At 66.8% G+C, this 57,671-nt stretch carries 49 protein-coding genes (2 of these 49 cut by a window edge); 38 read left to right on the top strand and 11 right to left on the bottom strand.

From position 1 onward, the window contains the following. The 6 genes from AB6730_RS06825 to AB6730_RS06800 form a co-directional block, all read left to right on the top strand. Nucleotides 1-994 carry the 3' portion of a beta-propeller fold lactonase family protein gene (locus AB6730_RS06825; RefSeq protein ID WP_371022908.1) on the top strand. 14 nt of this gene lie to the left of the window's left edge, so the window shows 994 of its 1,008 coding nt (coding positions 15-1,008); its start codon lies beyond the left edge, outside the window; it ends in the stop codon at nt 992-994. 95 nt (nt 995-1,089) lie between these two features. Continuing rightward, nucleotides 1,090-1,524: a prepilin-type cleavage/methylation domain-containing protein gene (locus AB6730_RS06820; RefSeq protein WP_371022907.1), complete on the top strand. Its 435-nt coding sequence runs from the start codon at nt 1,090-1,092 to the stop codon at nt 1,522-1,524. Then, nucleotides 1,521-2,183, top strand: coding sequence for a prepilin-type N-terminal cleavage/methylation domain-containing protein (locus AB6730_RS06815; protein ID WP_371022906.1), 663 nt, complete (start codon nt 1,521-1,523; stop codon nt 2,181-2,183). Before AB6730_RS06820 ends, AB6730_RS06815 begins: the two co-directional genes overlap by 4 nt. Then, on the top strand, nt 2,180-3,049 hold the full coding sequence (locus AB6730_RS06810; RefSeq protein ID WP_371022905.1) for a general secretion pathway protein GspK: 870 nt from the start codon (nt 2,180-2,182) through the stop codon (nt 3,047-3,049). The genes AB6730_RS06815 and AB6730_RS06810 overlap by 4 nt, the downstream gene beginning before the upstream one ends. 90 nt (nt 3,050-3,139) lie before the next feature. Beyond that, entirely contained in the window at nt 3,140-5,407 is a 2,268-nt protein-coding gene (gspD, locus tag AB6730_RS06805; protein WP_371022904.1) for a type II secretion system secretin GspD, read from the top strand. A gap of 83 nt (nt 5,408-5,490) precedes the next feature. Continuing rightward, on the top strand, nt 5,491-7,167 hold the full coding sequence (locus tag AB6730_RS06800; RefSeq protein WP_371022903.1) for a putative bifunctional diguanylate cyclase/phosphodiesterase: 1,677 nt from the start codon (nt 5,491-5,493) through the stop codon (nt 7,165-7,167). Here AB6730_RS06800 and AB6730_RS06795 read toward each other — a convergent pair. After that, nucleotides 7,152-7,784: a hypothetical protein gene (locus tag AB6730_RS06795; protein ID WP_371022902.1), complete on the bottom strand. Its 633-nt coding sequence runs from the start codon at nt 7,782-7,784 to the stop codon at nt 7,152-7,154. The genes AB6730_RS06800 and AB6730_RS06795 overlap by 16 nt on opposite strands. A gap of 134 nt (nt 7,785-7,918) precedes the next feature. Between AB6730_RS06795 and AB6730_RS06790 the strand changes: the two genes are divergently transcribed. The 5 genes from AB6730_RS06790 (at nt 7,919) to AB6730_RS06770 (ending at nt 12,535) form a co-directional block, all read left to right on the top strand. Then, nucleotides 7,919-9,472 carry a YdiU family protein gene (locus AB6730_RS06790; protein ID WP_371022901.1) on the top strand — a complete coding sequence of 518 codons (1,554 nt, stop codon included), beginning with the start codon at nt 7,919-7,921 and terminating at the stop codon, nt 9,470-9,472. Between the two features lie 53 nt (nt 9,473-9,525). Continuing rightward, a complete protein-coding gene (locus tag AB6730_RS06785) occupies nt 9,526-10,584 on the top strand; it encodes a class I SAM-dependent methyltransferase (RefSeq protein WP_371022900.1) in 1,059 nt (352 codons plus the stop codon). Then, complete coding sequence (locus tag AB6730_RS06780; RefSeq protein ID WP_371022899.1) at nt 10,581-11,279, top strand: pseudouridine synthase; 699 nt, start codon at nt 10,581-10,583, stop codon at nt 11,277-11,279. The genes AB6730_RS06785 and AB6730_RS06780 overlap by 4 nt, the downstream gene beginning before the upstream one ends. 94 nt (nt 11,280-11,373) lie before the next feature. Then, entirely contained in the window at nt 11,374-11,904 is a 531-nt protein-coding gene (sodC, locus tag AB6730_RS06775) for a superoxide dismutase [Cu-Zn] SodC (protein ID WP_371022898.1), read from the top strand. A gap of 7 nt (nt 11,905-11,911) precedes the next feature. Continuing rightward, nucleotides 11,912-12,535, top strand: coding sequence for an alpha-ketoglutarate-dependent dioxygenase AlkB (locus AB6730_RS06770; protein WP_371022897.1), 624 nt, complete (start codon nt 11,912-11,914; stop codon nt 12,533-12,535). Nucleotides 12,536-13,273: 738 nt separating this feature from the next. On the opposite strand, the gene AB6730_RS06765 is transcribed toward AB6730_RS06770, so the two are convergent. Beyond that, on the bottom strand, nt 13,274-14,383 hold the full coding sequence (locus AB6730_RS06765) for a GGDEF domain-containing protein (protein WP_371022896.1): 1,110 nt from the start codon (nt 14,381-14,383) through the stop codon (nt 13,274-13,276). A 209-nt stretch (nt 14,384-14,592) separates the two neighbouring features. After that, nucleotides 14,593-15,555, bottom strand: coding sequence for a CorA family divalent cation transporter (locus tag AB6730_RS06760; protein WP_371022895.1), 963 nt, complete (start codon nt 15,553-15,555; stop codon nt 14,593-14,595). 117 nt (nt 15,556-15,672) lie between these two features. Between AB6730_RS06760 and AB6730_RS06755 the strand changes: the two genes are divergently transcribed. The 4 genes from AB6730_RS06755 to AB6730_RS06740 all read left to right on the top strand — a co-directional run bounded on the left by AB6730_RS06755 (nt 15,673) and on the right by AB6730_RS06740 (nt 22,892). Continuing rightward, nucleotides 15,673-15,963 (top strand): GNAT family N-acetyltransferase, encoded by a 291-nt coding sequence (locus AB6730_RS06755; protein WP_371022894.1) that lies wholly within the window; start codon nt 15,673-15,675, stop codon nt 15,961-15,963. 94 nt (nt 15,964-16,057) lie between these two features. After that, nucleotides 16,058-18,112: a prolyl oligopeptidase family serine peptidase gene (locus AB6730_RS06750; protein WP_371022893.1), complete on the top strand. Its 2,055-nt coding sequence runs from the start codon at nt 16,058-16,060 to the stop codon at nt 18,110-18,112. Between the two features lie 147 nt (nt 18,113-18,259). Further along, complete coding sequence (locus AB6730_RS06745; protein WP_371022892.1) at nt 18,260-19,810, top strand: putative bifunctional diguanylate cyclase/phosphodiesterase; 1,551 nt, start codon at nt 18,260-18,262, stop codon at nt 19,808-19,810. Further along, nucleotides 19,800-22,892, top strand: a complete 3,093-nt coding sequence (locus AB6730_RS06740) for a diguanylate cyclase (RefSeq protein WP_371022891.1) — start codon at nt 19,800-19,802, stop codon at nt 22,890-22,892. Before AB6730_RS06745 ends, AB6730_RS06740 begins: the two co-directional genes overlap by 11 nt. A 222-nt stretch (nt 22,893-23,114) precedes the next feature. Here the strand turns inward: AB6730_RS06740 and AB6730_RS06735 are convergent, their stop codons facing one another. Then, nucleotides 23,115-23,597, bottom strand: coding sequence for a YajQ family cyclic di-GMP-binding protein (locus tag AB6730_RS06735; RefSeq protein ID WP_371022890.1), 483 nt, complete (start codon nt 23,595-23,597; stop codon nt 23,115-23,117). Nucleotides 23,598-23,678: 81 nt separating this feature from the next. On the opposite strand from AB6730_RS06735, the gene AB6730_RS06730 reads away from it, so the two are divergent. From AB6730_RS06730 to AB6730_RS06715, 4 genes are all read left to right on the top strand, one after another. Further along, the gene (locus AB6730_RS06730; protein WP_371022889.1) at nt 23,679-24,857 is read left to right on the top strand and encodes an NAD(P)/FAD-dependent oxidoreductase; all 1,179 of its coding nucleotides are present in this window, start codon (nt 23,679-23,681) and stop codon (nt 24,855-24,857) included. A gap of 14 nt (nt 24,858-24,871) precedes the next feature. Further along, complete coding sequence (locus AB6730_RS06725; RefSeq protein WP_371022888.1) at nt 24,872-25,753, top strand: NAD(P)-dependent oxidoreductase; 882 nt, start codon at nt 24,872-24,874, stop codon at nt 25,751-25,753. Nucleotides 25,754-25,852: 99 nt separating this feature from the next. Then, nucleotides 25,853-26,134: a hypothetical protein gene (locus tag AB6730_RS06720; RefSeq protein ID WP_371022887.1), complete on the top strand. Its 282-nt coding sequence runs from the start codon at nt 25,853-25,855 to the stop codon at nt 26,132-26,134. Nucleotides 26,135-26,195: 61 nt separating this feature from the next. Continuing rightward, nucleotides 26,196-27,026 (top strand): dimethylarginine dimethylaminohydrolase family protein, encoded by an 831-nt coding sequence (locus AB6730_RS06715; protein ID WP_371022886.1) that lies wholly within the window; start codon nt 26,196-26,198, stop codon nt 27,024-27,026. A gap of 115 nt (nt 27,027-27,141) precedes the next feature. On the opposite strand, the gene AB6730_RS06710 is transcribed toward AB6730_RS06715, so the two are convergent. Continuing rightward, entirely contained in the window at nt 27,142-27,600 is a 459-nt protein-coding gene (locus AB6730_RS06710; protein ID WP_371022885.1) for a YaiI/YqxD family protein, read from the bottom strand. 2 nt (nt 27,601-27,602) lie between these two features. Next, a complete protein-coding gene (locus AB6730_RS06705) occupies nt 27,603-28,478 on the bottom strand; it encodes a PhzF family phenazine biosynthesis protein (protein WP_371022884.1) in 876 nt (291 codons plus the stop codon). A 141-nt stretch (nt 28,479-28,619) separates the two neighbouring features. On the opposite strand from AB6730_RS06705, the gene AB6730_RS06700 reads away from it, so the two are divergent. From AB6730_RS06700 to lpxK, 11 genes are all read left to right on the top strand, one after another. Further along, nucleotides 28,620-29,222 carry a rhomboid family intramembrane serine protease gene (locus AB6730_RS06700; RefSeq protein WP_371022883.1) on the top strand — a complete coding sequence of 201 codons (603 nt, stop codon included), beginning with the start codon at nt 28,620-28,622 and terminating at the stop codon, nt 29,220-29,222. A 106-nt stretch (nt 29,223-29,328) separates the two neighbouring features. Next, nucleotides 29,329-30,345, top strand: a complete 1,017-nt coding sequence (locus AB6730_RS06695) for a histone H1-like repetitive region-containing protein (RefSeq protein WP_371022882.1) — start codon at nt 29,329-29,331, stop codon at nt 30,343-30,345. A 106-nt stretch (nt 30,346-30,451) separates the two neighbouring features. Next, the gene (locus AB6730_RS06690; protein ID WP_371022881.1) at nt 30,452-31,105 is read left to right on the top strand and encodes a hypothetical protein; all 654 of its coding nucleotides are present in this window, start codon (nt 30,452-30,454) and stop codon (nt 31,103-31,105) included. Between the two features lie 151 nt (nt 31,106-31,256). Next, the gene (locus tag AB6730_RS06685; protein WP_371022880.1) at nt 31,257-33,557 is read left to right on the top strand and encodes a DNA internalization-related competence protein ComEC/Rec2; all 2,301 of its coding nucleotides are present in this window, start codon (nt 31,257-31,259) and stop codon (nt 33,555-33,557) included. A 115-nt stretch (nt 33,558-33,672) separates the two neighbouring features. Beyond that, a complete protein-coding gene (locus tag AB6730_RS06680) occupies nt 33,673-34,188 on the top strand; it encodes a hypothetical protein (protein WP_371022879.1) in 516 nt (171 codons plus the stop codon). Continuing rightward, a complete protein-coding gene (locus AB6730_RS06675) occupies nt 34,185-34,913 on the top strand; it encodes a hypothetical protein (protein WP_371022878.1) in 729 nt (242 codons plus the stop codon). Before AB6730_RS06680 ends, AB6730_RS06675 begins: the two co-directional genes overlap by 4 nt. Before the next feature lie 85 nt (nt 34,914-34,998). Beyond that, on the top strand, nt 34,999-38,352 hold the full coding sequence (locus tag AB6730_RS06670; protein WP_371022877.1) for a GH92 family glycosyl hydrolase: 3,354 nt from the start codon (nt 34,999-35,001) through the stop codon (nt 38,350-38,352). 108 nt (nt 38,353-38,460) lie between these two features. Beyond that, the gene (locus tag AB6730_RS06665; protein ID WP_371022876.1) at nt 38,461-39,123 is read left to right on the top strand and encodes a MotA/TolQ/ExbB proton channel family protein; all 663 of its coding nucleotides are present in this window, start codon (nt 38,461-38,463) and stop codon (nt 39,121-39,123) included. Nucleotides 39,124-39,126: 3 nt separating this feature from the next. Next, nucleotides 39,127-39,555: an ExbD/TolR family protein gene (locus tag AB6730_RS06660; RefSeq protein WP_371022875.1), complete on the top strand. Its 429-nt coding sequence runs from the start codon at nt 39,127-39,129 to the stop codon at nt 39,553-39,555. Continuing rightward, nucleotides 39,552-41,327 (top strand): lipid A export permease/ATP-binding protein MsbA, encoded by a 1,776-nt coding sequence (gene msbA, locus AB6730_RS06655; protein WP_371022874.1) that lies wholly within the window; start codon nt 39,552-39,554, stop codon nt 41,325-41,327. The genes AB6730_RS06660 and msbA overlap by 4 nt, the downstream gene beginning before the upstream one ends. A gap of 4 nt (nt 41,328-41,331) precedes the next feature. Continuing rightward, entirely contained in the window at nt 41,332-42,315 is a 984-nt protein-coding gene (lpxK, locus tag AB6730_RS06650) for a tetraacyldisaccharide 4'-kinase (RefSeq protein ID WP_371022873.1), read from the top strand. A gap of 377 nt (nt 42,316-42,692) precedes the next feature. Here the strand turns inward: lpxK and AB6730_RS06645 are convergent, their stop codons facing one another. Further along, the gene (locus AB6730_RS06645; protein ID WP_371022872.1) at nt 42,693-43,142 is read right to left on the bottom strand and encodes a glycine zipper 2TM domain-containing protein; all 450 of its coding nucleotides are present in this window, start codon (nt 43,140-43,142) and stop codon (nt 42,693-42,695) included. A 119-nt stretch (nt 43,143-43,261) separates the two neighbouring features. Here AB6730_RS06645 and AB6730_RS06640 point away from each other — a divergent pair, with 119 nt between their 5' ends. Continuing rightward, complete coding sequence (locus tag AB6730_RS06640; RefSeq protein WP_371022871.1) at nt 43,262-44,803, top strand: deoxyribodipyrimidine photo-lyase; 1,542 nt, start codon at nt 43,262-43,264, stop codon at nt 44,801-44,803. Here the strand turns inward: AB6730_RS06640 and AB6730_RS06635 are convergent. Both AB6730_RS06635 and AB6730_RS06630 read right to left on the bottom strand, forming a co-directional pair. Further along, nucleotides 44,742-45,929, bottom strand: a complete 1,188-nt coding sequence (locus AB6730_RS06635) for a cation:proton antiporter (RefSeq protein WP_371022870.1) — start codon at nt 45,927-45,929, stop codon at nt 44,742-44,744. The genes AB6730_RS06640 and AB6730_RS06635 overlap by 62 nt on opposite strands. A gap of 56 nt (nt 45,930-45,985) precedes the next feature. Continuing rightward, on the bottom strand, nt 45,986-47,473 hold the full coding sequence (locus AB6730_RS06630) for an MFS transporter (RefSeq protein ID WP_371022869.1): 1,488 nt from the start codon (nt 47,471-47,473) through the stop codon (nt 45,986-45,988). Nucleotides 47,474-47,574: 101 nt separating this feature from the next. Between AB6730_RS06630 and ligA the strand changes: the two genes are divergently transcribed. From ligA to AB6730_RS06615, 3 genes are read left to right on the top strand one after another with little or no spacing between them, the layout of a single operon-like run. Continuing rightward, the gene (ligA, locus tag AB6730_RS06625) at nt 47,575-49,971 is read left to right on the top strand and encodes an NAD-dependent DNA ligase LigA (RefSeq protein ID WP_371022868.1); all 2,397 of its coding nucleotides are present in this window, start codon (nt 47,575-47,577) and stop codon (nt 49,969-49,971) included. Beyond that, entirely contained in the window at nt 49,968-50,918 is a 951-nt protein-coding gene (gene epmA, locus AB6730_RS06620; protein ID WP_371022867.1) for an EF-P lysine aminoacylase EpmA, read from the top strand. Before ligA ends, epmA begins: the two co-directional genes overlap by 4 nt. Nucleotides 50,919-50,924: 6 nt before the next feature. Beyond that, the gene (locus AB6730_RS06615) at nt 50,925-51,308 is read left to right on the top strand and encodes a VOC family protein (RefSeq protein ID WP_371022866.1); all 384 of its coding nucleotides are present in this window, start codon (nt 50,925-50,927) and stop codon (nt 51,306-51,308) included. A 280-nt stretch (nt 51,309-51,588) separates the two neighbouring features. Here the strand turns inward: AB6730_RS06615 and AB6730_RS06610 are convergent, their stop codons facing one another. Together AB6730_RS06610 and sbcB are read right to left on the bottom strand one after the other, a co-directional pair. Beyond that, on the bottom strand, nt 51,589-52,275 hold the full coding sequence (locus AB6730_RS06610) for a DUF2461 domain-containing protein (protein WP_371022865.1): 687 nt from the start codon (nt 52,273-52,275) through the stop codon (nt 51,589-51,591). An 8-nt stretch (nt 52,276-52,283) separates the two neighbouring features. After that, nucleotides 52,284-53,708, bottom strand: coding sequence for an exodeoxyribonuclease I (gene sbcB / locus AB6730_RS06605; RefSeq protein ID WP_371022864.1), 1,425 nt, complete (start codon nt 53,706-53,708; stop codon nt 52,284-52,286). A gap of 80 nt (nt 53,709-53,788) precedes the next feature. Between sbcB and orn the strand changes: the two genes are divergently transcribed. The 4 genes from orn to AB6730_RS06585 all read left to right on the top strand — a co-directional run. Continuing rightward, a complete protein-coding gene (gene orn, locus AB6730_RS06600) occupies nt 53,789-54,358 on the top strand; it encodes an oligoribonuclease (protein ID WP_371022863.1) in 570 nt (189 codons plus the stop codon). Between the two features lie 4 nt (nt 54,359-54,362). Next, nucleotides 54,363-55,268, top strand: a complete 906-nt coding sequence (folP, locus tag AB6730_RS06595) for a dihydropteroate synthase (RefSeq protein ID WP_371022862.1) — start codon at nt 54,363-54,365, stop codon at nt 55,266-55,268. Between the two features lie 158 nt (nt 55,269-55,426). Further along, the gene (gene glmM, locus AB6730_RS06590) at nt 55,427-56,830 is read left to right on the top strand and encodes a phosphoglucosamine mutase (protein ID WP_371022861.1); all 1,404 of its coding nucleotides are present in this window, start codon (nt 55,427-55,429) and stop codon (nt 56,828-56,830) included. A 22-nt stretch (nt 56,831-56,852) separates the two neighbouring features. Next, nucleotides 56,853-57,671: the 5' portion of an isopenicillin N synthase family dioxygenase gene (locus tag AB6730_RS06585; protein WP_371022860.1), read on the top strand. Its footprint extends 117 nt past the window's final position; the window shows 819 of its 936 coding nt (coding positions 1-819); the start codon lies at nt 56,853-56,855; its stop codon lies beyond the right edge, outside the window.

Below are 57,671 nucleotides of genomic sequence, written 5' to 3'. Positions count from 1 at the left end.
ATCGACGATCAAGAACCGCCAGGCGACGAAGCGCTGGCTCGCCCCCGCAGCCCGCTGCGCCATTCCCCTGCTGATGGCGGGAATGGCATTGCCCGCGGCGGCGCATAACAAGAACGCCTACGTGGCGAACGAAATCGACAACACCGTTTCCGTGATCGACACGGTGACCAATACCGTGACCGCCACGGTGCCGGTGGGTGCCAACCCGCTGGGTATCGCCGTCAGCCCCAATGGCTCCGGCGTGTATGTGGCCAATGCCCTCGACAACACCGTGTCGGTGATCGACGCGGCCACGAACGCCGTGACCGCCATGGTGCCGGTGCAGAATACGCCCGTGGCCGTGGCCGTCAGCCCGGACGGTTCCGATGTCTACGTCGCCAACGCCAACGAGAACACCGTGTCCGTGATCGATACGGCGACCAACGCCGTCGTCGCGACGGTTCCGGTCGGTAGCGCGCCTTTCAGCATCGCGGTCAGCCCCAATGGCGCTCGCGTGTACACGGGCAATACCGGTGACAACACGGTATCGGTGATCAACGCGCGTACCAACGAAGTGGTCGCGACGGTGCCGGTCGGCAATACTCCGTCCGGCCTTGGAATCGGCCCCTTGGGTGCCCGTGTGTACGTGGCCAATGCCGGCTCCAACAACGTGTCCGTGATCGATGCATTCACCAACAAGGTGACCGCCACGCTGACGGCTGGAAACGGCGCCGAGGCTGTCGCCACGAGCCCCATCGGCCTGCCGGTTTATGTCTCCAATTCGGTCGACAACACCGTCTCCGTCATCAATCCGCTCAACAAGAACGTGATCGCGACGGTATCCGTGGAAAATACACCGCAGTCCATCGCGGTCAGCGACAGCACCGGTCGCGTCTATGTGGCCAATGCCGGGTCGAATACCGTTTCCGTCATCAATCCGTATACCAACAAGGTGATCGCCACCGTGAATGTCGGCAGCGTTCCCGCCGCGGTGGCTACCCAGCCACAGTGGTGATGTAACAAAGGAAAGAACGGCCATCCCGGGAGGGATGGCCGTCATCGGTACGAAACCTTCCGATCGCATGCTCGATGGCACTAAGGAGGGGGCGCATGCGCGGTACGCGAACCGGAGGTTTCAGCCTGCTCGAAACGCTGGCGGCTTTGGTCCTGCTGGCCTTGTGTTTCGGCGCGCTCATGCGCTCGACCGGTTCGTCCGTCGCCCTGAACGCACGCGCGGCGGATTACACGCAGGCATCGCTCTGGGCGAATGGCCTGCTCGATCGTACGTTCGTCGCCGAGTTTCCGTCGGAAGGCGTGCATACGGGCCGCTTCGACGACACCTATCGCTGGACGATGAAAATAAGCACGCCTTCGGATACGGCGACCGTCGCCACGCTGGTTCCGATGCATCTGTACAGGATCGAGTTGACCGTGGAGTGGGATGTGGGCGGAAAAACCCTGTCCTCCCGCTTCGAGACCCTGCGTACCGTATCCGAGAAGCCACGCGTGCCCAAGGTTTCCGTGTATGCCTCGGGGGATGCGTGAAGCGCCACGCGGGTTTCAGTCTCATGGAAACGCTCGCGGCGCTCGCCCTGCTGGCGTTGTTGTTGCTGGGTGTGACGGCGGCGCTGCAGACGATGACGCAATCCACGCGTGCCGGCATGGCCGTGACCGAACGGCTCGACCAGGTCAGGGCCGCGCAGATGTACGTGCGACGGGCGTTGTCCACCGCCCTGGCGTATCCGTGGGCGTTACGTGCCGACAGGCACCCCATCGTGGTCCGTGGGACGGCCGGTGAGGTCACCTTCGTCGCACGGGGGCCAGGTTATCTGGCGAAGAGTGGTCTTCAACTCCAGCGCCTGGCCTTGGTCGGGCGCGACAACGACCTGAAGCTACAGGCCGAGTTCGCACCCTTGGCATCGCGCGACGCCGCCCAGGTCGTCCCGTCTCAGCCGGAGGTCCTGGTCGATCATGTGCGGTCCGGGCGCTTCGTCTACAGCGGCGTCGATGACGAGGGCAATCCGGTGCCATGGCAGGACACATGGCCCTATGGCGATCGCCTGCCTTCCATGATCGGCCTCGACCTGACCTTGGCCGGCGGCGTGAAGTGGCCGACGATCGCCGTCCCCTTGCGGATGGACCCCGCCGCGGTCGACGCGCGCGAAGCCATGGCGCGATTGACCTCGACCGAGGGGAAGCGATGAAAGTCTTTCCCTGGAACATGAAGCAACGTGGCGTGGCCTTGCTGGTGGTCCTTTGGGGTTGCACGTTGGCAGCGATCACCCTCGGTGCGCTGGCGACGAGCGCCCGCGTGGAGAGCACGCAGGCGCGTGGACAGTCCCTGCGCCTGGAAGCGTTCTATGCGGCGGAGGCGGGCATCGAACGAGCCGTGTTCATGCTGAATGCGCGGGAAGACGCGCAGCGCTGGATCGCGGATGGGCGGGCTTATGGCTTTCGATTGGGTCGTACCGATGTGCGCGTGGACATCAGCGACGAGGACGGCAAGGTCAACCTCAACACGGCGCCACCTGAACTCATAGGGCGGCTGCTGTCGGCTTCGGGCGTGGATGCCTCGCTGGTACCGCGGTTTCAAGCGGCCATCGCCAGTTGGGGAACGCGCGGGCATATGCAGGCGTCGTTGTTGCTGGCGAAAGGCGGGTTCAGCAGTCTCGACGAGCTCTACCGGGTGCCTGGGGTCAGCGCCGACGCCGTCGAGAAGATCGTTCCCTTCCTGACGTTGTGGACTCCCGACTCACCGAATCTCGCCCATGCCGCACCGGTAGTCGTGGCCGCGATTACCGGCGCCGGACCGGAGGCCGCAAGATCTTACGTCGATCAGGTGAGGGCGTTACCACCGGGCGCTGCCGCGTTGCCGATGCTCCCCGGGACGGGATCGGGCAACGCGGCGAAGGGATTCAGCGGGATCGTCAGTATCACGTCACAGGCGCAGGTGGCCGAAGGACCGGCCCTGACACTGGATGTCACCCTCATCATGCACAGCGAACCCGGGAACCCGCGTCCGTATCGCATCGTGCGCTGGATGGAACGTGCGTCCGAAAAGAACCTGTAGGCGATTCCTGCGGCATACTCCTGCCACGTCACGGCACGGCAACACGCACCCGCCACTCTCGCAGGCCTCGATAACCATGATGGTTCTTGCATGACACGCTTTCTTACGATCGGCGTCGCCGTATGGGTGGTCGTGCTGGCAGGATGCTCGACGCTGCCCCAACCGCGCGACGACGGGTCGTTGCAACGCGAGGCACTGGCCGGAACCGAGAAGCCGGTGCCCAAGCCGTTGACGATAGGCACGACCAATCCGCAAATCCCTGCGGTCACGCAGCCCGACGTCACCACGGGTACCGGAGAATTCGTCAAGGCGGTGGGCTTGCCCAAGCCGAAGCCGGTGACGGCGGGTGCGGGCACGGTGACCTTCAATTTCGAGAACCAGCCCGTGGAGTCGGTGGTGAAGGCCATCGTGGGCGACCTGCTGCACGAGAACTATTCGATCGTGCCAGGTGTGCAAGGCAACATTTCTTTTTCCACCTCGCAGCCGGTCACCACCGACCAGGCGCTTCCCATCCTCGAGACCTTGCTGTCGTGGACCGGCAACGCGCTGGTCCGTAACGGCGACCGTTACGTGGTCATGCCGTCCAAAGACGCCGTGGCGGGTAACCTCGTGCCGAGCATGGGCGCGACCGCGCCGCCGGGCGGCCTGCAGGCGCGCCTGTTTCCCCTGCGCTTCATCTCGGCCACCGAGATGCAGAAACTGATCAAGCCGTTCGCGCGCCCGGACGCCACCTTGCTGGCCGACCCCACGCGCAACGTGCTGGTGATGGCCGGCACGCCGACCGAGCTGGAGAACTACCAGCGCACGGTGCAGACCTTCGACGTCGACTGGCTGCGCGGCATGTCGGTCGGCGTGTTCGCCTTGCAGCGAGCCCAGGTGAAGGAGCTGACACCGCAGTTGGACAGCCTCTTCGGCGAGAAGGGCAATACGCCCATGGCGGGCCTGCTGCGTTTCATCCCGATCGAGCGGACCAACTCGCTCGTCGTCATCAGTCCGCAGCCGGCTTACCTCGACGAGGTGAAAACGTGGATCGAGCGTATCGACCGTGGTGGGGGCAACGAGCCGCAGCTCTACGTCTACGACGTGCGTAACGTGCAGGCGGCCGACATGGCCGACTATCTGTCCGACATCTATGGCAGTGGTTCCAGCGCGGGCAAGTCGGGTGATCGCGGCGGCAAGGTTGGCCCGGGCCTGAGTTCCGGCACTCTCGGCGGTGGCGACAGCGACCTCGGCAATCGCGGGGGCTCGGGCCTCGGCAGCACCACGGGTGCGTTCGGCAATGCGGGCACTTCGTCGTCGTCGGGCACGTCTTCGGGTTTGTCGACCTCGACCGGGTCCACCGGCGGAACCGCCGGCACGGCAACCGGCGGTGGACTCGCCGGCGGAGACTCCGCGGATACCGGCGACACGGGCGGCAGCCGCCATACGTCGACGACCACCGACGCCGGTGTGCGCATCACCTCGGTGGATGCGAACAACCAGGTGATGGTGCGCTGCCGCCCGTCGCAGTGGACGGAGATCGAGCAGGCGATCAAGCGTCTGGACAGCGTCCCGCTGCAAGTGCAGATCGAGACGCGCATCCTCGAGGTGACACTGACGGGAAGCTTCCAGTTCGGCGTGCAGTGGTACCTGGAAGGATTGGTCGGCGGCACCAACGGTTCGGTGGGGCAACCCGGCAACAAGCAGCAGTGGGCGTTGGGCAACGGCGGCAACGTCTACAACCCCAGCACCGACAGCTTCTTCTACTCGTTCGTCAACAACAACCTCTCCGTCGCGCTGCGCGCAATGGAGACCAGCGGCAACACCAAGATCCTCTCCGCGCCATCATTGGTGGTGCTGAACAACCAGAAAGCGCACATCCAGGTCGGCGACCAGATCCCGATCACGCAGACTTTCGTCAATACCAATGCCAACTCGGACAACACGATCGGCCAGGTGGAATACAAGGACACCGGCGTGATCCTCAACGTGCGCCCGCGCGTGAATCCGGGCGGCCTCGTGTACCTCAACGTGAGCCAGGTGGTGAGCGCGCCGGGCGTGAAAGATACGACCACGGGCAACTTCCCGATCCAGCAACGCGAGGTCGCCACCCAGGTGGCCGTGCAGAGCGGCCAGACGGTGCTACTCGGAGGCCTGATCAAGGAAGACGACAACACCACGGACACCGGCATTCCCGGTCTGAACCGGATACCCGTTTTCGGTCGCTTGTTCGGCTCCACGAACCGGGGGCGGAACCGCACGGAACTGATCGTGCTGATCACCCCGCGCGTCATCAGCAACGGCGAGGAAGCCAAGCAGGTGACCGACGAGTACCAGCGGAAGTTCGAGTCGCTGCGGCCACTGAACGGGGCACCCTAGGGGCGACGCCCCCGCATCCCGCACACGCGGCGCTCACATGGGCGGTCGCAGATTGCCCGGGTGGAAGGCGAGGGGAGAGTCCGGTGATCGGTGGATTGGCCGGTTGGTCCAAGGTGCTGGAAATGATGCCCACGGCCATGTTCGTGCGCGATGCCACGCACCGCTGGGTATTCGTGAACCGCATGGGCTGCGAATACATGGGCGTACGTGCGGACGATATCGTCGGCAAGAGCGACGAGGAGTTGTTCCCGCCCGAACAGGCGGCCCGCTTCGCGGCGGGCGACGAGGCCGTGCTGCGCACCCATGAAGTCGTGGAAACCGAGGAATCGGTGACCGATCCGCAAGGCCGCGTCCGCACGCTGCTCACCCGCAAGACCTGCATCGAGCTGGAAGGCGCGCCCCATGTGCTCGCCTCGGTGACCGACATCACCGAATTGCGCGAGTCCGAGGCGCAGATACGCTGGCTGGCATGCCACGACGCACTCACGGGACTGGCCAACCGCACGGCCTTGTTCAACAAGCTGGATGCCGTCATCGCGCGGGCCGCGAGCGGTGGAGGCAAGGCCGCGCTGTTCTACCTCGACCTGGACGGCTTCAAGAAGGTCAACGATACCTACGGCCATCTCGCCGGCGACGAACTGCTCGTGCAATTCGCCTCGCGCCTGCGTGGCTTGCTCAGCCTGACCGACACCGTGGCGCGCATCGGCGGCGACGAATTCGCGGTGCTGGTCGAGGATGGCGGCGATCTCGACGTCGACGCCCTGGCCTCCAGCATCCTCATGCTCGCGAGCCTTCCTTTCGACGTGCCCGCGAACGCTTCCCTGATCGGCACTTCCATCGGCATCGTCCCGATCGACGCGGACGCGGTGGCTGCGGGCGAGATGGCGCGCAAGGCCGACAGTGCCTTGTACGAAGCCAAGAAGGGCCGCAACCGCTACGTGATCTACACCGACGAACTGGACGTGGCACTCGCGCACCGCCGCGAGATCGAAATGGCGCTTCGGGAGACCCTGCGCAATGCGGCGGGGCTGGACTGCCACTACCAGCCACTGGTCCGGGCGCGCGACGGCCAGGTGATCGGACTGGAGGCGCTGGCACGCTGGCGGCACCCCCGCTTGGGTGACGTGCCGCCGGTGCAGTTCATCGCCGTGGCGGAGGAAACCGGCCTGATCGGGTTTCTCGGCGAGTGGGTGCTACGAACCGCCTGCGCCCGCGTCGCCCCGATGGCCGACATCTTCGTGGCCGTGAACGTGAGCGCCGTGCAACTGCGCGACGACCGCTTCGCCGATGGCGTCTTGCGTGTGCTCGCGGAAACGGGACTGGCGCCCCGCCGGCTGGAACTGGAGATCACCGAGACGGCTATCGTCAACGCCGACGGCGCCACCGTGCGCCAGTTGAAACGGCTACGGAACGAGGGCGTGCGGATATCGCTCGACGATTTCGGCACGGGCTATTCCAGCCTCACCTTGTTGAAGGACCTGGACGTCGACAAGGTGAAGATCGATCGCTCCTTCGTCCAGATGGCACCGATGGCGGACGATTCCGCCGCCATCGTCCGCGCCGTGTCCAACCTCGGCGCGGCGCTCGGCCTGTGCGTGGTGGCCGAGGGCGTGGAAACCGAACAGCAAAGGGCCTTCCTGCGCGATGCGGGCTGCGACGAACTCCAGGGCTACCTGTTTTCCGCCGGCGTAGCCGAGGGAGACATCGCGGGGATCATCGGCGGCTACCCGGCACCCCTGCCGGATTACTCCGCAGGATAGGCACCGGCGGGCATCGGCCAGGTGCGGCGCAGGTCGGGCATGCCCGGCATCGTCGTGGGCTGCGGCAGGGGCAGGGGCATCCGCGTGCCGAGATTGCCACCGGTGGCATCGCCGACGATGGCGATCACGCAGCCACCGCTTTCCTGCGAGGTTCCGAACGACAGGCGGCCCCACGGCATCTGCATGACCAGGTAGCGATTGGGCAGCATCGAGGGTGCGCTCGGAAGATGGGTGTCGGTGCCCTGCGCGTGGAATTTATCGTCGACGTCGGCGCGCTGGAAGCACGGCTTCTGTTCGAGCTGGATGGAGGTGAAGCGCACCATCGGAACGTCGCCGCCCTCGTCGAAGCCGCGGGCCTCGAAGGCGCTGACACGGTATCCGTCGCGGGTCACGAAGGGCATGCTGCGGACGATCTGCGGCGGGGCGTCGGCCGTCGGGTGAAGGCCGCCCGGGACCTTGCCCGATAACGAGTCCATCGCGTTGGGCAGGGTGCCCATGGTCCCGTTGATGATCTCCACCAGCGTCTTGTCGCTCCGTGGCACGTTCACAGGCTCGCCGCTGGCGGGAAAGCCCAGTGTCACGGCGAGCAGGGTGGCCAGGGAGCGGAAGGGGCGCATGGAATCCGGAGCAGGGTGGTCGGGGGCGCTAGTGTGCACGAGTTGGGGGTTTCCTACTCCGTAGACGTGGCGGCAGGGTTGCATGCGTCACGATCGCCCGAATATCGGACACAACGCGCCAGCCGGTTCCCCCGATGACAGACCTCCGCTTCGACAACGCCTTCGTCCGCGAGTTGCCGGCCGATCCCGACACGTCGAACCTGCCCCGGCAGGTGGCCGGTGCCGCGTTCTCCTGGGTCGATCCGACGCCCGTGCCGTCGCCGCGGACGGTGGCGGTCGCGAGCGAGGTCGCCGGCATGCTGGGCATTTCGTCCGAGGCGCCCGGATTTACCGACGTCTTCGCGGGGAATGCCCGGTGGCCCGGAATGACCGGCTATGCGATGGCCTATGGCGGACACCAGTTCGGCCACTGGGCCGGGCAACTCGGCGATGGCCGGGCGATCGCCCTCGGCGAGGTGCTGACGGAGCGGCACGGACGCCAGGAGCTGCAGCTGAAAGGTGCCGGCCGGACGCCGTACTCGCGTGGCGCCGACGGCCGTGCGGTGCTGCGATCCTCCATCCGCGAGTTCCTCTGCAGCGAGGCGATGCATCACCTGGGCGTGCCGACCACGCGGGCGCTGTCGCTCGTGGCGACGGGCGAGGCCGTGCTGCGCGACGTGATGTACGACGGCCACCCGGCACCGGAGCCGGGGGCGATCGTCTGCCGCGTCGCCCCTTCGTTCCTGCGCTTCGGCTCGTACGAACTGCCGTCCTCGCGCGGCGATATCGCCCTGTTGCGCCGGTTGACCGACTTCACCCTCGCCACGCACTTCCCGGCTTTCGCCGACCTGCCGGGCGAACAGGGCTATGCCGCCTTTTTCATGGAGGTATGCGAACGCACCGCGCGGCTCATGGCGCATTGGATGCGCGTGGGTTTCGTGCACGGTGTGATGAACACCGACAACATGTCGATCCTCGGCCTCACCATCGACTACGGCCCGTACGGCTGGGTCGACAATTTCGATCCGGACTGGACACCGAACACCACCGATCGCGCGCACCGCCGTTATCGCTTCGGCCAGCAGCCCCAGGTGGCCTACTGGAACCTGCAACGGCTCGCGCAGGCCTTGTCGCCGCTGTTCGCCGGCGTGGAAGCGTTGCAGGCGGGGCTGGAGCGTTATGTGGAAACCTTCGAGGCCACCGACGCCGCCTTCTCGGCCGCGAAGCTCGGCCTCGCCAGTGCACGCGAAGGCGACGAGGCCTTGGTGGCCGATCTGCGCGGCTTGTTGCTGGCCGGCGAAATGGACATGACGATCTTCTACCGCGATCTCGCGGGGTTGGATCTCTCCGCCCCACGGGTAGGTAGCGTGGGGGCGGCGTTTTACGACGAGGCGAAGCGCGCCGCGATCGACGATGCCTTGCAGGCGTGGCTGCGGCGCTATGCGGTCCGCGTACGCGAGGACGAGTCGCCCGACTCGGAGCGGCTGTCCCTGATGCATGCGAGCAATCCGCGCTACGTGCTGCGCAACTACCTCGCCCAACAGGCGATCGATCGCGCGGAGCAGGGCGACGACGACGGCATCCACGAGTTGCTCGATGCGCTTCGACAGCCCTATGACGAGCAGCCGGGCAGGGAGCATCTGGCGGGTCGCCGGCCGGATTGGGCGCGGGAACGCGTGGGCTGTTCGATGCTCTCCTGCAGCAGCTGATCGGCCGCTGGGCTAGAATCGCCGGTTCCTTCACGCTGTCGAGGTCCATCGCGTTGTCCGCCGGTTCCGCTTCCGACGCTGCCCTGGACGCCTTGTTCGTGCCCTTCGCGACGGGCGTGTTGACCTTTCCGGCCGATGGACGGCTGCTGATGCTGCGCGCGCGCGATGGCTTCGTCCTGCGCGAACGCCGGCGCCCGGGCTGGACCTTGCAGCAATCGTTCAAGCCGGCTGCGGACGCCCTGGCGCGATCGGGTTTCGACGTGTCGCCCGACGTTCCAGAGGGCCACTTTGGCGTGGTGATGGTCCTGCCGACCCGGCAGCGCGAGGAATCGCGGGCCTTGTTCGCGCAGGCCATGTCGCTGGCCGGCACCGACGGCATCGTCGTCGCCAGCGTGCCGAACGCGGAAGGCGCGAAGACGGCCCAGGCGGATCTCGCCTTGTTGGCCGGGAGCGTGAGTGAACTGTCCAAGCACAAGTGCCGCGTGTTCTGGACACGTCCCGGCGCCGTGGCCGATCCGGCACGGCTTGCCGAGTGGCTCGCGCTCGACGCGCCGCAGGCGATCGAAGGCGGGCGTTTCGTGAGCCGACGCGGCCTGTTCGCATGGGATCGCGTCGATACCGCGTCGGCCTTGCTGGCGAGCGTCCTTCCGTCCGACCTCTCCGGCCGCGTGGCCGACCTCGGCGCGGGCTTCGGATACCTCGCTTGCGAAGTCGTCGAGCGCTGCGCGGCGGTCTCGGCCGTGGACCTCTACGAGGCCGAGGCACGCGCGCTGGAACCGGCCCGGCGCAATCTCGCCGACGCCATCGCCCGCTCCGGCCGCGCCATCGCCGGGAGCGTGCGCTGGCACGATGTCACCCATGGCATCGACGCGGGTTACGACGCCATCGTGTCCAACCCTCCTTTCCACCAGGGCCGCGCCGACGATCCGCAGCTCGGCCGCGCCTTCATCGCCGCCGCCGCGAAGGGCCTCGCGGCGCACGGCCGTTTCTGGATGGTCGCCAATCGGCACCTGGCCTATGAGGCGGCGCTCGATGCCGCCTTCGCCAGTGTGCGCACCGTCGTCGAACGCGATGGCTTCAAGGTCATCGAAGCAAAGGAACCCCGCCGATGAAACTCGTACGCCTCCTGGCGAATCTCGGCTATGGCAGCCGCAAGCAGGTCGCGGCCATGTTCCGCGAGGGCTTGGTCACCGATGCGGCGGGCGAGGTGCTGTATGCGGACGACAAGGTCGAGCATGCCGAGGTGCGCTTCGAGGGAGAGCCGCTCGATCCACCGCAGGGCATATTGCTGATGCTCAACAAGCCGACCGGCTACACATGCTCGCGCAAGGATGTGGGGAGGCTGGTCTACGACCTCCTGCCGCCGCGTTTCGCGTTGCGCAATCCGGTGCTGTCGACCGTGGGCCGGCTGGATCGGGATACGTCGGGGCTGCTGCTGTTCACCGACGACGGGCAGCTCCTGCACCGGATCATCTCGCCCAAGGCCGCGGTGGCGAAGGTGTACGAGGCGACGCTGGCCGAGGACTTGCGCGGCGACGAGGCAGCCACGTTCGCCGCCGGCACGCTCATGCTGGAAGGTGAGACGGAGCCGCTGGAGCCGGCGGCGCTGGAAGTGCTCGGCCCCCGCCACGCCCGCCTCACGCTGACCGAAGGGCGATACCACCAGGCACGCCGCATGTTCGCCGCCGTGGGCAACCACGTGGTGGCACTGGAACGTACCGCCCTCGGTGGCCTGGCGTTGGATGGCCTGCCTTCCGGCGAATGGCGCCTGCTGACGGCGGAAGACACGGCAAGCATCTTCGGCTGAACCGACCCCCGGCCTTCGGCGGTTTCGTTATGGACGCTCCCTCCACATCGGGTGCAGTATCCCCGGGTTACCTCGCCCTCATAGGAATACAAAGATGAAACGAATCGTCATCGCCGTGGCCGGGTTGTGCGTATGCGTGGCCGCCCAGGCCGCCGACAAGAGCGTCGTGGTGCCCATGACCCTCGTCACCGCCGACGGCACCGGTGCATCGGTCGGCAAGGTCACGATCACCGAAGCTGCCGGTGGCCTGGTCTTCACGCCCGATCTCAAGGGCCTGCCGCCGGGTGAGCACGGCTTCCACCTGCACGAGAAGCCCAGCTGCGACCCGGGCGAGAAGGATGGCAAGAAGGGCGCCGCGCTGGCCGCCGGCGGTCATTACGATCCGGAACACACGGGCAAGCACGAGGGTCCGGAGTCGTCCATGGGTCACGAGGGCGACCTGCCCAAGATCACGGTGGGTGCCGATGGCACCGACACCACGGCCGTGACCGCGCCGCGCCTGACCAAGCTCGCGACGCTGAAGGGCCATGCCCTGATGATCCATGCCGGAGGCGACAACTATTCCGACCAGCCGGCAGCCCTCGGCGGTGGCGGCGCGCGCATCGCTTGCGGCGTCGTCAAGTAAGGAAACCATGTCCCAAGGCGGTCTCTTCGCCCCCGAACCGCTCGTGATCGTCGATGACGAGCACGGGCGGTTCGCGTATGAGCCCGGCGTGATTCCCGCCGAACGCGCCGCCGCTTGGTTCGCCAGCCTGCTAGCGGACATTCCGTGGGAGTCGCAGCGGCGTGCGATGTACGGCCGCGACGTGGACGTGCCGCGGCTGCTCCAGCATTACGCACTGGACGATCCGGCCTTACCACCCGTCGTCGGTGAGGCGGCGCGCGAGGTGATCGCGCTCACGGGCATTCGCTTCACCTCGGTCGGCCTGAACCTCTACCGCGACGGCCGCGACAGCGTGGCGCCGCACAACGATCACATCGACGAACTGAGGGAGGGCGAACCCATCGCCTTGCTTTCCCTCGGCGCCACGCGGCGCATGACCCTGCGTGAGCGCGACGCACCCAAGCGCAGCTTCGACATCGACATGGAACCGGGCAGCGTGCTCACGATGAGCTACGCCACGCAATTCCACTACGACCACGGCATCCCGAAGATGCGCGGCAAGGTAGGGCCGCGGATCAGCCTGGCTTTTCGCGTCCGGCCCGAGGGTAAGGCGGCTAGTAGGCGCTATGGGTCGCGGAAGAAGGATTCTTAGGTGTTCATCGGGCTCGGCTTCGCCCTCGCGTTGGGTGGTGGGGCAGAGCCGTCGGCCGCCACCCTCGTCGCTCCGGTTACACCGTCGCTCGGGAAAGGGTGCCGCTTGCGCGGCCATGTTCTATGGCTGGCGCCCCGTCGCGCCCGTCGTGCCGGGCGGGGTTTTCGATTCGGCTCCTGCCTCAGCGAAAACGGCCGGCCGTCCAGGCCGGCCCCCTGACGGGCCTTTTCGCCCGGCGCTCCTCGGTTCCACAAGTCGCCACGAGGGTGGCGGCCGACGGCTCTTCCACGCACTGAGGGGGTCGTGAGGCAAGAGCAACACCCGTCGCCAGGATGGACACCGCGCGTGCAAACCGCCTCCCGTGAGGTTCCCACCCAGCCGGGTGCGGCAAGCATGCGGCACGTGCGAGCGTTGCTCTTCCCACCACCCCACCGCGGTGTCGAGAGAGCTGCCGGGCGCCACCCTCGGCGCGACATGAGGAGCCGAGGAGGGGCGGGCGGACAAGGCCCGAAGGGGATCGGCCTGGACGGCCGATCGTTTTCGCTGAGGCAGGAGCCGAATCGAAAACCCCCGCCCGACCGTCCGAGCCCGAAGGGGCGCCAGCCATCGAACATGGCCGCGCAGCGGCTTCCCTTCCCAAGGGACGGCACCGCCTGTCGCGCCGAGGGTGGCGCCCGGCAGCTCCCCCGCCACACCGCACACAACGAACGCGAGGGCGAAGCCGAGCCCACCGCAAGCTCAAAACAGATCGATGCTGCCCAATGACACCGGCGTAGCCAGTTCACCTCGGCGGGTGAGCGACTCGTAGCCGTGCACGCTGTCGCGTCCGTTCTGCTTGGCGAAGTACAACGCCTTGTCGGCGCGGTCGAGCACGATTTCCGGGTAATCGTTCTCGGTGATGCGCGCATAGCCGATGCTGACGGAGACGTGACCCACCTGGGGGAACGCATGGTCGGTCACGAACTGGCGGAACCGGTCGAGGACGAGGTGGGCGGCCGTTTCGTCCTGCGCGGCGAGCAGGATCACGAACTCCTCGCCACCGAAGCGGAACAGCACGTCGCTCTGGCGGAAGCTCGCGCGCATGTGCTGGGCCAGCATGAGGATCACCTCGTCGCCGTAGACGTGGCCGTAGGTGTCGTTGATCCGCTTGAAATGGTCGATGTCGAGGATCGCCAGATACAGCTGGGAAGGCTCCTCGGCCGGCCGGCGCTTATCCTCCCCGTCCTGCATCGCGCCGCGCGCTTTCTGGCGTTGAAGGGTGAGCAGGCGCTGCAGGCGTTGCTCGAAGCTGCGCCGGTTGTACAGGCCGGTGAGCTTGTCGCGCTCGCTCTCGTTGAGCAGGGCGATGTAATTGCAGTAGATGCGCGCGAAGCCTTCGACCATCGAGCGGACGTCGTCGAGGGAATCCGGCGCTTCGAGCATGAGTGCGCCGATGGCGGCGTGTTCGCGCTGGATGGGGACGACCAGCCGGCTGTTGCCGTCGTCGGTGATGTCGCTGATCGCCTCGAGTGTCTCCATGGCGCAGACGAGGGTGTCGATGGGGTCGCCACCTTCCCGCGTCGGATCGAGCGCTTCGATCACGAAGCCGCCGCCGGGCTTGCGCGAACACACGACGATCGAATCCACGGGATGCTGCGGGCTTTCGCCCCGCTTACAGAGGGTGACGCTGTTGACGGCGATGAGCTCCGCCAGCGACAGCACCATGCTGTGATCCAGCGCGTCGATATCGCGGTGGTGGGTGAATTCCGCCACCGAAGCGAGCAGGCGCGACTCGGGCAGGACGCCAGCAGGGCTATGCCACGGCGCCTTCATGCGCGTGGCTTCCGCGCGACCGAATCGTCGCGACATGGATGACTGACTTGCACCGACACTCCTCCCCCGAGTGGGGCACGCCAAGCGGCCCCGTGTGTGCGTCGAACCGGACTCCCTGCCGGTGACTCCCTGGAGGAGTTAGCGGCTGGAAAGCCGCCGACTTTAGGGTAAAAGGGGTGTCGATGTCGAAAATCGTGACGCAGTCATCGGTTCCATGTCTTCACAAGTGTGAATCGTTGCGCTAGTCAGTCGCCTTCCAGCCAGCCACGCCATTTGAAGAACAGCACGGGCAAGACGATGCTGATCACGATCGCGCCCAGGGCCATGGGATAGCCGAAGGTCCAGTCCAGTTCGGGCATCTTCTTGAAGTTCATGCCCCACACGCCGACGAGGATCACCGGCGGGATGGTGGCCACCGAGGTGACGGTCAGCACCTTCATCACGTGGTTCTGGTCGGTGCTGATGAAGCCGAGGCTGGCATCGAGCAGGAACTGCAGCTTGTTGGTGAGCTGGTCGTCGAACTCGTCGAGCGTGCGCAGGTCGTGTTCCACGACGCGAAGGCGAACCTCGACGTCGTCGGACATCCATTCCGGCTTCTTCGCGCGTACGAACGACACGATCCGCTGCACGCCCAGCATCGAGGAACGATTGCGCGCCTGCTCACCTTCGAGGCGGCCGACCTCCAGCATGCAGTTGCGCAGTGCCGGCGTGCCGATCCGCACCGGCGTGAAGATCCGGTCGGAAAGTTTTTTCAGGTCGGCGGACACGTCTTCCATGCGCTTGGCCGCCAGGTTGACGATCGCCTCGATCAAGGTCGCCAGCACATCGGCGCTGGATTCCCAGCGGTGCTCCTGACAGCTCTCGCTGGCCAGCTTGAACGCGGGGGAATCCTCGAAACGCAGGGTCATGAGGACGTTGCCGGTGACCACGATGCCCACGGGCGCGGGATGATGGTTCTCTGGCGCGTCGGCGAAATAGGGGATGGACAGGTACATCGCCCCGTCGTCGGTGCGGATGCGGCTGGACAACGCCAGGTTCACCACGTCGTTTCGTTGTGGGACGCGCAGCCCGGTGATCTCGCTGGCGCAGCGTCGTTCGTCTTCGTTTGGATCGATCAGATCCACCCAGATGGGTGCGTTGGGTTTGGCCATGCCCACGGTCCAGCGGACGGGGCCGGTGTACTTCCCATGTTCGTGGATGATCAGCACGTGCGCGGGTGTCCTTGGATGGGGCTGGGAGGAGTCTACGCCGGGTGATGACACGCGTGGCCGAACACGCGCATGCTTGACGGCATCGATGCCACCGCCGGACCAGGAGAGATACCGATGAGCGATACCGCCAAACCGCTGGAGATCGTCCACGACAGCGCCAACCAGGTGTTTCTCGTCGTGGTCGATGGCCACACCTGCGAGCTCGAATACCGGCTCAGCGGCAAGACGATGACCATCACCCATACCGGCGTGCCGTCCCCCGTGGGCGGCCGTGGGATCGCCGCGCTGCTCACCCGCTTCGCCGTGCAGGTCGCGGACGCGAACGGCTGGAAGATCGTTCCCGCGTGCGGTTATGCGGCGACGTGGTTCGAGCGGAACCCGGAGTACGGGCATTTGTTGGCTTGAGGGGAAGGGGGATCGCCGCTTAAGCGGCGATGGCTCTCGCGACTTCGTTCAGCCACGTGTTAGCTTTCGCGTTCCCATACATCCAGGGTCACCCATGCGTACGAAGTGGATCGCCGCCGCCGTCGCGCTCGCCTGCGCGGGCCAAGCCTTTGCCGACACACCCGCGAAAACCGCGGATGACCCGCGCATCGCCGCGATCCTCGACGCCTTGGCCAAGGTGCGCACGATCGAATCCGTGGCCTTGTCGCCGGATGCGAAGCATCTGGCGTGGGCGGTGAAAACCAACGGCAAGCCGGTGATCGAGGTGGCCGATGCCGATGGACGTAACGCCCATCGCATCACGGCGAGCAAGGGCTGCAGCGAAATCTCCGTCGCGTGGGCGGCGGATTCGCAACATCTTGCCTTCCTCTCCGATTGCGCCGGCAAGGCGCCGGGCGTGGAGGAGGGCAAGCAGAACGATATCTACGTGCTGGACATCGCCAAGAAGACGCCGCCACGGCGGATCACGCATCTCACCGGCTACATCGATGGCCTGGAATGGCGGCCCGACGGAAAGGCCCTGGCCTTCCTCTACGTGCCCAATGCCACCCGCCGCGCCAGCGCCACCGCGGCCGCCAAGCCACAGCTGGGCGAAGTGGGCGTCGAAGGCATCGAGGTGCAGCAGGTCGCCAGCGTCGACGCCGCCGGAGGCGCCATCCGCACGCTGACCCCGGCAGGCCTCCACGTCTATGAATTCGCGTTTTCGGCAGATAGCGGCCGGATCGCCTACGTCGCGGCGCCGCCGCCCGGCGACAACAACTGGTGGGTGGCGAAGCTCTATGCGCAACCGGCCACGCCGGGCGCGCAGGCGGTCACCCTCGTGGATACGGTGGCGCTTTCCGGTCCACTCAAGGACTTGCAGGTGGCTGTGCCGCGCTTCTCGCCGGACGGATCGCGGGTCGCCTTCATCGGCGGCCTCATGAGCGACCAGGGATCGACCGGCGGCGACATCTGGATGGTGCCGGCCGCGGGCGGCGCCGAGCCGGTCGACGTGACGCCCGGCGTGACGACCACGCCGGCGTGGCTGGCATGGACCGCGCCCGATCGCCTGCTGGTCGGCGAACATGCCGCCGGCGCAAGCCGGGTTTCGAGCTACACGGTGCCCGCCAGCGGTTCCGCCACGGCCACCACCGTGTTCGAACTGCCGATGACGATCGGCGACGGGCGCCTGTCGATGTCGCTCTCGGTGAACACCGGCGCGAGCAAGGCCGCCTTCATCGCCAGTTCGTTCGAAAAGGCCTTCGAAGTGCAGGTCGCCAGTCTGGACGGACAATCGGTGCCCAAGGCGGTCACCACGTTCAACGCCGCGTTGAAACCTTCCTGGGGAAAGGCCGAGTCGATCGCCTGGAAGAACGAAGGTCACGACGTGCAGGGCTGGTTGCTGTATCCGGCCAACTACGACCCGAAGAAGCGCTACGGCATGATCGTCTCGATCCACGGCGGCCCGGCGGCCGCGGTGACGCCGCGCTGGCCGGGCGTGGGTTATGGCGGGGCGCCGCTCTCGGCGCTGGGCTACTTCGTGTTCATGCCCAATCCGCGCGGCAGCTATGGGCAGGGTGAGGCCTTCGTGCAGGCCAATCGCAAGGATTTCGGCTATGGCGACCTGCGCGACGCGCTGGCTGGCGTCGACGCGATCGAGAAGAGCCACCCGGTGGACGACCGGCGTCTGGGCCTCACCGGCTGGAGCTACGGTGGCTTCATGACGATGTTCGGCGTGACCCAGACACAGCGCTTCCGTGCCGCGGTCGCCGGCGCCGGCATCTCCAACTGGCAGAGCTATTACGGCCAGAACCTGATCGACCAGTGGATGAAGCCTTTCTTCGGCGCCTCGGTCTACGACGATCCGGGCGTGTACGCGAAGAGCTCCGCGATCAATTTCATCAAGCAGGTGAAGACCCCGACCCTCGTGGTCGTGGGTGAGCGCGACGCGGAAACGCCGGCGCCGCAATCGTTCGAGTTCTGGCACGCGTTGCGGGCCCAGGGCGTGCCGACGTCCCTGGTGGTCTATCCGGGCGAAGGCCATGGCTTCGCCCGCGACGCCAGCCGTCGCGACGTGCTGGCCCGTGCCCTGGCCTGGTTCGACCGCTATCTGTCGGTGGGAGACAAGTAGACGCCAGGGGCCGGCCGGGCCCGCGAGTGCCGATCGGCGGATTTGCGTTTTTCCGCCGACCCAGCATCATGCGATGCATGTAACGCTAAAGTCGGGGGCGGTGGTGGCCGTTAATTCAGTCTCCCGGGAGCAGGACCGGAGCGTGGTGTGCTGACACATCGTAGCGTCGAGGGCGGCATCCATCTTGTCGCATCGAAGTGTGCCCGCTGGTCCGTGTCCGGGCCCGGCGAGGTCTCCCGCTGCGACACGTTCGGGACGGTCGGCGCCGGGCTCGGCTGGATGGTGGCGCTCATCGTCGTGTGTGCCCTGGCCGCGGTGGCCATCGCCTGGCTGGTCGGCCAGCGTCGGCGCCTCCACGCGAAGCTCAAGGACCCCCGGGAGCAGGCGAGCCGTGCGCTGGCCTTTCACGCCTATCACGACACCCTGACCGGCCTGCCCAACCGCGCCTACCTCATGCGCGAGCTCGAGCAGGCACTGGCGGCACCGCAGACGGGTCCCCTGGCGGTGATGTTCATCGACCTCGACGGCTTCAAGGCCATCAACGACACCCTGGGCCACGAGGCGGGCGATACCTTCCTGCGCGCCGTCGCCACCTCCCTGCGCAGCAGCGTGCGCGAACGCGATACCGTTTCCCGTTTCGGCGGCGACGAGTTCGTGGTGGTGGTACAGGGGTATGGCGGCATGGAGAACCTGATCCGGGTCTGCCGCAAGGTGCTCGATCTGGTGTCCAAGCCGGTGAACGTGTCCGGCCAGCTCGTGGCGGTGAGCCCGAGCATCGGCGTGGCCGTGGCGCCGCAGGACGGCGACGTGGCATCCGCCCTGATTCGCAATGCCGATGCCGCGATGTACGCGGTGAAGGAAACCGGCAAGGCCGATTTCCGTTTCTACGAGGAAGGCATGCTCGAGCAGGCACGCGAGCGCCTGGCCCTCACGGTGGAGTTGCGTGAAGCCTTGCAGGCGGGCGAACTCGCCGTCGAATACCAGCCCAAGCGCAACCTGCGCGACGGCACCCTGGCCGGCGTGGAAGCGCTGGCCCGCTGGCGCCATCCGTCGCGCGGCGACGTGCCGCCGACCGTCTTCGTGGCGATCGCCGAGCGCTCCGGCCTCATCCATGCCCTGGGTGAGTACGTGTTGCGCGAGGTGCTGGGCCAGTTGAAGACCTGGGACGCCGCCGGTATCCAGGTCGATTACGTGGCGATCAACCTGTCGATGCAGGAACTCACGCGGCCCGCCTTCGTCGACACCTTGCACCGCGCGGTGCGCTCGTACGGGGTCGACCCGATGCGGATACGCTTCGAGCTCACCGAATCCACCGCGATGCGCCAGCCGGAAGAAACCATGCGCCAGTTGGTGAAGCTGCGCTCGCACGGCTTCGACCTGCTGATCGACGACTTCGGCGCCGGCTACTGGAACCTGAGCCACCTTCGCGAACTGCCGGTGGGAACGATCAAGATCGACCAGTCGTTCGTGCGTGGCAGCACGCTGAACCTGGCCGACCGCGAAATCACCGAGGCCATCGTCGGCCTCGCCAAGAAACTGAACATGCGTACGATCGCCGAGGGCGTGGAAACCGAGGCCCAGGCGCACTGGTTGCGCGACCTCGGGTGCGACATCGGGCAGGGCTATTTCTTCGCCCGGCCGATGACCGCCGCCGCCTTCAGTCGCTACCTCGATCCGAACGTGGCCTATGCTGGCTGACCGCCCGACGCGGCCCGCTCGTTTCCCGCGCCTTCGAGCCTGTCTGATCGTCCTCGCGGCGGCGTTGTGCTGCTTCGCCGCGACGGCGCCGGCCCAGGTCGCGCCCAGCGTGGGCGTGGACCCGTGGGCGGTCTACGAATCGGTCTGGTTCGATACGGTCGGTGTCGCCGATGGCCTGCCGCATTCCACCACCACCGCGATCGTGCAGGACACCCGGGGCCTCATCTGGATAGGCACCTTCGGCGGCCTGGTGCGGTACGACGGCTATCGCATGCAGGTATTCGGCCAGGAGCCGGATTCGTACGCCGGCGCCGTGCTGCCCGATTCCTACGTGCGCGCACTCATGCCGCTGGACGATGGCGGCTTGCTCATCGGCACGAACGCCGGTGGCCTCGTGCGCTTCGATCCCTCCACGATGCGTTTCCACGTGTACCCGGTCGGACCGGGCGGCACGTCCAGCGGCAAGGTGTTCTCCATCGCGCGTGCACGCGAGCGCGGCGAGTTCCTGGTCGCCACGGAAGGCGGCGTCGACCGGCTCGACCTCGCCAGCGGCCGGATCACCCACGAGTCGGTGACCGCGGGGGACGCGAAGGACATGCTGCCGCGCACCTTCGTGGTAGCCGAGGACAAGACCGGCAATGTCTGGGCGGGTGCGGACAACGGCCTGTTCATGCGCCGTCCCGGAGGCCACTTCGAACGCGTGCGCTCCAACGACCCGGCGGTCGACGAGATCCTCCACGACCAGGTATGGGCGCTGTTGCAGGACAGCCGTGGCCGCTTGTGGGTCGGCACGGGGCAGTCCGGGGCGTTCTACATCGATGCGAAGGGCCAGGGCCACCTCGTGCCGGGCTTTTCCGGCAAGGGCGGGCTGGCCCACCGCCGTACCGTGCGCGCCTTGCACGAGACGCCGCAAGGCGTGCTCTGGGCCGCCACCGACGGTGCCGGCGTGGTCACCTACGATTTCAACACCGGGCGGCTGCGCACGCTGAGCCACGACGCAGCGATGCCGTCGTCGCTGCCCGGCGACATCACGCGCGACATCTTCCAGGACACCTCGGGCAACATCTGGGTGGCGACGGAACTCGGCGCGGCGCATTACGATCCGAACGGGCGCAAGGTGTTCTCGGTGCTGCCTTCGCCGCTGGAGACGCACACGCTGTCCAATGCCAACGTGCATTCGGTGTTCGTGGACCCGCGTGGACGCGTCTGGCTCGGTCTCGGCATGGGCCGCATCGACGTGCTCGACCTCGGCAAGGGCACGATGCACCACCTGCAACTCGGTGGCGAGCAGGCCGAGCGCGACGTGCAGGCTTTCGTGGTGGCGCCCGACGGTTCCATCTGGGCGGGTGCGCAAGGCATTTCGCGCATCGACCCCGATACGTTCGAGCTGAAGAGTTCGATGATCCCGAACCTCGACGGCCGCCTGATCCTGTCGATGCAGCGCGACGGCGACGACATCCTGATCGGCGGCTACGACGGGCTGTTCCGCTACGACACGCTGCACGGCACGCTCACGCAGATGCGTCACGACGACGCCGACCCGAAAAGCCTCGTGGGCGACCAGGTGCGCTTCATCGTGCGCATGCCGGAGGCGTGGTGGTTCGCCACCATCAGCGGCATCAGCATCGCCTACGATGGCGAGAAGGGCTTCGTGAACCTGCGTCACGATCCCGCCGATCCCGCGAGCCTGCCGCAGGACTACACCGGCTCGATGGTGTTCGATTCGCACGGCCGGCTCTGGCTGGGCACGTTCGGCGGCATCGCTTACCTCGACGCGTTCAAGCCACGCGGGCCCTTCCGCTTCGGTTTGATCGGCGCGCGCGAGGGCTTGTCCAACACCAAGATCAACGCCTTGCTGATCGACCACGACGACCGTGTCTGGGCCTCGATGGCCAACGGCGTGGCGATGATCGATTCAGCCAGCCATCGCGTGGCCGACCTCGGCATCCGCGACGGCCTGCGCATTCCCAGCTACATCCATCGCGCGGCCGCGGAAGCGCCCGGTGGCGAGTTGATGTTCGGTGGCCTGGGCGGCCTGACCGTCGTGCGGCCGTACTGGGTGGCTCCCTCCGTGGCGCCGCCGCGTCTCGCCATCACCCAGGTCTCGGTCAACGAAAAGCCGTTGCCGCTGGACAAGGTGCCTGGCGAAGGCGGCCGGGTGGTCCTCGATGGCGACGGGCGCAACATGCGCGTGGACTTCGCCTTGCTCGACTTCCGCGCACCGCTGGAAACGCACTATGCGTATCGCATGGACGAGGCGGACAGGGCCTGGAACGAAGTGCCGCGAGGCATTCCGCCCAGCGCGATCTATACCAACCTCGCCAGTGGCACGTATACCTTGCGCCTGCGCGCCACGATGCGTGGCCTCGATGCGCGGACGGTCGAAACCTCGATCCGCGTGACGGTGACCCCACGCTGGTACGAGAGCCCGTGGACCCTGCTGGCCGGCATCGCGCTGGGCGTGCTGGCGTTCTTCGGGCTGGTGTACCTGCGCACGTTGTACCTGCGCCGGCGCGCGCAGCTGTTGCAGGCGCAGGTCGACGCACGCACGCGCGACCTGAAGGCGGCCAACGAGCGGCTCGACCATCTCGCCGGTACGGACGAACTCACCGGTTCGCTCAACCGCCGGCGTTTCCTGGAGCAAGCCGAGCGGGTGCGCCAGGGCGCGGCCAACGATGGCATTCCCTTCAGCCTCGTGCTCATCGACATCGACGAGTTCAAGGCGGTGAACGACACCTATGGTCACCTGGCGGGCGATACGGTGATTCGCGAGACCATGCGGGTGATCTCGTCGATGTGCCGCGCGGACGATCTCGCCGGGCGCTTCGGCGGCGAGGAATTCATCCTCTGCCTGCCCGGCGCGCTGGCGGAGCACGCGCTGGATATCACCGAGCGCGTCCGCCATGCATTGGGTGCGATGGTGATCGCGCATGGCGACTACCGCATCCGCATCACCGTGAGCGCGGGCGTGGCCATGTGGCGCGCGCCGGAATCGTTGAATTCCCTGCTGGGCCGGGCGGACGAGGCCTTGTACGAGGCGAAGAACGAAGGGCGCAACCGTAGCCGTATCGCGGGGTTGTAATCGCCGCTTCAGCGGCGATGGGTGCTTGCCTCTGCCTGGCCCGCTGCCGCGGATCGCCGATAAATCGGCTCCCACAGGGACCACCGAGGAACGACTACCGGGTGGGAAGCCGCTTCAGCAGCGATGCCCTGGTGGTAGCGGACCCCGTCGGCGATGTGGGAGCCGATTTATCGGCGATCCGCGCGGCAGCGCGGCCCGCCCCCTCAACCCTCAAAATTCCCCTCAATCCCTGAAATTCTCGAACTGCAACGGCACCTCCACATCCGCCTTGCGCAGCATCGCCATGGCAGTCTGCAGATCGTCACGCTTCTTCCCGGTAACCCGGATCTTCTCGCCGTTGATCTGGGCCTCCACCTTCAGCTTGGCCTCCTTGATCTTCGCGACGATCTTCTTCGCCACCGGCTGTTCGATGCCTTGCTTGATCGTGACCTTCTGCCGCGCCTCGGCGAGGTTCGTCTCGACCTTCCCCGAATCCATCGCGCGCACGTCGATGCCGCGGGCCGAGAGGCGGGCGCGGAGGATATCGGTGAGCTGGCCCAGCTGGAACTCGTTGTCGGCCTTGAGCGTGATCACGTTCTCGTCGAGCTCGAACTTGGCGGACGTGCCGCGCAGGTCGAAGCGCGTGGTGACCTCGCGGTTGGCCTGGTCCACGGCATTGGTGAGCTCGTGGGTGTCGACTTCCGAGACGATATCGAAGGAGGGCATGGGTGGGTCCTTGTCGAGGGGATCGATGACCAAGTTTACGCGAGGGCGTTACCATGTGCGTTTGCGCGGCGGATACGAAGCATGGAATACGACGTCCTCGTCGTCGGGGCGGGCGCGGCGGGCCTGATGACGGCCATCGTCGCGGGTGCCCGTGGGCGGCGCGTGCTCGTGCTCGACCATGCCAACCGTGCCGGGAAGAAGATCCTGATGTCCGGCGGCGGCCGCTGCAACTTCACGAATACCGCCACCACGCCGGCCAATTTCCTCTCGGCCAACCCCCATTTCTGCAAGTCGGCTCTGGCGCGCTACACCCCGTGGGATTTCATCGCCATGGTGGACCGGCACCGTATCGCGTGGCATGAGAAGTCGCCGGGCCAGCTGTTCTGCGACGAATCGTCCAAGCAGATCGTGCGCATGCTGCTCGACGAATGCGCGGCGGTGGGCGTTCGCGTGGAGACCGGCTGCGCCGTTTCGCGCCTGCGCGCCGCCACCGCCGGCGGTTTCGCCTGCGAAACGCCGCTGGGCCACGTGCGTGCGGAATCGTTGGTGATCGCCACCGGTGGCCTGTCGATTCCCAGCCTCGGCGCCACCGGTTTTGGCTACGAGGTGGCGAAACAGTTCGGCCACGCGGTGCTGCCGCTGCGTGCCGGCCTGGTGCCGCTCACGCTGAGCGGCAAGCACCAGGAGCGCTTCGAGGGATTGGTGGGTGTGGCCTTGCCCGTGGAGGCCCGTGCGAACGGCGCCTCCTTCCGCGACGCCATGCTCTTCACGCACCGGGGCATCAGTGGCCCGGCCATCCTGCAGGTATCGTCGTACTGGGAACCCGGCACGGACCTGCGCCTCGACCTCATGCCCGGCCTCGACGCCGTGCAAGCCCTGCGGGAAGGGCGCGCGGAGCGTCCCGCCGCGGAATTGAAGACGGTGCTCTCCGGCCTGCTGCCGCGCCGCCTCGCCGAACGCCTTTGCGAGGTCTGGCTGCCCAACCGGCCGATGCGCCAGTTCCGTGACGCCGAATTGAACGAGATAGGCGCACAGTTGGCCGACTGGCCACTCGTGGCGAGCGGCACCGAAGGCTATCGCACCGCCGAGGTGACCCTCGGCGGCGTCGACACCGACGAGGTTTCCTCCAGCACGATGATGTCCCGGCGCCACGCGGGGCTCTACTTCGTGGGCGAGGTACTCGACGTCACCGGCCACCTCGGTGGCTACAACTTCCAATGGGCCTGGGCCTCCGGCCACGCCGCCGGCCTGGCCGTCTGACACGGAGCAAGAACATGCGTATCGGTTTCATCGGTCTGGGCAGCATGGGCGCCGGCATGGCCGGCAACCTGATCAAGGCGGGGCACGAGGTGACGGTGTGGAACCGTTCCCCGGAAGCGGCCGCGCCGCTGGCGGAGCAGGGCGCGAAGGTCGCCGCCACGCCGGCCGAGGCCGCCGCGGGCGTCGAGGTGCTGCACAGCATGCTGGCGAACGACGCCGCCGTGCGCGAAGTGATCCTGCACGGCGGGGTGCTCGACGCGCTGCCCCAGGGCGCCGTGCACGTGAACCACGCGACCATCTCCGTCGCGTTGGCGCGTGAGCTCGCCGGGGCGCACGAGTCGCGTGGCCTCGGCTACGTGGCCGCCCCGGTCTTCGGCCGGCCCGCGGTCGCCGCGGCGGGCGAACTGAACATCGTGGCCGCCGGCAAGCCCGAGGCGATGGCGAAGGTTTCGGGCCTGCTCGACCTGCTGGGCCAGAAGGTCTGGCCGATGGGGGACGACCCGGTGCGCGCCACCATCGTCAAGATCGGCGGCAACTTCCTGATTGGCGCGGCGATCGAGAGCATGGCCGAAGCCACCACGCTCACCCGTGCCCACGGCGTATCCGCAAAGGATTTCCTCGAGGTGATGTCCAGCACCTTGTTCGCCGCGCCGATCTACAAGATCTACGGCGGGATGATCGCGGAGCAGAAGTACACGCCAGCCGGCTTCAAGATGAGCCTGGGCTTCAAGGACATCGGCCTGGCCCGCGCGGCGGCCGAGGCCGAGCGGGTGCCCATGCCGTTCGCCAGCGTGATGCACGACGCGATGCTCGAGGCGCTGGGCGCGGGCGATGGCGACCTGGATTGGGCGGGCATGGCACGCGTGGCCGCGGCCCGGGCAAACCTGAAGGATTGAAGCGTTAGACCGCTTTTACGCACGTCTTCACAATCGCTAGCCCGGCGGGTCCGTGACAATCGGTCCCGCACGCTGTTGTGCGGCTTACGGATGGATGTCATGTCGGCAACCTGGAAGACGGTGTACGAGGGCCAGCACGAAGGCCGCTCGATCACGGTGAAAGAATCCGGCGACGGAACCTACAAGGTGCTTACCAAGCAGAATGTCCACGACGAAGGGATCGCCTACCAGGATGGCAAGACCTTCGTCCACGTCTCCCCGAGCAGCGTGGGCGAGCAGGTGGAAAGCGAGGCGAATTCGCTCGAATCGCTCGAAGAGGCCTTGAAGGAACTGCATTTTTCCGCGGATACGGTGACCAGCATCTGCGCCAGGCTGCACTGACGGCCCGGCGCGCGTTTCTGCCATGATGGGGCTCGTTCCCCCATAAAGGCGTGCACCGTCCATGGCAGAAACGATGCGGATACTGATGTGCGCCCCCACGTTCTTCGAGGTCAGCTACGTCATCAATCCATGGATGACCGGCCACGTCCACGACACCAGCCGTGAGCGCTCCCAGCGCCAGTGGGACGCCCTCCGCGACACGGTCTCCCGCCATGCCGACGTGGTCCAGCAGCCGCCGGCGGAGGGGTGGCCGGACATGACGTTCACCGCCAACGCGGGCTTGGTCTTCGGCAACACCTTCGTACCCAGCCGCTTCCGGTATGCGGAGCGCCAAGGCGAGGAACCCCACGATCGCGCCTGGTTCGAACGCCACGGCTTCGACATCGTGGAACTGCCCGGTGACGTGTTCTTCGAGGGTGCCGGCGATGCCTTGTTCGACCGTGGCGTCGCCCGCCGCCTCTGGATGGGCCACGGCCATCGCTCGGACCCTGCCGCCGCCCCGGCGCTGGCACGCCTGCTCGATGTCGAGGTGCTGCCGCTGAAGCTCGCCGATCCGCGCTTCTACCACCTCGATACCTGCTTTTGTCCCCTGGCCGACGGCTACACGCTGTATTTCCCCGCGGCGTTCGACGCGGCGGCGCTGGCCTCGATCGAGCAACACGTGCCGCCCGGCCAGCGGATCGTGGTCGACGAGCATGACGCACTCGATTTCGCCTGCAATGCGGTGAACCTCGGCCGCGTGGTGATCCTCAACCGCGCCAGCGCCGGTTTGCGCTCCCGGTTGGAGGGCGCGGGTTTCATGGTGATCGAGGTGGCCCTCGACGAATTCATGAAGTCCGGCGGGGCGGCGAAATGCCTGACCTTGAAGCTGGACGAGGCAGCCGGCGCCTGATATCCCATCCGCTCGCGGCGGCCTGGTGGGAGCCGACCTTGTCGGCGATCCCGCGGCAGCGGGCCAGGTTGCGGCAAGCACCCTTCGCCGACAGGGTCGGCTTCCACCTGGTGTTCTAGCGGAGCGCCGATCGGCGTCGCGCGAGCCACTTGTCCAGCTCGTTGGCGAAGGCCTGGCGATCGCGCTGATGCATCGTGGCGGGGCCACCGGTGTCGACGCCGGAACCGCGCAGTTCTTCCATGAAATTGCGCATCGACAGCCGCGCGGCGATGGTGTCCCGGGTGAACATCTCACCGCGCGGATGCAACGCCAGCGCGCCTTTCTCGATGGCGAAGGACGCCAGCGGGATATCCTGGGTGACCACGAGGTCGCCCGGCTCGACGCGGCGCACGATCTCGTCGTCGGCGACATCGAACCCGCCCGGCACCTGGATCGAACGAACGAAACGCGAAGCCGGTGTCCGGATCCACTGGTTCGCCACCAGCGTCACCTCGACCTGTTCGCGATCGGCGGCACGGAACAGGATGTCCTTGATGACGTTCGGGCAAGCGTCGGCATCGACCCAGATCCGCATGGTCAGAGGTCCTGCCAGTCCACGTGGCCGTCGATGATGGTGTTGGTGCGCCCACCGACCCACACCGCGTCGCCGTCGATGCGGATGATGATGCGCGCGTCGTGCCCCACCTCGCGGCCCTGGCTCACGACATAGCCCTTGGCGAGCGAGCCGGTCGTGTCACGCGCGGCCACGTAGGCGGCGATCAGGCCGTTCGCCGCGCCGGAGGCCGGGTCCTCGACGATGCCCACGCCCGCGGGAAAGGCGCGCACGGCCAGACCTTCGGCCGAGCGTGCGAAGACACAAAGGCCCAGCGTATCGGTGGCCAGGGCCAGCGCTCGGATGGCGGCGTGGTCGGGACGCCATCCACGCAGTTCGGCTTCGTCGGCGAACTCGGCCACCCACCAGCGGCGGCCGCCTTCGACACAGGCCGGGGGCAGGGTGCCGGGCTTCACGCCATAGAGCACGGCCGACAAGGTCTCGCCGCCGCACGAGGCGTCGCCGACGATGCGCGCCTTGGGCGATTGAACGAACAGTTCGCGTTGCGGGCCATGACCTTCCACGCGGATGGGCAGGACGCCCGCACCGCACTCCTGCCAGATGATGCCGGCGGCATCCGGCGCGACCAGGCCCGCATCGAGCGCAGCATGCGCGCTGCCGATGGTGGGATGGCCGGCGAAGGGGATTTCCTTGGTCGGGGTGAAGATCCGGGCGCGGTAGCCGGCGCCTTCCGCACGCGCCGGCATCAGGAAGGTGGTCTCGACCAGGTTCGTCCAGTGGGCGAAGCGTTGCATGCGGCGGTCCGACCAGCCTTCCGCGTCGATCACGACGCCGAGCGGGTTGCCGCCGCCATGACGGGCGGCGAAGACGTCGAGCTGCTTGTAACGGATAGAAGGCATTTCGGTGGGGCCGGGGAAACGGGGGGAACCGTCATGATAGCCGTCCAAAGCCCGAACGGGAGGTGCGGCGGCATTCGACATCCGCGCGAGATACCGCCAAGATGCGCGCTGGCTCGACGCGTAAGGACGCTGTTTCAAGGCATGATCACGCTGCTTATCATCCTCGTGACCTGTGTGGTCTCGATCGTCGCTTTCCGCAACCAGCGCCTGCTGGACGACCTCATCCTCTGGCCACCGGCCCTCAGCCGCAGCCGCGAGTACTACCGGCTCGTCACCTACGGCCTGGTGCATGCGGACGGCGGCCACCTGTTCTTCAACATGATCTCGCTGTATTTCGCGGGGCGCATCATGGAACAGTTCTTCACCGCCGCCATGGGCCCGCTGGGCTTCCTCACCTTCTACATCGGCGCCCTGGTCTTCTCGATCCTGCCTTCCTACATGGCGAACCGGCGGAACGCGGCGTATCGCAGCCTGGGTGCCTCGGGCGCCGTCTCGGCGATCCTCTTCGCCTTCATCCTGCTGGCCCCGTGGTCGCGGATATACCTGATCATCGTGCCGATGCCGGCGATCCTGTATGGCGTGTTGTTCGTCGCATATTCGATCTACATGGACAAGCGCGGCGGCGACAACGTGAACCACAGCGCGCACCTGTGGGGTGCGCTGTATGGCGTGATCTTCACCGTGGCGTTGAAGCCGGCGGTGCTGCTCACCTTCGTCGCATCGTTGACGCAACCGCGGTTGTGATGCGCGAACCTGAATTTTTCCGATAGATTCATGTGACTTCGGACGACGGCTGTTACATCATGCGACCGACCGGAACGAAAACCTGATCGCAACGACGTCGTCCGGCATGCACGCGGGTTTCCCCGGTGGGGTGGTTCGCGTCGGCTACTACCGCAGGAGGAATGAACGCATGGCTACGACCCGAAAGTCCGCCGCGAAGAAGTCCGCGGCCAAGAAGACGGCTACGAAAAAGGCGGCTACCCGTAAGACCGCCGCGAAGAAGGCAGGCGTCCGCGCCGCCACGAAGAAGACCGCCCGCAAGACCGTCCGTCCGGCAGCGAAGAAGGCCTCCGTGAAGAAGGCTTCCGCGAAGAAGACGCCGGCGAAGAAGACATCGGCGCGCAAGTCGGCGGCGAAGAAGGCCCCGGCGCGCAAGGTTGCCGCCAAGAAGGCAGCCAAGAAGGTCGCGAAGAAAACCTCCGCCCGGAAGGCCGCCACCCGGAAGTCGCCCGCGCGCAAGACGGCCGTCAAGAAGGCGGCCACGAAGGCCCCCGCACGCAAGTCCGCCGCCCGTAAGGCGGTGAAGAAAACCAGCACGAAGACGACGGCCCGGAAGTCGCCGGCACGCAGCGGCGCAGCGAAGAGCTCGACCCGTAAGACTGCCGCCAGCAAGTCCGCCGCACCCAAGACGGCCAGTCGGAAGACCCCGGCGCGCAAGGCACCCGCCCCTTCGGCAGGGCAGGCCTCGCCATCGCGCACCACAGCGAGCAAGACGCCTCGCGGCAAGACGGCCATCGCCCAGGCGCCCGCACCCGCGACCGCGCCGGTTAAGGCAAAGCCGAAGCCGGCAGCCAAGCCGCGTCCGAAGCCCGCCCCGGTGGCACAGGCACCCGCGGCAACCGACGCCCCGGTCCAGCACATCAGCCAGGAAGAGGCGGTGGCGCATATCCAGGCGTTGCTCGACGCGAAGCGCGAACGCGACCGTCAACCGCCAAGCTGGCCAAGCGGCGATCAGCACGCCGCAGGCGCGCCGAACATCCAGCCGGGTGACGAACCCAATCCGGCGCCGAAGGCTCCCTCGCCCGAGGCGAGCCACGCGAACGCCTCCCATGAACGCGGCGATCAGCAGAAGAACAAGGGCTGAGCGTGAAAGCTGAATGAAAGGGAAGGGCCGCTTCGTGCGGCCTTTTCTTTTTAGCGGCCGTTCAATCGCGCGAGCGCAGTGTCGAGCCGTCACCCGGAGAACCTCCATGCGTCGTGCGCATTCACTGATCCTCGCGCTAGCGGCCTGCCTGCCACTCGCGGGTTGTTACTACGATCCGGACTACGGCTATGTCCGTAACGGTTCGGGCGCCGACGCGTACTACGGCGAAGAAACGACGACGGTGGTTTCCCCGGGTGTCTATGATCCTGGCTACGGTTATTACGGCGGCGGCTATGGCCCCGGTTGCTGCTACTCCGGCGTCACCGTCGGCACGGTCTGGTACGACCGCGACGACGATCGCCGGTACTACCGGCGCGATCGCGACTGGCACGGCCGTCCGCCACCGCGTGGCGACTGGAATGGACGCCCCGGGGGCGATCACCGTCCGCCGGGTGGCTGGCAAGGCAACAACCGCCCGCCCGGTGGCTGGCGTGGAAACGACCGTCCCCGTGACAACGATGGTGATCGTGGGCCGCGCGGTGGCGGCTGGCAGGGCGGCAACCGTCCCCCGAGAGACGATGGCCAGGCTGGGAACCGCCCGCCGCGAGGCGACGGCCGTCCCGGCGGCTGGCAAGGCGGTGGAAACCGCGGCGATGGCGATCACCGACCTCCGTCGTCGTCGGGTCAGCGAAGCGCACCCCCGGTCCGCCAGGCAGGCACCGGCCGCGACCGCAGCCGCTTCCGCAGCGACACCGACTGACAGATTGCGGCGTTCGCAATCTGGGTGGGAGCCGACCCTGTCGGCGATAAAACCTCGCCTCACGCCACACCCTACCCCCACACACACCATCGACCCGCACGAACCCCATAACCCCCTAGCCTGAAGGCCGACTCCGCGCAGGCGACCGGCCGTGCTCCGCTCCCCCGTTTCCATCGTCACGCTAGCCGTGACCGCCGCCATCGGTTGCACCGCCATGCAAGGACTGGCATGGCTCCCGCCCTGGAAACTGTCCGCCGTCATGGGCGTGCTCGCGTTCGCCGTCGCCCTGCGTGCAGGCAACACATGGATTCGCCTCCCTGCCGTCCTGCTGATGTTCGCCGCCTGGTCCGCCATCCACGGCGCCCTCGCGATGGACGCGCGGTGGGCGACCGCGCGCGATGGCGAGGATGTCACCGTCACAGGCCATGTCGTGGACTTGCCTCGCCGTATCGGCGCCGACACATCCTTCGTCTTCGTGCCGGACAAAGACGCCGCCGATGCGCCGCGAGGACGGCTGCGCCTCACCTGGTATCGCGCGGCGGCGCCACCGAAGACCTGCGAGCGTTGGCGCCTCACGGTACGCTTGCGCCGGCCGCGAGGTACGCTGAACCCGGGTGGCGGCGACACGGAACGCGGGGCGTTGCAGCGGCGTATCGTCGCCACCGGCTATGTCCGCGCAGGGCAGGGGAACACGAGACTTTCCTCCCCGGCCTGTATCGACGGCTGGCGCGACCGTATCGGCGAAGCACTCGACGCGCGTGTCGGCGTCCGCGACGCCCGTATCCTCAAGGCGCTGGCCATCGGCGATACCCGTGGCCTCGACGCCGCCGATTGGGACATCGCGCGGGCGACGGGCGTATCGCACCTCATCGCGATTTCAGGATTCCACGTCGGCGTCGCGGCGGGTGGTGGCGTGTTGTTGGCGCGCCTGCTCTATGCCTGCCTACCCTGGCTCGCGTTGAGGTTGCCGCGGCAGATGGCGCAAGCGGCGGCGGGGTTGTTTGTCGCGGGGGCCTACGGCGCCCTGGCTGGCCTGGGGCTGCCGACGATCCGAAGCTTGCTGATGATCGCCATCGTCGTGCTGGCTGGATTCGGACGCCGCCGCGCTAGCGGAACGTCGTTGCTTGCGCTTGCCTTGCTGGCGGTTCTCATCGTCGATCCGCTAGCGGTACTCGCACCAGGATTCTGGCTGTCCTTCGGTGGCGTGGGATTTCTCATGCTGTGCGTGACGCCTCGTGCAACTGGATGGCGCGGCTGGCTGGGCGCTCTCTTGCGGGCGCAGGCGGCCATGAGCATCGCCTTGCTGCCGATGTCGCTATGGTTGTTCGGGAGCGCGTCGCTGGTGGGCTTCGTGGCAAACCTCATCGCCGCGCCCCTGGTCAGTTTCATCGTCGTGCCGCTGGTCCTGTGTGGCTGCGTCGTGCTTGGGTGGCCCACCTTTTCCGAGTTCCTGCTCGCTCCGGCCGCGTGGGTGCTTTCGTGGCAATGGCGTCTACTCGCGACGATGGCCGATTGGCCGGGCGCACGCTTGAACGTCGCCGAAAGCGGCTTGCCGCCGATGCTCCTGGCGACATGTGGAGCGGCATGGCTGTTCGCTCCGCGCGGGGTACCACTGCGAAGTTATGGCGCATTGCTGTTCCTGCCCCTGGTCTTGCCACCACGTGACGCCCCAACTCATGGCGCGTTCCGCGCGTGGGTGCTGGACGTGGGGCAGGGACTCGCGGTGCTGGTGAGAACGCGGTCGCATACGCTGGTATACGACGCGGGGCCGGCCTATGCCGGCGGGCAGGACGCCGGCGCGGGCATCGTCCTTCCGTCCGTCACCGCACTTGGCGTCGATCCCGTGGACACGCTCGTGGTGAGCCATGGCGACAGCGACCACGCAGGGGGCGCCACGTCCATCGTGACGCGTTACCCGCGAGCCGCGCGGCTATCCGGCGAGCCCTGGCGACTTCGCTTCGAAGCCGAACGGTGTGTACCAGGTACGACTTGGTCATGGGATGGGGTGACATTTCGTTTTGTCGATGTCCCTGCGCCGAAGGCCGGCAAGACGAGCGGCAACGACCGCTCATGCGTCCTCGCCGTGGAGGGCACGTCGGGCCGTCTTCTCCTCACTGGGGATCTGGGCAACAAGGCCGAACGCCTCATGACGGTGGCATCGCTGGCGTCGCCATTACCGACGGTGACCACCATCGCCCATCATGGGAGCCGCCATTCGTCCGACACCGTGTGGTTGCGGGCCGTGCGACCCAAGCTCGCCATCGCCTCGGCGGGCTGGCGCAACCGTTTCGGGCATCCCCATCCGTCGATCGTCGACCGGCACGCCGCCATGGGTATCGATGTCTACGTGACGAACCGCAGCGGTGCCGTACGCATCGATTTTCCCGCGAACGCGCCCCCCCATGTGGAAAGGGAGTGGCGACGTCCGAGGCGTCGCTACTGGCATGAGTGAGCGGACGATCTGACACGTCCCCCATGTCGACTTACACGAAGCGATGGCCGCCTCTGGCAGATCGCCGCTCCAGCGGCACCTAGGCTCTAGGACCCACTCATGAGCGAGTCCTCGTATGAATCACGTTCACCGCGTTAGCGTCGGCATTTTCGCCGCGATCTGTGCTGTTGGTAGTGTCTCGGCAACCGAGCTCCAGCTGCAGCCGCAAATCACCGGCTTTATCAGCAACGAGCGCATCACCCATCTCGTGCCCGGAGGCGCGAACGCCGCACGTGAGATGGAGGTGTCGATAGCCCTATACGATGGTTCCGGAAAACAGGTGCCCTTGCCCGGCATACCTTTCATAATCGAGGCATACGACGGCGCCGCGCCCGATCCGGCGTTACGAACGGGCCGCACTGAAGTAACGTCCAATGGTCTCGGTCAGGCCCGGGTTCGGCTTCCGCTCTCGGCATGTCGCGGCACGGGAATACAGGGGCCCTTGCTGGTCCATCGTACGTCGAACCATCCGGAGTATTGGGACGTCACCTTCGTACCTCATGCGAAAGTGAGAATCATCGCCGCGGGACGCATCGCCACGGCCCATTTTGTTCATGTATGCAGGGAGTCTTACCGGGGAGCCCGGCCATGATCATTTCATCCGCAGGCTCGTACCTGGGCGGCATGGGTCCGTTGGCATCCGCGCCACGGGCTCCCGCACCGGTTGTCGAGGAAAGCAGATACCCGCTTCCCTGGCGCGTCGAACCATCGCCACGTACCGAACCGCTCATGTGGAACTATGGCAATCTCGGCAAGGACTTCGAGAGCTTCGCCGAGCGACTCGATGACGTGCTGGAAAGAATGAAGCTCCTTCGCCCGGATATCACGGAGGGCAGCTACGACCTGATCCATGATCAGGGGCGGCTCAAGGTGGTGGATGCCAAACTGGATGACCGCTCCGTCATCTGGCTCGAGGAATCGTTCAACGGCGACAAGCTTCTGGTCGAGCGGGCCGCTGCTTTCAACGATCGAGTGGTCAAGACCTTCGACACGGAACGGGGACGGATAGACGAGGAAGGCGTCTTCCGTCGCATTGGCGACGGCTACGGAGATAACGGCTGGTCGCGCGACTATTCGGGTCTGGAAGCGACCGTCGGTCGCACGACCCGCTTCATGTCGTTGCAGCGAGACATCGATTCACACCGCCTTCGCCCGGAACTCGGGGAGCACAACCGCTTCGACCGCACGGGTATCTACATGGAAAAGTACATCGAGAAGGACATCATCCAGTACCAGTCGACCTCATCCGGAGGCCTGGAAGTCGTCCGTTCCATCGAAGGAGCCTCGATGTTCGGCTGGCTGGACCTGGTGGGCTGATTCGCCGTGCCGTGTTGCACCGCCGTTTGACATTTTGAATTTAGAACGATTTAAATGCCGCTTCCGCAAACGAGGGGATCGACGCGTGACGGTATCCAAGCACGGTTGGGGTAGGGCGGTGCTCGCCCTGGCGACGGCGTCTGTGGTGGTACCCGTGGGGGCCCTTGCGGCCACCCAGGGCTTCGACAGTTCGTTCGAGAAAGGAAATCCCACGCTTGCCGCCAACCCGCAAGGCGGTCTCGATATCCAGATCGTGGGAGGACCGCCCGCCGAGGCGGTGCTCACCGCCAAGGCGAACGTCGGTTTCACCGGCACCCATTCGCTGCGGTATGCCGGTACCTCGACCGGATCGCCGGTCACCGCGAAGCTGTTCGACACCGATCTTCGCGTCGCCGACGGCACGACGCTCTCGTGGCTGGTGTTCCCGCGTTCCAACAAGGACGACCTGGCGAACCCGGCCAACTACGTGAGCGTGGATCTCGTCTTCGACGACGGTTCGCGGCTTTCCGCGACCGGCGCGCGCGACCAGCATCGCGTGCCTGCCACCGCGAAGGGGCAGGGCGAAGGGCGCGTGCTCTATCCGGACCAGTGGAACTACGTGAGCGTCGATCTCGGCGCGGTGGCCAAGGGACGTCGCGTGCGTGCGATCGAATTGACGGCGGATGCGCCGGCGGGCAAGGCCTTCGAAGGCTATGTGGACGATGTCCGCATCGGCGCGGTCAAGGATATCGCCAGCTCCCATCCCACCGATTACGTCGATACCCGCCGTGGCTCCAACGCCAACGCCAATTTCTCGCGCGGTAACAACTTCCCCGCCGTGGCGATGCCGCATGGCTTCAATTTCTGGACGCCGACCACGAACGCCGGCTCGAACTGGATCTACCAGTACCAGGAGCGCAACGGCGACGACAATCGTCCGCGTATCGAGGCCTTCGGCCTGTCGCACGAGCCCAGCCCGTGGATGGGTGAACGGCAGACCTTCCAGGTGATGCCCTCCCAGGTGGCTTCGGGCGCACCGCCGTTGAAGCGCGAGACGCGTGCGCTTTCGTTCGGCCACGACGCCGAGGTGGCGCATCCGGATTACTACCGCGTGCGCTTCGACAACGGCGTAATGACGGAAATCACGCCGACCGATCATGCCGCCATGTTCCGTTTCACCTTCACGGAAAAGCGCTCGCAGCTGATCTTCGACAACCTCAACGATGATGCGTCGGTGACGCTCGATCCGGAACACCGGGCGATCCAGGGCTGGTCCGACGTGAAGAGCCGCCTCTCCACGGGGGCCACCCGTCTGTTCTTCTACGCCGAGTTCGACAAGCCGGTAACCGAAAGTGGCCGCCTGACCGGTGAGAAGCGCGACGCCGCCTCGGCCTGGTTCGGCTTCGACACCGCCAGGAAGGGCGGCAAGACGGTGACGATGCGCATCGCCACCTCGCTCATCAGCGTAGACCAGGCGAAGGCCAACCTCGTCCAGGAAATCGCCGCCACCGACAGCTTCGACAGCGTGCGCGAACGCGCCCGCAAGGCATGGGACGAACGCCTCGGCATGATCGCCGTGGAAGGTGCCACGCGCGACGAGCGCACCATCCTCTATTCGAACCTGTACCGTCTGTTTCTCTACCCCAACCAGGCATACGAGAACACCGGAAGCAAGGAAAAGCCGGTGTGGCGTTACGCGAGCCCGTTCTCCGCGCCCGTCGGCGAGAACACGCCGACGCACACCGGCGCACGCATCGTCGATGGCCAGCCGTACGTCAACAACGGGTTCTGGGATACCTACCGCACGGCCTGGCCCGCGTACGTGCTGTTCACGCCGACGGAAGCCGGGCGGATGATCGACGGCTTCGTGCAGCAATACCGCGACGGAGGATGGATCGCGCGCTGGTCGTCGCCGGGTTACGCGGACCTCATGGTCGGCACCAGCTCCGACGTCGCCTTCGCGGACGCGTGGCTGAAGGGTGTACGTAACTTCGACGTGGCCTCGTTCTACCAGTCGGCGATCCGTAACGCCTCCAGTGTCAGCGATGTGAAGGGTGCCGGCCGCAAGGGTATCGAACGCTCTCTGTTCAACGGCTACACCGACGACAAGGTCGCCGAAGGCCTGTCCTGGTCGATGGACGGATACATCAACGATTTCGCCATCGGCAACCTCGCCGCCGCGTTGGCGAAGGCGCCGCCTTCCGGCGACGGCTACGGCTCTTATGGGGACGACGCGGTGTGGTACCGATCGCGTGCCCTTGGCTACGCGAACCTCTTCGATCCCGCCGTCGGCTTCTTCGTCGCCCGCGATCCCGCCGGCAAGTGGCGTTGGGATGCGAAGGATTTCAGTCCGATCCGCTGGGGCGGCGACTACACCGAGACCGATGCCTGGAACATGGCCTTCCACGCGCCGCAGGACGGTGCCGGCCTCGCCGCGCTCTATGGCGGGCGCGAGGCGCTCGGCGCCAAGCTCGACGAGTTCTTCTCCACGCCGGGCAAATTCGACGTGGGCGACTACGGCGACGTGATCCACGAGATGCTTGAGGCACGCGACGTGCGCATGGGCCAGTACGGCCATTCCAACCAGCCCTCGCACCACATCATCTGGATGTACGACGAGGCCGGCCAGCCGTGGAAGACGCAGGACAAGTTGCGCGACGCGGTGTCGCGCCTCTACGTGGGCAGCGAGATCGGCCAGGGATATCCGGGCGACGAGGACAACGGCGAGATGTCGGCATGGTGGCTGTTCGGCGCGGCGGGTTTCTATCCCCTGCGCATGGGCACGCCGGAGTACGCGATCGGCGCGCCGCACTTCCCGCACATGGTCATCACCTTGGAAGGCGGCGCGAAGATCGACATCCGCGCGCCGGGCGTGAGCGACACCAACCGTTACGTGCAGTCGCTCAAGGTCGACGGGCAGCCGTGGAACAAACTCAGCCTCCCGCACGCCTTGCTCGCGAAGGGTGCGACGTTGGACTTCGAGATGGGTCCCAAGCCTTCGACCTGGGGCACCGGTGCCGACGCCTTGCCTGCTTCGCTCACGGCGGAAGGCTCGAAGCCGGCGCCGTTGCGCGACGTGACGCGGGCCGACGCGGTCACCCTCGACGGCAAGAAGGACGCGAAGCTCACCGCGGTGGCGGATAACGATTCGTCCACGGAGTTCGCGTTGCCGGCGGGCAAGTCCGTCATCGCCTATCGCCTGGACAAACCGGTGGGCGTCACGGTCTATACAGTGACCTCGCCGGCTACCGCCGCCGCGCCGTCGCGATGGACCTTGCAGGGCTCGGCCGATGGCAAGCACTGGACCACCCTGGACGAGCGTCGCGACGAACGTTTCCCCTGGCATCGGCAGACCCGGGCCTTCACGGTGGCCCAGCCGGCCGCGTACAGCCGCTATCGCCTGACCTTCGAGGGGGCGGCTCCGAGCAGCGTGGCCGAACTGGAGCTGTTGGCGCCATGACGACGGCATAGGGAGAGGGCTCGCGCCCGGACTGCCAAGGCCGCCTCAGTCCGGATCGCGGGCCCTGCTATGATGCCCGCCTGACTTTTTGGTACTCCCGGGGTTCACGTGCTCGAGATCCTTCTGGCTGGCGGCTGGGCATTGCTGCCGATCCTCATCTGTTCGCTGGCGGCGCTGGCGATCGTACTGGAACGCTTCTGGGCCCTGCGCCGCGCGGCCGTGCTGCCGCCGGGGCTGGGCGCCGAGGTCCGTGAATGGGCCCGTTCGTCGAAGCTCGACGCCACCCATCTCGCCGCCCTGGAGAAGGGTTCGCCGCTGGGCGAGCTGTTCGCCGGCGCCCTGGCCGTGCGCGACCGTCCGCGCGAACTGATCAAGGAACGCATCGAGGACACCGGCCGCCATGTGGTCCACCGCATGGAGCGCTACCTGAACACCCTCGGCACCATCGCCCTGATCGGCCCGCTGCTGGGCCTGCTGGGTACCGTGATCGGCCTGATCCGCATGTTCCTCAACGTGATGGCGGGCGGCATCGGCGATCCAACCAAGATGGCCGGCGGCATCGGCGAAGCCCTGATCTGCACGGCCTTCGGCCTGGTGGTGTCCATTCCCGCGTACGTGCTGCACCGTTATTTCCGCTCGAAGGTGGGCGGTTACGTCGTGCAGATGGAAAAGGAAGCCACGGCGTTGCTCGACGATCTCTCGGCCCCGCGTCCGGCTGCGCCGCGCCGCCGGACCGCCGCGCCGGAAGCCGCCGCCACGCAGGCCGGTTGATCCATGCGCATCGGTTCCCGTCGTGAGGACGACTTCGAGATCAACGTGATCTCGCTGATCGACGTCCTGCTCACCCTGCTGATGTTCTTCGTGCTCAGCACGACCTTCATCGAGCACTCGCGCCTCAAGGTCAACCTGCCCAAGGCGGACAGCGAAGCGCGCGAGACCACCGACAACGCGCTCACCCTCGTGGTCGACCGCGACGGTCATTACTCGGTGGGCAGCGACGAGGTGATGGGCGAGGGCATCGACCCGCTGAAGTCCACCATCGAACGCGTGGCCGGCCCCGATCGCGGCCGCCTGGTGGTGATCCGCGCCGACGCCATGACGGCGCACCAGAACGTGGTGCGCGCGATGGATGCGCTGGGCCAGCTCGGCTTCACCCGGCTCTCGATCGCCACCACGCCGGCCGAGGCGGCGGCGGGCAAGTGAGCACGCAGAAAGTTTCTGTCTGGGACGCCCGCACCTGGCGCACCTATAAACGCCTGCTCGGCTATACCCGGCGGTTCCGCACCGCGGGATATATCGCGATCGTCGGCATGATCGTCGACCCGGTCTGCCTCTCGGTGTTCACCGGCATGCTCAAGCCGTTGATCGACAACCTGTTCGTTGAGAAAGACCCCTACACGATCTTCTGGATGCCGATCTGGATCGTGTGCATCTTCCTCGTCCGCGGCGTGGCGTCGTATGCCACCGACTACGGTATCGCCTACGTCGGCCGCAACGTGGTGCAGGCGATCCGCGTCGACGTGTTCGCCGCCTACCTGCGCCTGCCGGCCGCCTTCTTCGCGCGTGAGCCTTCAGGCCAGCAGATTTCGCGCATCACGTATACCAGCGAGCAGGTGGCCTCGGCGTCGGCGGACTCGCTCAAGGTCGCCGTGACCGAAGGCCTCACCGTCGTCGGCATGCTCTGCGTGATGCTCTACCACAGCCCCTACCTGGCCATGGCCTTGCTGGTGCTGGTGCCCTGCGTGGTCGCGATCGTCACCGTGATCAGCCGGCGTTACCGAAAGATCAGCAAGCGCATCCAGGGCAACATGGGCACGGTGACCAGCGCGGTGGAGGAAGCCGTCGCCGCCAATCGCGAAGTGCGCATCTATGGCGGACAGGTCCGCGAGACGGCGCGTTTCGGCGACGTCGCCGAGCGGCAGCGCCGGTTGAACCTCAAGGTGTCGTCCACCAGCGCGATGTCCAGCGCGACGATCCAGACCACCGGTGCCGTGGCCCTCGCGACCCTGGTCTTCCTCGGAACGCGTCCGCACGTGCTCAACAGCATCACGCCCGGCGTGTTCACGGCCGTGCTCACCGCCATGGGCGCCATGTTGCCGTCGCTCAAGCGTCTTGCGGGCATCCAGGCGAGCCTGCAGAAGGGCGTCACCGCCGCGGAGGATCTCTTCGAGATCATCGACGAGCCCGCCGAGGTGGACACCGGCACCGAAGAGCTGGTCCGCACGAAGGGCGAGATCCGCTTCGAGGACGTCAAGCTCGTCTACGAACGCAACAACCACGTGGCCTTGCGCGGCGTCGACCTCGCCTGCGCACCGGGTACGGTCACGGCGCTGGTGGGGCGGTCGGGCAGTGGCAAGTCGAGCCTCGTCAGCCTGCTGCCGCGCTTCTATGAACCCACCGATGGCCGCATCCTGATCGACGGGCGCGACTATCGGCAGTACAAGCTCCCGTCGCTGCGCAAACAGATCGCCTGGGTGGGCCAGCACGTGGTGCTGTTCGACGATACCGTCGCCGCGAACATCGCCTACGGCGAAATGGCGGGTGCGTCCGAGGCGGAGATCACCGCCGCCGCACAGGCCGCCAACGCGATGGAGTTCATCGAGCGCCTGCCGGAAGGGCTGAACACGCGGATCGGGCAGGGCGGCAATTCGCTTTCGGGTGGCCAGCGCCAGCGCATCGCCATCGCTCGCGCCATCCTGAAGAACGCACCGATCCTCGTGCTAGACGAAGCCACCAGTGCCCTCGATACCGAATCCGAGCGCCTGATCCAAGACGCCCTGACCCGTTTGATGCGCGACCGCACCACCCTGGTGATCGCCCATCGCCTGTCCACCATCGAGCACGCCGACCAGATCGCCGTGATGGAGCAGGGCCGGATCATCGAGCTCGGCACGCATCGCGAGCTCATCGACAAGGGCGGCCAGTACGCGGCGTTGCATCGCATGCAGTTCCACGAGCAGGTCACGGCGGGCTGACCGGGTGGCCCTCGGTACGTCGTTGCAACGGCGTTGGTATGGCGGAGGGTCGCCGCCATGGTGGACGCTTCCCTTCGAGGCGCTCTATCGCCACGTGACGCGCCGTCGTGCGGAACATTTTCGCCACGATCCCTCCGCGGTCATCCGCCTGCCGGTGCCCGTGGTCGTCGTCGGCAACATCACCGTCGGCGGGACGGGCAAGACACCCTTGATCGTCGCGCTGGCGAAGGCGATGGAACAGCGCGGCTTCATGCCAGGCATCGTCAGCCGCGGCTATGGCGGCAGCGAGCGCGGGCCGTATCTGCTTACCGGCGACGACGATCCGGCAAAAGTGGGCGACGAACCCTGTCTCATCCGCCAGAGCGGCGTGCCGGTGGCGATCGGGCGCGAGCGGCCGGAAGCGGCACGCCTGCTCGTCGACGCTGGCTGCGACCTGATCCTCGCCGACGATGGCTTGCAGCATTACCGCCTGGGCCGCGACGTCGAGATATGCGTCATCGATGGCGAGCGCCGGCTCGGCAACGGGCACCTGCTTCCGGCGGGGCCGCTGCGTGAACCCTCCAAGCGGCTCGCCGAAGTGGACTTCGTCGTCGTCAACGGCGGCGTACCCACGACTGGTGAAATCGCGATGCGATTGGAGGGAGGCGTGGCGGTGAACATGCGCGAATCGTCGCTGACCGCGCCGCTCGCGGATTTCGCGGGCCGGCCGGCCCATGCCGTCGCCGGCATCGGCAATCCCACGCGCTTCTTCGCCAGCCTCGCCGCGCAAGGCATCGCCGTGCATGGCCATCCCTTTGCGGATCATCACGCCTTCACCCGCGACGATTTCACCTTCGCCGACGGGTGTCCCGTGCTGATGACCGACAAGGATGCCGTGAAGTGCCGCCGCTTCGCGCGCGATAACTGGTGGCGCGTGCCGGTGCACGCCGTGCTGCCGGAGTCGTTCTACGACGCGGTAGCGAAACGCATCCAAACCCGCGTTTCATAGTTGTAGGAGCCGCTTCGTTGTGGGAGCCGCTTCATTGTGGGAGCCGCTTCAGCGGCGATAGGTGCTTGCCTCAGTCCTGGCAGGAACTCCAGTAGGAGCCGACCCTATCCCTTGTGGGAGCCGACCCTATTCTTGGTGGGAGCCGACCCTGTCGGCGATGGGTGCTTGCCTCAACCTGGCCCGCTGCCGCGGGATCGCCGACAAGGTCGGCTCCCACAAGGTAAGGCTCCTACAAGGTAAGGCTTCCACAAGGTAAGGCTCCTACAAGGTAAGGCTTCCACAAGGTAAGGCTCCCGCCAGGGGCTCCCTTACCCGACATGAAAAAGCCGGCCCTTGCGGACCGGCTTCTCATTCACCAGGTGACTCGAAGGCGGCGCTTACTGCACGCGCGACACGTTGCCCTGCTCGTCGACGACCACGATGTCGCCTTCGCGGATCGCCGAGGCGTCCTTGACCTGCACGTTGGTGTAGCCGCCGGTGCCCATCTTCAGGCGCAGGGTGTAGGTGTCGCTGCCGCCGCCCTTGCCGATCGCGTTGCCGGCGAAGCCGCCGCCCACCGCGCCGCCGACGGTGGCGAGGGTCTTGCCCTTGCCCTTGCCGACCTGGTTGCCGAGCACGCCGCCGGCGATGGCGCCGATCACCGCGCCCGCGGTGCCGTGATCGCGGCCGGCGGTGACGTTGTGTTCGATACTCTGGACCACGCCGCACTGGTCGCAACGTACATAGATGCCGTCGCTGCGCGTCAGCGTGGCGGCCGAAGCGGGAGCGACGACGGCGCTGGCGAGCAGGGCGGCCAGGGGAAGGCCGAGGACGGTCTTGATGTTCATGGAAGCTCCTTAGGGACGACCGGATGGGAGGTGGCCGTCAGCGACACCAGTCTAAGCATGTCGACTGAACGGAGAGCGAGCACAATTCTCATTTCACGCGTCGCATGGATACTACGCCGATGAGTACCGCCATCGTCTGGTTTCGCCGCGACCTGCGCCTTGCCGACAACCCCGCGCTCACCGAGGCCGCGAGGAACCACGAGCACGTCGTTGCCTTATACGTGCATGCCCCCGAAGAGGAGGGCAAGTGGGCGCCGGGCGCGGCCAGCCGCTGGTGGCTGCACCATTCCCTGGAGGCGTTGGATGCCTCGCTGGCGAGGCACGGGGGGCGGCTCGATATCCTCCGGGGGTCCAGCCTCGATGGGCTTCGTGCCGCCATCGAGGCCACCGGCGCCGCTGCCGTGTACTTCAACCGCCTGTACGAGCCAAAGGCCATCCGGCGCGACAAGGCTGTCAGGCGAGCGCTGGAGGGCGATGGCATCGAGGTGAAGTCGTTCAACGCGGCGCTTTGGGTCGAACCATGGGATGTGACGACGAAGCAAGGTGAACCGTATCGGGTGTTCACGCCGTTCTGGCGGAACGTGCGCACGCGGATCGACGAGATCGAGGTCTTGCCGGAACCGCCCATGTGGGAGCCGCCCTTGTGGGAGCCGCTTCAGCGGCGATCCCGCGGCAGCGGGCAAGGTCTCCGCGAGCACCCATCGCCGCTGAAGCGGCTCCCACATGGGCAGGGTGGCCTGCAAGAGCAGGGCGGCCCGCTGGAAGTGGCGGACCTGGGACTGTTACCGAAACACGACTGGGCCAGCGGTTTCGCCGAATGGACACCGGGCGAAAAGGGCGCGCACGAGATGCTCGCGCTTTTCGCCGACGACGCGGTCGGACACTACGTCGAAGGCCGCGACCTTCCGGCCCGCCATGGCACGTCGCGTCTGTCGCCGCACCTGCACTGGGGCGAGATCTCGCCGGCGCAGGTGGCCGCGGGATTGCGGTCGCACGCCACCAGACAGCGAAAGACAGTCGACATCGAGCCCTACCTGCGCCAGTTGGGATGGCGCGAGTTCGCCCACCACCTGCTCTACCACTTCCCGAAGACGCCGAAAGAAAACTTCAATCCGACGTTCGACGCCTTCCGTTGGGCTAAGCTGGATGCGAATGCGCTTCACCGCTGGAAGCACGGCCGGACCGGCATTCCCATCGTCGACGCCGGCATGCGCGAACTCTGGGCGACAGGCTGGATGCACAACCGCGTGCGCATGCTGGCGGCGAGCCTGCTGACGAAGAACCTGCGCCAGCACTGGGTGCTGGGTGAGAAGTGGTTCTGGGACACGCTGGTCGACGCCGATCTCGCCAATAACGCCTTGGGCTGGCAATGGGTGGCCGGCAGCGGCGCGGACGCCGCGCCATATTTCCGGATATTCAACCCGGTGACCCAATCGGAGAAATTCGATCCGGAGGGTACCTATATCCGCCGCTGGGTGCCCGAATTGGCGAAGGCGCCCGGACGGCTCGTGCACGCACCATGGGAAGACGAGACCTTCCTGGAAAACTCGGGCTACCCGCCGCCGATCGTCGACCTCAAGTCGTCGCGCGACGACGCTCTCATGGCTTATCAGTCGATGCGTGGCGGTCGCGCAGGAGCAGGGCCAGTACCGGTGGCGTGATCATGGCCGTCAACAGCGACATCGCCACGATCACCGCGTAGATACGCTCGTCGAACACGCCAGCCGCAAGACCGAGGCTGGCGATCACCACGCCGACCTCGCCGCGCGGAACCATGCCGAAGCCCACGATGGTCGCGCCGCGCTTGCCCAGCGTGATCGCTCCGAGGAAGCCACCGGCGAGCTTCGACACGATGGCGATGACGGTGACGACGGCGAGCATCCACAACGCGCTGGCATTGCCCAACTCCGCGAGGTTCACCTTGGCGCCGGTGACGACGAAGAAGAACGGCGTGAGGAAGGCGAGCAGGGGTGCGGTCTGTTCCTCCAACTGGTGGCGCTGGCTGGTTTCCGACGCGATCATGCCCGCCAGGAAGGCCCCGATGATGGCGGCGAGGTGGAACTTCATCGAGAGGAAGGCCAACCCCAGGCACAGCGCGAGCACGATCGCCAGCGGCGACATCGGGTTGCTGGGCTTGTCGAGCCAGCCGGAGCCGCGGCGCATCACGCGCGCACCGCCCCAGCCGATCACCGCGACGAAGCCGATCGCGCCGAGCAAGGTACCGACCAGGCTGCCGACGTCGACGGCACCGCCGCCTTGCAGGGACGAGACCACGCCGAGCAGGAGCATGGCGAGGATATCGTCGATCACCGCCGCGCCGAGGATGATGCGTGCCTCCCGCCGTTGCAGCACGCCCAGCTCCTGCAACACCCGAGCGGTGATGCCTGCCGAGGTGGCGACGAAGGCGGCGGCGACGAACATGGAACGAATCCAGTCGAAGCCGGAGCCGTGCGCCCATAGCGAGCCGAGGGCGAACGGGATGACCACCCCCAGCACGCCGACGAGGAAGGCGCTGGTGCCGACCTTCTTCAGGTCGTCGAGCCGGGTTTCCAGGCCCACCGAGAACAGCAGCAGGATGACGCCGATCTCGGCGAGCACATCCAGCGGCGTGCCGGTGGCGATATCGGGGAGGGTCACCCAGCCCAGGGCCGAGGGTCCCACGGCGCAGCCGGCGGCGATTTCGCCCACCACGGAAGGCAGGCGCAGGCGCTGCGCGATCTCGCCGCCAATCTGCGCGGCGACGAAGATGATGAACAGGGTCAGCAGGATGCCGGCGGAGTCATGCATGGGATCGGTCCAGATCGAAGCCGCGAAGGAAGGCGCGGTGTCCTTGAGGGTAACCTCTATGAGGCCGTTTCCGCAGCTTTCGCCGAACGGGTATCGCGCAACCGCCCGAAGATCCAGCTCGCGGCGAGGGTGATCAGGCCGAGCACGATCACCGACCAGCGGAAGGCCCAGACGTAGCCCTGGGCATTATGCGAGGCGAGGAAACCGCCCATCAGCAGCGATGCCAGGGCGATGCCGAAGCTCATCGACAGGTACTGCGCGGTCGAGGCCATGGACGAGGCCATGGAGGCGTGTTTCACATCGAGGTCCACGTAGGCCAGCGTGTTCATCGAGGTGTACTGCAGCGACATCACCGCGCCATACACGTAGACGAAGGCGACGATCACCCACGGTGGCGAGTCCGGCGTGAGCAGGGCGAAGGAGCACAGCACCACCGAGACGGCGATGGTGTTGCCCAGCAACAGCCGGCGATAGCCGAAGTAGGTGAGCAGGCGGTCGATGAAGGGCTTGACGCTGATCGAGCCGATCGCCTGCGGCACCATCATCAGGCCGGCGGCAAGCGGCGACCAGCCACAGCCGATCTGCAGGAACAGCACCAGCAGCAGGTACATGCCCGACACGCCCAGGCGCGTGAACAGGTTACCCGCCAGCGACACCCAGACGCTGCGCACCTTCAACAGCGAGAGGTCGCTCACGGGAAATTCGGTGCGCCGGCTGTGGCGCACGTAAAGCGAGGCCAGCGCCACGCCGCCCAGGGCGTATCCGGCGACGGCCAGGCCATGCCCGGCATGCGCGCCGTCGCCGCCGAGCGTTTCCGCCGCCATCAGGCACAAGGCCGAGGCTCCGGCGAAGAGCAGGAAGCCCAACGTGTCGAAGCGGTGCGCGCGGTCGAGACGGTAATCCGGCATTTCCCGGCGGTTGAGCAGCAGGCCGATGATGCCCACGGGCACGTTGATGAGGAAGATCAGGCGCCAGTTGGTGAATTCCACCAGCGCGCCGCCCAGCAACGGGCCGAACACCGAACCGAGCAGGCCGAAGGTGGCCACGGTGGTCATCGAGCTGACGAACTCGCGGCGATCGATGCTGCGCACCAGCACGTAGCGGCCCACCGGCATCAGCGCGGCGCCGCCCAGGCCCTGGACGATCCGCGACGCCACCAGTTGCGGCAGGCTCTGGGCCACGCCACAGAGCAGCGAGCCGAGGGCGAAGACGAGGATCGCGCCGCCGAACACGCGGCGCGTGCCGAAGCGGTCGCACAACCAGGGGCTCATCGGGATGAAGATGGCCAGGGTCAGCACGTAGCTGGTCAGGGCCGTGCGCATGCTCAGCGGCGTCACATCGAGCGCGCCCGCGATGGCGGGTACGGCGGTGTTGACGATCGTCGAGTCCAGCGCCTGCATGAAGAATGCCGCCGAAACGAGCCAGATCAGGCCGCGATAACGCGCCTTGCTGGACGGTTCCGCCGGGGCGAGCGCCGGTCGGTCGGTGGGTAGGGCGTGGACGTCGGTGGGGTCGGGGGCGGCGATGACGTCGTGGGGGGGCATGGCCGATCGATTATAGCCGATGGGAATCTTGCTTTTGCCGCCTCTTCGGCCGACAGTTCAGGGTCGCGTCGGTGACGCGCGCGCCATCACGGACCCTGCACATGCCACAAGCCACCGCCACTGCACCCGCCGAAGCCGTCGAGCGCGCACGGACATTGCGCCGCCTCATCGAGGACGCGAATTATCGCTACCACGTCCTCGACGATCCGGATATCGCCGACGCCGAGTACGACAAGCTCATGCGTGAGCTGGAATCGCTCGAGGCGAATTACGCCGACCTGGCCAGCGACGATTCACCCACGCGCCGGGTCGGCGCGCGCGCCAAGGGTGGCTTCGCCGAGGTGACCCATGCGGTGCCGATGCTCTCGCTGGGCAACGCGTTCGAGCAGGAAGGCGATACCGATCGCGAGAAGTACCGCGAGATCGCGGATTTCGAGCGGCGTATCGAGCACACTCTGGGCCGCAAGAACCCCGTGTTCTCCGTGGAGCCCAAGCTGGACGGCCTCGCGATCAGTCTCCGCTACGAGGACGGCGTCTTCGTGCAAGGCGCCACACGCGGCGACGGGGCGGTGGGCGAGGATGTCACGGCCAACCTCCGCACGGTGAAAGCCATACCCCTGCGCCTGCGTGGCGAAGGGTGGCCGCGCGTGCTGGAGGTGCGCGGCGAGGTCATCATGCCGCGTGCGGCCTTCGAAGCGTTCAACGAACGGGCCCGTGCCGAGGGAGAGCGGCCGCTGGCGAATCCACGCAACGGCGCGGCGGGCTCGCTGCGCCAGCTCGATCCCGCCATCACCGCGAAACGGCCGCTGGCTTTCTTCGCCTACGCGGTGGGCCGCGTCGAGGGCGGCGAATTGCCGGACACGCATTCAGCCACGCTGAAGAAGCTTCGCGAATGGGGCTTCCCCGTATCGCCGGAGGTCTCAACGGCGAAGGGATTCGATGGCCTCCTCGCGTATTTCCACAAGATCGGTGCGAAGCGGGACAGCTTGCCGTACGACATCGATGGCGTGGTCTACAAGCTGGACGACTACGAAGGCCAGCGCGAGATGGGATTCGTCTCGCGCGCGCCGCGCTGGGCCATCGCGCACAAGTATCCCGCGCAGGAGCAGATGACCACGGTGGAGGCGATCGAAATCCAGATCGGCCGCACCGGCGCGGCGACGCCGGTAGCCCGGCTCACGCCGGTGCAGGTCGGCGGCGTCACCGTGACCAACGCGACGCTGCACAATGCCGACCAGGTCGCGCGGCTCGACGTGCGTATCGGGGACACCGTCATCGTGCGCCGCGCCGGCGACGTCATTCCCGAAGTGGCACGCGTGGTCGAAGAGCGCCGCCCGGCGAAGACCGTGCCGTGGAAGATGCCGGCTACGTGCCCGGTGTGTGGTTCCGAATTGCTGCGCGAGGAAGGCGCCGCCGCCTATCGCTGTTCGGGCGGACTCATCTGTGCCGCGCAGCGGAAAGAAGCGCTGATCCATTTCGCCTCGCGCCGGGCCATGGACATCGACGGGCTCGGCGACCGCTTCGTCGACGCCCTGGTCGAGTTCGACATGGTGCACACGCCGGCCGATCTCTACGGACTCACCGTCGAACGTTTCGTGCGGATGAAGACCCTCGCCGACGAACGCGACGGCTCGACGCCGGAAACCGTGAAGCAGGGCAAGGTCGCCACGAAGTGGGCCGAGAACCTGGTGCAGGCCATCGAGGCCAGCAAGCGTTCCACCTTGCCGCGCTTCCTGTTCGCCCTGGGCATCATGCACATCGGCGAAAGCACGGCGAAGACCCTGGCCAACTGGCTGGGTTCGTTGGAACACGTCCGCCATACGCCCGCGCCGGTGTTGCGCGTGCTGCCCGATATCGGCGACGAGGTCGCGACCTCCATCGCCGCCTTCTTCGAACAGGACGGTAACCAGAAGGTGGTGGACGCGTTGCTCGCGGCCGGCATCACCTTCGCCGACGAAGGCGCGCCTTCGCCGAAACTGCGCGATCGCCTGGGGCTGGACGTGCTGCTGGATGCCGCCAAGGTGTCGAAGCTCGGTCCCAAGAGCACGGCCATCCTGGCGAAGCACTACGCGACCCTCGACGCATTGGCGAAGGCCGGCGAGCACCAGTGGATCGTCGCGGGCGTGCCGCAGGCCGCCGCCACCAACCTTTCCGCCTGCCTCGCCGATGGTGAACGGCTGGCCGAATTGCGCCGCGCTGACGATGCCATGCGCAAGCTCGCCGAGGCGTTGCCGGCGAAGGCGGCATCCGCGCTTCCGCTGGAAGGCCTGACCTACGTGATCACCGGGACGATGGAAACCCTCAAGCGCGACGATGCCACGGAACGCCTGGAATCGCTGGGTGCCAAGGTTGCCGGATCGGTATCGAAGAAGACCACCGGCGTGTTCGCTGGCGAGGCGGCGGGTTCCAAGCTCGACAAGGCGAACGAACTCGGCGTACCTGTCTATACCGAGGCCGATCTCGTCGCCTTGCTGCAGGAGCACGGAGTGGCACCGTGAACGACCTGAAGAACCTGCGTCTGCGTGCGGAGACCTATGCCCAGATCCGCGCTTTCTTCGCCTCACGCGAGGTGCTGGAGGTGGAGACGCCGATCCTCTCGGCCGCGGGCAACACCGACCCGAACATCCAGAGCTTCCGCACGCGTTTCAGCGGCCATGTCGACGCCGGTGCGCCCGAACGCTGGCTGCGCACGTCGCCGGAATTTCCCTTGAAGCGCCTGCTCGCCGCCGGCCTGGGCGACTGTTACGAACTGGGCCGGGTGTTCCGCGACGGCGAGGCCGGTGGCCGGCACAATCCCGAGTTCACCATGCTGGAGTGGTACCGCGTGGGGTGGGACGAAGCCAAGCTCGCACGCGAGGTGTTCGACCTGCTCGAGCGCGTGCTGGTGCAGGCGGGCCGTACCTTCGACGTCGTGGAAACCACGTACCGCGGCCTGTTCGGCGATGCGCTCGGTATCGACCCCCTCACGGACCCGCTGGAGCGCTTGCAGGCACCGCTGGCCAGTTCCGGCATCGATCCGGAGGGGCTGGAACGCGACGACTGGCTCGACCTGCTGATGACGCACAAGATCCAGCCTGCGTTTCCGCGCGACCGGATCACGGTCGTGTCCGACTACCCCGCCAGCCAGTGCGCACTGGCGCGCATCCGCGAGGACGATCCACCCGTGGCGAAGCGTTTCGAGGCGTATGTGGGACCGTACGAGGTGGCCAACGGCTACCACGAACTGAACGATCCCGCGGAGCAACGTGCGCGCTTCCAACGCGACAATGCGAAGCGACGGGCGCGTGGCCTGGACGAGGTGCCGATCGACGAGAATCTGCTCGCCGTGCTGGGGCGTATGCCCGATTGCGCCGGCGTGGCGCTCGGTGTCGAGCGGCTGCTGATGGTGCTGGCGCGCACCGATGCGATCGCCGACGTGCTCGCATTTCCTTTTTCGGAGGCGTGACCGCTCATGCTCGAAGCGATTCACCATGTGGCGTTGATCTGTTCGGATTACGCGCGTTCGAAGGCGTTTTACACCGAGGTGCTGGGGCTGAAGGTGATCCACGAGGCTTATCGCGAAGCGCGCGATTCGTGGAAGCTGGACCTGGAGGTGAGTCCTGGCGTGCAGTTGGAGTTGTTTTCGTTCCCGTCGCCGCCGAAACGGCCGTCGCGGCCGGAGGCGCAGGGGCTGCGCCATCTCGCGTTTTCGGTGAGCGATATCGAGGCGGTGGTGGCGACGCTGGGTAAGCGCGGCGTGGTGTGCGAGCCGATTCGTGTCGATGAATATACGGGGCGGCGGTTTACGTTCTTTGCCGATCCGGATGAGCTGCCGATCGAGCTTTACGAGCGCTGAGGGGAGCTGGCCCGCTGCCGCGGGATCGCCGCTGAAGCGGCTCCCACCAGAGCATCCGCTGCCGCGGATCGCCGACAGGGTCGGCTCCCACCATGCCGGCGCCAGTCTGGTGGGTCCCCGGGGTCTAGTGGGCCCTCGGGCCGCTCTGGTGGGAGCCGACCCTGTCGGCGATGCTCTTGCCTCACAGGAACTACCTCAGCAAGCCGCACTACCCCAGCAAGCTCCTGTGGGAGCCGCTTCAGCGGCGATGGTCGCGGCAGCGACCGCCACCCCACCTCAGTCAGAACTCCAACTCCTGCGCCGCACACAAATAATCCACCATCGGCGCCAGCCGCTTGAAGTGGTCCACCACGAACGGCAGCAACTCCGGCGAGCACGCCATCGCCTCATCGAAATCCCGCCCCGCGGCGAAGTTCTTCCGCTTCAGGTCCTCGATCAACTCATGGTTCGCATCGAACCCGCGCGGCGGCCGCGACAGGCTCTCTCCCCAAAACGCGAAGCGCTCCTGGAACGCCTTCCCATGCGTCGCGCGCTTCCACGCCCCAGGATTATCGGCCAGGAACTCGCGCAGCTTCTTCAACACCGGCGGTTCCGGATGCCACATGCCGCCACCGACGAAGCATTCGCCCGGCTGGATATGCAGATAGAACCTCGGTGCCTGGATCTCGTGCCGGCGTTCATGAAAGAAGCGTGCACCCTGCCAACCCTTGTACGGCTGCTTGTCGTTGGCGAACCGTGTATCGCGATGAAGCCGGTACAACGAGCCACCCACCTTGCGCGGATCGGCCCGGAAGTGCGGGCTGATCTTGCCCAGCGGCACGGCGAGGTCGCCGATCAGTGCGAGGAACGGCTCGCGCACGTGGCGCTCGTAGTCGTCCTTGTGATCCTGGAACCACTCGCGGTTGTTGTTGCGGACCAGCGACTTGAAGAAGCGGAAGGTGGCGGGCGTGAAATAGGTCTTTGGCATGGAGGTCGTCAGCGAAGTTCCTGGCCCCAGGCCTCCAGCTCGTCGAGCAGGGCGAGGGGGGCGCCGGGCAGGGCGCGCAGGGTGGCGAGTTCGGCGTCGTAGTCGTCGAGGGTGAGGGTCGTGAGCGGGCCGTGGCGGGTGAGGCGATCGGCGCGGAAGGCTTCCCAGCGCTCGTGTTCCTCGAGGGTGAGTGTCTCCGGCCAGTTGCGCGCACGATAACGGAACAGCAGTTCCGGATAACGGGGATCGCGAAAGTTGAATCGATGCGTGCCGAGTTGCTCCGGCGGCGTGGCGCGTACCTCGGCCAGCAGGCGGCGGTCGGCATCCGGCAGGAAGCCGCCGTACAGCGCCAGCTCGGGGTCTTCCGCCGGTGGCAACGCAGCCGCATGGGCATAGACGCGGCGCAGTTTTTCGGCCAATCCGCTGGCATGGCGCAGGGCGCCGAGATGGCGTTCGACGGCATCCATGTCGAGCCCCAGGCGAGCGTGGTCGGCGCCTTTCAGCACCGACAGCGGTGCCAGCGCCGGCGCCTGGTTCGCGCGGATGGTGCGCAGCGCGATCCGTTCCACGCCTTCCGGCAAGTCCGCGCGCGAGGTGAACACGCGATCGGCGATATCGCCATCGTCCAGCGCGAGCAGGTCGGACGGATCGGCGGTGAGGTCGTAGACGATGATCTCGCCGGCACGCGAGGGATGCGCCGCCAGTGGTGCGACCACGGTCAGGCACTGCCGGCTGGCGGGGTAGCGCGACGACACGTGGACCACGGGCGTCATCGCCGCCACGTCCAGCAGTTCGAAGACACGCTGCTTGCGTCGCAGGGCGAAGTACCAGTCCCACAATTTCGGCTGTTTCTGCCGGATGAGGCGGGCCAGGGCGATCAATGCTTCGACGTCGGAGAGCGCATCGTGCGCGCGCGCCTGCTTCAGCCCGTTTGCCGTGGCGAGGTGCTCCAGCTTGAAACTCGGCGTGCCGTCCTCGCGGGTGGGCCAGACGATGCCTTCCGGACGCAGTGCCTGGCACATGCGAACGAGGTCGATCAGGTCCCAGCGTGAATTGCCGTTTTCCCACTCCCGGCCATAGGGGTCGTAGAAGTTCCGGTACAGCAGGTGGCGGGTGAATTCGTCGTCGAATCGCAGCGAGTTGTAGCCGACCGTGCAGGTGCCGGGCAGGGCGAGCTGCTCGTGGACCGCCGCGGCGAAGGTGGCTTCCTTCAGGCCCTCGCGCTCGGTCAGCTGGGGCGCGATGCCGGTGACGAGGCAGGCGGCCGGTTGCGGGGGCATGTCGCGCGGCGGCTTGCAGTAGATCATCACCGGCTCGCCGACCACTTCGAGGTTGGCGTCGGTGCGGATGCCGGCGAACTGGCTGGGACGGTCCCGCCGGGGATCGGTGCCAAAGGTTTCGTAGTCGTGCCAGAAGAAGGTCGGTTCGGCCATCGAACGATGATCTCACGTTCCGGTGCTCCTGCAGGCCAGGGGCCTCGCGGGTTAGACTTCGCGGTACCAAAGGAGCGCCCATGACGCCAGCGAACGAAGACAACCTCATCTGGATCGATCTGGAAATGACCGGCCTGGATACGGATAACGATTCCATCCTAGAAATCGCCACCATCGTGACGGACAAGGATCTGAACGTGCTCGCCGAGGGACCGGTCTTCGCCATCTCGCATGCGGACGCCCGTCTGCAGCAGATGGACGCGTGGAATCGCAACCAGCACATGCGCTCGGGCCTGTGGGGGCGTTCGGTGGAATCGGATACCTCGCCCGAGCAGGCCGAGGAAGCCACCATCGCCTTCCTCCGCGAGTGGGTGCCCGCCGGCAAGTCGCCGATGTGCGGCAATTCCATCTGCCAGGATCGCCGTTTCCTGCACCGCGAGATGCCGAAGCTGGAGCGCTACTTCCACTACCGCAACCTCGACGTCTCCACCCTCAAGGAACTGTCGCGGCGCTGGTCGCCGGAGATCGTCCGCGGCTTCGCCAAGGATTCGGCGCACACCGCGCTTTCCGACATCCGCGATTCCATCGACGAGCTGCGCTACTACCGCCATTTCATGGGCGCGCTCGGCGGCCAGCAGCAGCCAGGTTGACCCCATGAATACCGATCCCTTCGCCACGGTGCTCGACTGCAACGGCCGCGCCCTGGTGCTCGACCGGCCACGCGTGGTCGGCATCGTCAACGTCACGCCGGACTCGTTCTCGGATGGCGGCCGGCACGGCACCCTGGAAGCCGCCTACGCGCATGCGATGAAGCTGGCGGAAGAGGGCGCGGACATGCTCGACATCGGCGGCGAGTCCACCCGCCCGGGTGCCGATGAGGTGTCGGTGGAGGAAGAGATCCGCCGCGTGGTGCCGCTGATCGAACGCCTCGCGGCAGGCACGACGCTGCCGTTATCCATCGATACCTCGAAGCCCGAGGTGATGCGTGCCGCCGTCGGCGCGGGCGCGGGCATGATCAACGACGTGTACGCGCTTCGCCGCGAAGGTGCGCTGGATACCGCCGCCGAACTGCGGGTGCCGGTCTGCCTCATGCACATGCAGGGTGAACCGCGGACGATGCAGGACGCACCGGACTACGACGACGTGGTCGGCGACGTCCATCGTTTCCTGACCGACCGGCTGTTCTCCTGCGAGCTGGCGGGTATCGAGCGGCGCAAGGTGCTGGTCGATCCCGGCTTCGGATTCGGCAAGAACCTCGAGCACAACCTGGCCCTGCTGCGGGCGATGTCACGCTTCGCCGAACTCGGCGCGGGCGCCTACGCCGGCGTCTCGCGCAAGGGCATGATCGGTGCCATGACCGGCCGGCAGGACCCGTCGGCCCGGGTGCACGGCTCGGTCGCCGCGGCCTTGATCGCCGTGCAGCACGGCGCCGTGATGGTCCGCGTCCACGACGTGGCCCCCACCGTCGACGCCCTGGCGGTCTGGGCCGCCGTCAAAGCCGGTGACACCGTCCCTCGCCACGACAAACCCTCGATGCCCCGCTGGCCCGACGACGACTGACCCCCAGGTGCGGCGGCCCCACGCCCCGATGACAACGCGCCCCTGTGGGAGCCGACTTCGTCGGCGATAGCCCCACCAGCCGGCTAGCCCTTCCGGGCTATCCGGCACTTCCAGCCCACCGGAGTATCCTTTGCCGATCCTGCAAGGACGATAAGACCATGAGTGAACGCAAGTATTTCGGCACCGACGGCATCCGGGGCCACGTCGGCACCTACCCGATCAGCGCGGATTTCATCCTCCGCCTGGGCCGCGCCGCCGGTGCCGTGCTGGCGCGCCGCCGCGCCGCCGACCGTCGTGGCGCCACCGCCGGCCCTGACCGCCGCGACCACAGCCGCAAGGTCACCGTGGTGATCGGCAAGGACACCCGCGTGTCCGGTTACATGTTCGAATCCGCGCTGGAAGCCGGCCTGGTCGCCTCCGGTGCCGACGTGCGCCTGCTCGGCCCGATGCCGACGCCCGCCGTCGCCTTCCTCACCCGCTCGCTGCGGGCGGATGCGGGCATCGTCATCAGCGCGTCGCACAACCCGCACCAGGACAACGGCATCAAGTTCTTCTCCGGCCAGGGCGAAAAGCTCGACGACGAACTGGAAGCCGAGATCGAGGCCGAGATCGAGGCCGATTTCGTCACCGTGGCCTCGGACGCGCTGGGCAAGGCCAGCCGCATCGACGACGCCGTGACCCGCTATGCCGAGTTCTGCAAATCCACCGTGGCCGATGAGTTCTCGCTCCGCGGCCTGAGTGTCGTGCTCGACTGCGCGCACGGTGCCACGTACCAGGTGGCGCCGAAGGTGTTCCGCGAACTGGGCGCCGAGGTCTCGACCATCGGTACCGAACCGGACGGCCTGAACATCAACCGCGGCGTGGGTTCCACCGATCCCGCCGCACTCGCCGCGGCCGTGGTCGCGCGCGGCGCGGACCTCGGCATCGCCTTCGACGGCGACGGCGACCGCGTGCGCGTGGTCGATGCCGACGGCACCGTCACCGATGGCGACGACATGCTGTACGTCATCGCCCGGCACTGGAAGCGTCGCGCCGCCTTGCCCGGGCCCGTGGTCGGCACCCTGATGAGCAACTACGGCCTGCAGCGCGCGCTCAAGGCCATGGACATTCCCTTCGTCCGCGCCAACGTGGGCGATCGCTACGTATTGCAGCAATTGAAGGAACATGGCGGCGTCCTCGGTGGCGAGACCTCCGGCCATGTGCTGTGCCTGGACCGCTTCACCACGGGCGACGGCATCGTCGCGGCGCTGGCCCTGCTCGAAGCGTTGGCCGATGCCGGCGAGACCTTCGCCGAGGCCAGGGCCGGCCTGGTCAAGTTGCCGCAGACGATGCTCAACGTGCGGGTCGAGGGTGCCAAGGCGGCGCTCGGCACGTCCACGGTGAAGCAGGCGCTGGCCGAGGTGGAAGCCGCGCTGGAAGGCCGTGGCCGGGTGGTCCTGCGCGCTTCCGGCACGGAACCCCTCGTGCGCGTGACGATCGAGGCCGCCGACGCGGCCGAGGTGGAACGGCTGGCGGCGCAGCTGGCCGACGCCGTAAAATCGGCGGCCCAGGCCACGGCCTGACCCTCCGACCAGCGGACACAGCATGAAGAAGGTTCCCACCCTCGATATCCGTCGCTACGACACCGACCGCGAAGCCTTCGTGGCCGAGTTGGGCGCGGCCTACCGAGAATTCGGTTTCTGCTGCATCAGCGGACACGGCATCGCGAAAGAGGCCATCGACGGCGCGTACGACGCCTTCAAGCGCTTCTTCGCCTTGCCGGACGAGACCAAGCGCAAGTACCACATCCCCGGGGGCGGTGGCGCGCGGGGCTACACGCCGTTCAAGGTGGAAACCGCCAAGGACAGCAAGTTCGCGGATCTCAAGGAGTTCTGGCATATCGGCCGCGAGATCCCGCGCGATTCGAAGTTCGCCGACGTGATGCCGCCCAACGTGTGGCCGGCCGAAGTGCCGGACTTCAAGGAACATGGCTACGGGCTGTACGAAGCCCTGGACCAGCTCGGCGCCCGCGTGCTGCGCGCCCTGGCCCTGCACATCGATCTGCCGGAGCGTTTCTTCGACGACAAGATCGACTCGGGCAACTCGATCCTGCGCCCGATCCATTACCCGCCGATCGAACAGGCCGACGTGCCGAACGTGCGCGCCGGTGCGCACGAGGACATCAACTTCATCACGCTGCTGGTCGGCGCGAGCGCCGAAGGCCTGGAAGTGCTCACGCGGGAAGGCGACTGGCTGCCGATCACCACCGAGGGCGACGCCATCGTGGTCAACATCGGCGACATGCTCCAGCGCCTGACCAACCACGTATACCCGTCCACCACCCACCGCGTGACCAATCCGCCGAACGAGAACGCGCGCAAGCCGCGCTATTCCGTACCGTTCTTCCTGCACCCGAACCCCGAC

Origin of the sequence: Luteibacter sp. RCC_6_2 (assembly GCF_041360655.1) — a bacterium.
Taxonomy (GTDB): domain Bacteria; phylum Pseudomonadota; class Gammaproteobacteria; order Xanthomonadales; family Rhodanobacteraceae; genus Luteibacter.
The sequence above is the reverse complement of the archived record's forward strand: the minus strand, read 5'-3'. Positions and strand labels throughout refer to the sequence as shown.

Bases quoted from the DNA above. Each gene is read 5' to 3' on its own strand.
- AB6730_RS06690 (WP_371022881.1), top strand. From the start codon at position 30,452: ATGCGTCGTGCGCATTCACTGATCCTCGCGCTAGCGGCCTGCCTGCCA.
- AB6730_RS06755 (WP_371022894.1), top strand. From the start codon at position 15,673: ATGAGCGATACCGCCAAACCGCTGGAGATCGTCCACGACAGCGCCAAC.
- AB6730_RS06630 (WP_371022869.1), bottom strand. From the start codon at position 47,473: ATGCCCCCCCACGACGTCATCGCCGCCCCCGACCCCACCGACGTCCAC.
- AB6730_RS06660 (WP_371022875.1), top strand. From the start codon at position 39,127: ATGCGCATCGGTTCCCGTCGTGAGGACGACTTCGAGATCAACGTGATC.
- AB6730_RS06810 (WP_371022905.1), top strand. From the start codon at position 2,180: ATGAAAGTCTTTCCCTGGAACATGAAGCAACGTGGCGTGGCCTTGCTG.
- AB6730_RS06710 (WP_371022885.1), bottom strand. From the start codon at position 27,600: ATGCGGATCTGGGTCGATGCCGACGCTTGCCCGAACGTCATCAAGGAC.
- AB6730_RS06790 (WP_371022901.1), top strand. From the start codon at position 7,919: ATGACAGACCTCCGCTTCGACAACGCCTTCGTCCGCGAGTTGCCGGCC.
- AB6730_RS06695 (WP_371022882.1), top strand. From the start codon at position 29,329: ATGCACGCGGGTTTCCCCGGTGGGGTGGTTCGCGTCGGCTACTACCGC.
- AB6730_RS06720 (WP_371022887.1), top strand. From the start codon at position 25,853: ATGTCGGCAACCTGGAAGACGGTGTACGAGGGCCAGCACGAAGGCCGC.
- AB6730_RS06680 (WP_371022879.1), top strand. From the start codon at position 33,673: ATGAATCACGTTCACCGCGTTAGCGTCGGCATTTTCGCCGCGATCTGT.
- AB6730_RS06615 (WP_371022866.1), top strand. From the start codon at position 50,925: ATGCTCGAAGCGATTCACCATGTGGCGTTGATCTGTTCGGATTACGCG.
- AB6730_RS06675 (WP_371022878.1), top strand. From the start codon at position 34,185: ATGATCATTTCATCCGCAGGCTCGTACCTGGGCGGCATGGGTCCGTTG.
- ligA (WP_371022868.1), top strand. From the start codon at position 47,575: ATGCCACAAGCCACCGCCACTGCACCCGCCGAAGCCGTCGAGCGCGCA.
- AB6730_RS06725 (WP_371022888.1), top strand. From the start codon at position 24,872: ATGCGTATCGGTTTCATCGGTCTGGGCAGCATGGGCGCCGGCATGGCC.
- AB6730_RS06705 (WP_371022884.1), bottom strand. From the start codon at position 28,478: ATGCCTTCTATCCGTTACAAGCAGCTCGACGTCTTCGCCGCCCGTCAT.
- AB6730_RS06715 (WP_371022886.1), top strand. From the start codon at position 26,196: ATGGCAGAAACGATGCGGATACTGATGTGCGCCCCCACGTTCTTCGAG.
- sodC (WP_371022898.1), top strand. From the start codon at position 11,374: ATGAAACGAATCGTCATCGCCGTGGCCGGGTTGTGCGTATGCGTGGCC.
- AB6730_RS06780 (WP_371022899.1), top strand. From the start codon at position 10,581: ATGAAACTCGTACGCCTCCTGGCGAATCTCGGCTATGGCAGCCGCAAG.
- sbcB (WP_371022864.1), bottom strand. From the start codon at position 53,708: ATGGCCGAACCGACCTTCTTCTGGCACGACTACGAAACCTTTGGCACC.
- AB6730_RS06610 (WP_371022865.1), bottom strand. From the start codon at position 52,275: ATGCCAAAGACCTATTTCACGCCCGCCACCTTCCGCTTCTTCAAGTCG.
- AB6730_RS06735 (WP_371022890.1), bottom strand. From the start codon at position 23,597: ATGCCCTCCTTCGATATCGTCTCGGAAGTCGACACCCACGAGCTCACC.
- AB6730_RS06740 (WP_371022891.1), top strand. From the start codon at position 19,800: ATGCTGGCTGACCGCCCGACGCGGCCCGCTCGTTTCCCGCGCCTTCGA.
- AB6730_RS06700 (WP_371022883.1), top strand. From the start codon at position 28,620: ATGATCACGCTGCTTATCATCCTCGTGACCTGTGTGGTCTCGATCGTC.
- AB6730_RS06645 (WP_371022872.1), bottom strand. From the start codon at position 43,142: ATGAACATCAAGACCGTCCTCGGCCTTCCCCTGGCCGCCCTGCTCGCC.
- orn (WP_371022863.1), top strand. From the start codon at position 53,789: ATGACGCCAGCGAACGAAGACAACCTCATCTGGATCGATCTGGAAATG.
- gspD (WP_371022904.1), top strand. From the start codon at position 3,140: ATGACACGCTTTCTTACGATCGGCGTCGCCGTATGGGTGGTCGTGCTG.
- AB6730_RS06730 (WP_371022889.1), top strand. From the start codon at position 23,679: ATGGAATACGACGTCCTCGTCGTCGGGGCGGGCGCGGCGGGCCTGATG.
- AB6730_RS06635 (WP_371022870.1), bottom strand. From the start codon at position 45,929: ATGCATGACTCCGCCGGCATCCTGCTGACCCTGTTCATCATCTTCGTC.
- folP (WP_371022862.1), top strand. From the start codon at position 54,363: ATGAATACCGATCCCTTCGCCACGGTGCTCGACTGCAACGGCCGCGCC.
- AB6730_RS06750 (WP_371022893.1), top strand. From the start codon at position 16,058: ATGCGTACGAAGTGGATCGCCGCCGCCGTCGCGCTCGCCTGCGCGGGC.
- AB6730_RS06770 (WP_371022897.1), top strand. From the start codon at position 11,912: ATGTCCCAAGGCGGTCTCTTCGCCCCCGAACCGCTCGTGATCGTCGAT.
- AB6730_RS06820 (WP_371022907.1), top strand. From the start codon at position 1,090: ATGCGCGGTACGCGAACCGGAGGTTTCAGCCTGCTCGAAACGCTGGCG.
- AB6730_RS06765 (WP_371022896.1), bottom strand. From the start codon at position 14,383: ATGTCGCGACGATTCGGTCGCGCGGAAGCCACGCGCATGAAGGCGCCG.
- AB6730_RS06640 (WP_371022871.1), top strand. From the start codon at position 43,262: ATGAGTACCGCCATCGTCTGGTTTCGCCGCGACCTGCGCCTTGCCGAC.
- AB6730_RS06795 (WP_371022902.1), bottom strand. From the start codon at position 7,784: ATGCGCCCCTTCCGCTCCCTGGCCACCCTGCTCGCCGTGACACTGGGC.
- glmM (WP_371022861.1), top strand. From the start codon at position 55,427: ATGAGTGAACGCAAGTATTTCGGCACCGACGGCATCCGGGGCCACGTC.